This window comes from Escherichia sp. MOD1-EC6162, assembly GCF_002965125.1.
Classification (GTDB): domain Bacteria; phylum Pseudomonadota; class Gammaproteobacteria; order Enterobacterales; family Enterobacteriaceae; genus Escherichia; species Escherichia marmotae.
In genome coordinates, this window is sequence record NZ_PTSB01000006.1 from 57,672 (window position 1) to 115,342 (window position 57,671).

Annotated in this window: 57 protein-coding genes, 2 tRNA genes and 1 other RNA gene (2 of these 60 cut by a window edge); 24 read left to right on the forward strand and 36 right to left on the reverse strand. The window is 50.8% G+C overall.

Features of this window, described 5'->3' with window-relative positions; translation table 11 throughout:
- From tdcE to garP, 10 genes are all read right to left on the reverse strand, one after another.
- Nucleotides 1-225 carry the 5' portion of a 2-ketobutyrate formate-lyase/pyruvate formate-lyase gene (tdcE, locus tag A9587_RS06995; protein ID WP_105263756.1) on the reverse strand. 2,070 nt of this gene lie to the left of the window's left edge, so only the first 225 of its 2,295 coding nucleotides appear in the window; its start codon is at nt 223-225; the stop codon falls past the left edge of the window.
- A gap of 33 nt (nt 226-258) precedes the next feature.
- Entirely contained in the window at nt 259-1,467 is a 1,209-nt protein-coding gene (gene tdcD / locus A9587_RS07000) for a propionate kinase (protein ID WP_010379154.1), read from the reverse strand.
- A gap of 25 nt (nt 1,468-1,492) precedes the next feature.
- Nucleotides 1,493-2,824: a threonine/serine transporter TdcC gene (gene tdcC / locus A9587_RS07005; protein WP_000107717.1), complete on the reverse strand. Its 1,332-nt coding sequence runs from the start codon at nt 2,822-2,824 to the stop codon at nt 1,493-1,495.
- A 21-nt stretch (nt 2,825-2,845) separates the two neighbouring features.
- The gene (gene tdcB / locus A9587_RS07010) at nt 2,846-3,835 is read right to left on the reverse strand and encodes a bifunctional threonine ammonia-lyase/L-serine ammonia-lyase TdcB (protein WP_000548354.1); all 990 of its coding nucleotides are present in this window, start codon (nt 3,833-3,835) and stop codon (nt 2,846-2,848) included.
- Between the two features lie 98 nt (nt 3,836-3,933).
- Nucleotides 3,934-4,872 (reverse strand): transcriptional regulator TdcA, encoded by a 939-nt coding sequence (gene tdcA / locus A9587_RS07015; RefSeq protein WP_000104220.1) that lies wholly within the window; start codon nt 4,870-4,872, stop codon nt 3,934-3,936.
- Nucleotides 4,873-5,879: 1,007 nt separating this feature from the next.
- An RNA gene (gene rnpB / locus A9587_RS07025) (RNase P RNA component class A) lies at nt 5,880-6,256 on the reverse strand.
- Nucleotides 6,257-6,288: 32 nt separating this feature from the next.
- Nucleotides 6,289-7,434 carry a glycerate 2-kinase gene (gene garK, locus A9587_RS07030; protein WP_105224984.1) on the reverse strand — a complete coding sequence of 382 codons (1,146 nt, stop codon included), beginning with the start codon at nt 7,432-7,434 and terminating at the stop codon, nt 6,289-6,291.
- Between the two features lie 92 nt (nt 7,435-7,526).
- A complete protein-coding gene (gene garR / locus A9587_RS07035) occupies nt 7,527-8,420 on the reverse strand; it encodes a 2-hydroxy-3-oxopropionate reductase (RefSeq protein ID WP_000178109.1) in 894 nt (297 codons plus the stop codon).
- 29 nt (nt 8,421-8,449) lie between these two features.
- Nucleotides 8,450-9,220, reverse strand: a complete 771-nt coding sequence (gene garL, locus A9587_RS07040; RefSeq protein ID WP_001058055.1) for a 2-dehydro-3-deoxyglucarate aldolase — start codon at nt 9,218-9,220, stop codon at nt 8,450-8,452.
- 15 nt (nt 9,221-9,235) lie between these two features.
- Nucleotides 9,236-10,570 carry a galactarate/glucarate/glycerate transporter GarP gene (gene garP / locus A9587_RS07045; RefSeq protein WP_000599621.1) on the reverse strand — a complete coding sequence of 445 codons (1,335 nt, stop codon included), beginning with the start codon at nt 10,568-10,570 and terminating at the stop codon, nt 9,236-9,238.
- 372 nt (nt 10,571-10,942) lie between these two features.
- Between garP and garD the strand changes: the two genes are divergently transcribed.
- Complete coding sequence (garD, locus tag A9587_RS07050; RefSeq protein WP_085449304.1) at nt 10,943-12,514, forward strand: galactarate dehydratase; 1,572 nt, start codon at nt 10,943-10,945, stop codon at nt 12,512-12,514.
- Between the two features lie 51 nt (nt 12,515-12,565).
- On the opposite strand, the gene agaR is transcribed toward garD, so the two are convergent.
- On the reverse strand, nt 12,566-13,390 hold the full coding sequence (gene agaR / locus A9587_RS07055; protein ID WP_000072182.1) for an aga operon transcriptional regulator AgaR: 825 nt from the start codon (nt 13,388-13,390) through the stop codon (nt 12,566-12,568).
- Between the two features lie 248 nt (nt 13,391-13,638).
- Here agaR and kbaZ point away from each other — a divergent pair, with 248 nt between their 5' ends.
- From kbaZ to A9587_RS07115, 12 genes are all read left to right on the forward strand, one after another.
- On the forward strand, nt 13,639-14,919 hold the full coding sequence (kbaZ, locus tag A9587_RS07065) for a tagatose-bisphosphate aldolase subunit KbaZ (RefSeq protein WP_016262581.1): 1,281 nt from the start codon (nt 13,639-13,641) through the stop codon (nt 14,917-14,919).
- A gap of 26 nt (nt 14,920-14,945) precedes the next feature.
- Nucleotides 14,946-15,419 carry a PTS N-acetylgalactosamine transporter subunit IIB gene (gene agaV / locus A9587_RS07070; protein WP_016249235.1) on the forward strand — a complete coding sequence of 158 codons (474 nt, stop codon included), beginning with the start codon at nt 14,946-14,948 and terminating at the stop codon, nt 15,417-15,419.
- Nucleotides 15,420-15,429: 10 nt separating this feature from the next.
- Nucleotides 15,430-16,209 carry a PTS N-acetylgalactosamine transporter subunit IIC gene (agaW, locus tag A9587_RS07075; protein WP_000406200.1) on the forward strand — a complete coding sequence of 260 codons (780 nt, stop codon included), beginning with the start codon at nt 15,430-15,432 and terminating at the stop codon, nt 16,207-16,209.
- Nucleotides 16,199-17,077 (forward strand): PTS N-acetylgalactosamine transporter subunit IID, encoded by an 879-nt coding sequence (gene agaE, locus A9587_RS07080; protein ID WP_010379159.1) that lies wholly within the window; start codon nt 16,199-16,201, stop codon nt 17,075-17,077. The genes agaW and agaE overlap by 11 nt, the downstream gene beginning before the upstream one ends.
- 17 nt (nt 17,078-17,094) lie before the next feature.
- Entirely contained in the window at nt 17,095-17,529 is a 435-nt protein-coding gene (gene agaF / locus A9587_RS07085; protein WP_105263755.1) for a PTS galactosamine/N-acetylgalactosamine transporter subunit IIA, read from the forward strand.
- 32 nt (nt 17,530-17,561) lie between these two features.
- On the forward strand, nt 17,562-17,903 hold the full coding sequence (locus A9587_RS24640; RefSeq protein ID WP_133053299.1) for a hypothetical protein: 342 nt from the start codon (nt 17,562-17,564) through the stop codon (nt 17,901-17,903).
- Nucleotides 17,904-17,993: 90 nt separating this feature from the next.
- Nucleotides 17,994-19,148 (forward strand): AgaS family sugar isomerase, encoded by a 1,155-nt coding sequence (locus tag A9587_RS07090; RefSeq protein WP_061091065.1) that lies wholly within the window; start codon nt 17,994-17,996, stop codon nt 19,146-19,148.
- Between the two features lie 12 nt (nt 19,149-19,160).
- Nucleotides 19,161-20,021 carry a tagatose-bisphosphate aldolase subunit KbaY gene (gene kbaY / locus A9587_RS07095; RefSeq protein WP_001517149.1) on the forward strand — a complete coding sequence of 287 codons (861 nt, stop codon included), beginning with the start codon at nt 19,161-19,163 and terminating at the stop codon, nt 20,019-20,021.
- Nucleotides 20,022-20,188: 167 nt separating this feature from the next.
- Entirely contained in the window at nt 20,189-20,665 is a 477-nt protein-coding gene (gene agaB / locus A9587_RS07100) for a PTS galactosamine transporter subunit IIB (protein ID WP_000098037.1), read from the forward strand.
- 38 nt (nt 20,666-20,703) lie between these two features.
- Nucleotides 20,704-21,507 (forward strand): PTS galactosamine transporter subunit IIC, encoded by an 804-nt coding sequence (gene agaC, locus A9587_RS07105; protein WP_000544465.1) that lies wholly within the window; start codon nt 20,704-20,706, stop codon nt 21,505-21,507.
- Entirely contained in the window at nt 21,497-22,288 is a 792-nt protein-coding gene (gene agaD / locus A9587_RS07110) for a PTS galactosamine transporter subunit IID (RefSeq protein WP_000534352.1), read from the forward strand. The genes agaC and agaD overlap by 11 nt, the downstream gene beginning before the upstream one ends.
- A 228-nt stretch (nt 22,289-22,516) precedes the next feature.
- Nucleotides 22,517-23,230, forward strand: a complete 714-nt coding sequence (locus A9587_RS07115) for a galactosamine-6-phosphate isomerase (protein ID WP_105263754.1) — start codon at nt 22,517-22,519, stop codon at nt 23,228-23,230.
- A gap of 65 nt (nt 23,231-23,295) precedes the next feature.
- Here the strand turns inward: A9587_RS07115 and rsmI are convergent, their stop codons facing one another.
- Nucleotides 23,296-24,159: a 16S rRNA (cytidine(1402)-2'-O)-methyltransferase gene (rsmI, locus tag A9587_RS07120; protein ID WP_000809251.1), complete on the reverse strand. Its 864-nt coding sequence runs from the start codon at nt 24,157-24,159 to the stop codon at nt 23,296-23,298.
- 64 nt (nt 24,160-24,223) lie between these two features.
- Between rsmI and lpoA the strand changes: the two genes are divergently transcribed.
- The 4 genes from lpoA to dolP are packed head-to-tail and all read left to right on the forward strand — an operon-like array spanning nt 24,224 to nt 27,808.
- The gene (gene lpoA, locus A9587_RS07125) at nt 24,224-26,260 is read left to right on the forward strand and encodes a penicillin-binding protein activator LpoA (protein ID WP_105263753.1); all 2,037 of its coding nucleotides are present in this window, start codon (nt 24,224-24,226) and stop codon (nt 26,258-26,260) included.
- Nucleotides 26,218-26,613 (forward strand): YraN family protein, encoded by a 396-nt coding sequence (locus A9587_RS07130; protein WP_105263752.1) that lies wholly within the window; start codon nt 26,218-26,220, stop codon nt 26,611-26,613. Before lpoA ends, A9587_RS07130 begins: the two co-directional genes overlap by 43 nt.
- Before the next feature lie 19 nt (nt 26,614-26,632).
- Nucleotides 26,633-27,223 carry a DnaA initiator-associating protein DiaA gene (gene diaA / locus A9587_RS07135; RefSeq protein WP_000893477.1) on the forward strand — a complete coding sequence of 197 codons (591 nt, stop codon included), beginning with the start codon at nt 26,633-26,635 and terminating at the stop codon, nt 27,221-27,223.
- 9 nt (nt 27,224-27,232) lie between these two features.
- Nucleotides 27,233-27,808 (forward strand): division/outer membrane stress-associated lipid-binding lipoprotein, encoded by a 576-nt coding sequence (dolP, locus tag A9587_RS07140; protein WP_000646038.1) that lies wholly within the window; start codon nt 27,233-27,235, stop codon nt 27,806-27,808.
- 112 nt (nt 27,809-27,920) lie between these two features.
- Here the strand turns inward: dolP and A9587_RS07145 are convergent, their stop codons facing one another.
- The 3 genes from A9587_RS07145 to A9587_RS07155 all read right to left on the reverse strand — a co-directional run bounded on the left by A9587_RS07145 (nt 27,921) and on the right by A9587_RS07155 (nt 30,134).
- A complete protein-coding gene (locus A9587_RS07145) occupies nt 27,921-28,961 on the reverse strand; it encodes a permease (RefSeq protein WP_001517152.1) in 1,041 nt (346 codons plus the stop codon).
- Nucleotides 28,962-29,033: 72 nt separating this feature from the next.
- Nucleotides 29,034-29,669, reverse strand: coding sequence for an NAD(P)H-binding protein (locus A9587_RS07150; RefSeq protein ID WP_001517153.1), 636 nt, complete (start codon nt 29,667-29,669; stop codon nt 29,034-29,036).
- Nucleotides 29,670-29,711: 42 nt separating this feature from the next.
- Nucleotides 29,712-30,134 carry a YhbP family protein gene (locus tag A9587_RS07155; protein ID WP_000449448.1) on the reverse strand — a complete coding sequence of 141 codons (423 nt, stop codon included), beginning with the start codon at nt 30,132-30,134 and terminating at the stop codon, nt 29,712-29,714.
- 50 nt (nt 30,135-30,184) lie between these two features.
- On the opposite strand from A9587_RS07155, the gene yhbQ reads away from it, so the two are divergent.
- Nucleotides 30,185-30,487 (forward strand): DNA damage response exodeoxyribonuclease YhbQ, encoded by a 303-nt coding sequence (gene yhbQ / locus A9587_RS07160; RefSeq protein ID WP_000189335.1) that lies wholly within the window; start codon nt 30,185-30,187, stop codon nt 30,485-30,487.
- Here yhbQ and A9587_RS07165 read toward each other — a convergent pair.
- Both A9587_RS07165 and ubiT read right to left on the reverse strand, forming a co-directional pair.
- Nucleotides 30,474-30,977, reverse strand: a complete 504-nt coding sequence (locus tag A9587_RS07165) for a GNAT family N-acetyltransferase (protein WP_000908549.1) — start codon at nt 30,975-30,977, stop codon at nt 30,474-30,476. The genes yhbQ and A9587_RS07165 overlap by 14 nt on opposite strands.
- Nucleotides 30,971-31,495, reverse strand: a complete 525-nt coding sequence (gene ubiT, locus A9587_RS07170) for a ubiquinone anaerobic biosynthesis accessory factor UbiT (protein ID WP_001517154.1) — start codon at nt 31,493-31,495, stop codon at nt 30,971-30,973. The genes A9587_RS07165 and ubiT overlap by 7 nt, the downstream gene beginning before the upstream one ends.
- Nucleotides 31,496-31,703: 208 nt before the next feature.
- Between ubiT and ubiU the strand changes: the two genes are divergently transcribed.
- The 3 genes from ubiU (at nt 31,704) to A9587_RS07185 (ending at nt 34,674) form a co-directional block, all read left to right on the forward strand.
- A complete protein-coding gene (ubiU, locus tag A9587_RS07175) occupies nt 31,704-32,699 on the forward strand; it encodes a ubiquinone anaerobic biosynthesis protein UbiU (protein ID WP_001517155.1) in 996 nt (331 codons plus the stop codon).
- Between the two features lie 8 nt (nt 32,700-32,707).
- Nucleotides 32,708-33,586 carry a U32 family peptidase gene (locus A9587_RS07180; RefSeq protein WP_105263758.1) on the forward strand — a complete coding sequence of 293 codons (879 nt, stop codon included), beginning with the start codon at nt 32,708-32,710 and terminating at the stop codon, nt 33,584-33,586.
- An 80-nt stretch (nt 33,587-33,666) separates the two neighbouring features.
- Nucleotides 33,667-34,674, forward strand: a complete 1,008-nt coding sequence (locus A9587_RS07185; RefSeq protein ID WP_105263751.1) for a luciferase-like monooxygenase — start codon at nt 33,667-33,669, stop codon at nt 34,672-34,674.
- Between the two features lie 129 nt (nt 34,675-34,803).
- Here A9587_RS07185 and mtr read toward each other — a convergent pair whose 3' ends face one another.
- The 12 genes from mtr to A9587_RS07245 form a co-directional block, all read right to left on the reverse strand.
- The gene (mtr, locus tag A9587_RS07190; RefSeq protein WP_001517158.1) at nt 34,804-36,048 is read right to left on the reverse strand and encodes a tryptophan permease; all 1,245 of its coding nucleotides are present in this window, start codon (nt 36,046-36,048) and stop codon (nt 34,804-34,806) included.
- A 154-nt stretch (nt 36,049-36,202) separates the two neighbouring features.
- Nucleotides 36,203-38,086, reverse strand: coding sequence for an ATP-dependent RNA helicase DeaD (deaD, locus tag A9587_RS07195; protein ID WP_010379192.1), 1,884 nt, complete (start codon nt 38,084-38,086; stop codon nt 36,203-36,205).
- Nucleotides 38,079-38,159, reverse strand: a complete 81-nt coding sequence (gene yrbN, locus A9587_RS07200; protein WP_010723222.1) for a protein YrbN — start codon at nt 38,157-38,159, stop codon at nt 38,079-38,081. Before yrbN ends, deaD begins: the two co-directional genes overlap by 8 nt.
- A 106-nt stretch (nt 38,160-38,265) precedes the next feature.
- On the reverse strand, nt 38,266-39,150 hold the full coding sequence (gene nlpI, locus A9587_RS07205) for a lipoprotein NlpI (RefSeq protein ID WP_000802080.1): 885 nt from the start codon (nt 39,148-39,150) through the stop codon (nt 38,266-38,268).
- Nucleotides 39,151-39,258: 108 nt separating this feature from the next.
- Entirely contained in the window at nt 39,259-41,394 is a 2,136-nt protein-coding gene (pnp, locus tag A9587_RS07210) for a polyribonucleotide nucleotidyltransferase (RefSeq protein ID WP_000933928.1), read from the reverse strand.
- A 247-nt stretch (nt 41,395-41,641) separates the two neighbouring features.
- Nucleotides 41,642-41,911, reverse strand: coding sequence for a 30S ribosomal protein S15 (gene rpsO, locus A9587_RS07215; RefSeq protein WP_000059469.1), 270 nt, complete (start codon nt 41,909-41,911; stop codon nt 41,642-41,644).
- 148 nt (nt 41,912-42,059) lie between these two features.
- Nucleotides 42,060-43,004 carry a tRNA pseudouridine(55) synthase TruB gene (gene truB, locus A9587_RS07220; protein ID WP_000089692.1) on the reverse strand — a complete coding sequence of 315 codons (945 nt, stop codon included), beginning with the start codon at nt 43,002-43,004 and terminating at the stop codon, nt 42,060-42,062.
- Nucleotides 43,004-43,405, reverse strand: a complete 402-nt coding sequence (rbfA, locus tag A9587_RS07225) for a 30S ribosome-binding factor RbfA (protein WP_001040205.1) — start codon at nt 43,403-43,405, stop codon at nt 43,004-43,006. Before rbfA ends, truB begins: the two co-directional genes overlap by 1 nt.
- Nucleotides 43,406-43,567: 162 nt before the next feature.
- On the reverse strand, nt 43,568-46,240 hold the full coding sequence (gene infB, locus A9587_RS07230) for a translation initiation factor IF-2 (protein WP_000133058.1): 2,673 nt from the start codon (nt 46,238-46,240) through the stop codon (nt 43,568-43,570).
- Between the two features lie 24 nt (nt 46,241-46,264).
- Complete coding sequence (gene nusA, locus A9587_RS07235) at nt 46,265-47,752, reverse strand: transcription termination factor NusA (RefSeq protein ID WP_001031045.1); 1,488 nt, start codon at nt 47,750-47,752, stop codon at nt 46,265-46,267.
- Between the two features lie 27 nt (nt 47,753-47,779).
- A complete protein-coding gene (gene rimP / locus A9587_RS07240) occupies nt 47,780-48,232 on the reverse strand; it encodes a ribosome maturation factor RimP (RefSeq protein ID WP_001300397.1) in 453 nt (150 codons plus the stop codon).
- Between the two features lie 206 nt (nt 48,233-48,438).
- Nucleotides 48,439-48,515 (reverse strand) — tRNA-Met (locus A9587_RS07245).
- 347 nt (nt 48,516-48,862) lie between these two features.
- Between A9587_RS07245 and argG the strand changes: the two genes are divergently transcribed.
- A complete protein-coding gene (gene argG / locus A9587_RS07250) occupies nt 48,863-50,206 on the forward strand; it encodes an argininosuccinate synthase (RefSeq protein ID WP_001517161.1) in 1,344 nt (447 codons plus the stop codon).
- A 182-nt stretch (nt 50,207-50,388) separates the two neighbouring features.
- Nucleotides 50,389-51,342, forward strand: a complete 954-nt coding sequence (locus A9587_RS07255; protein WP_105263585.1) for a helix-turn-helix domain-containing protein — start codon at nt 50,389-50,391, stop codon at nt 51,340-51,342.
- Between the two features lie 65 nt (nt 51,343-51,407).
- Here the strand turns inward: A9587_RS07255 and A9587_RS07260 are convergent.
- From A9587_RS07260 to rlmE, 6 genes are all read right to left on the reverse strand, one after another.
- Nucleotides 51,408-51,494 (reverse strand) — tRNA-Leu (locus A9587_RS07260).
- A 13-nt stretch (nt 51,495-51,507) separates the two neighbouring features.
- Nucleotides 51,508-51,840 carry a preprotein translocase subunit SecG gene (gene secG / locus A9587_RS07265; RefSeq protein WP_001517162.1) on the reverse strand — a complete coding sequence of 111 codons (333 nt, stop codon included), beginning with the start codon at nt 51,838-51,840 and terminating at the stop codon, nt 51,508-51,510.
- Nucleotides 51,841-52,067: 227 nt separating this feature from the next.
- Nucleotides 52,068-53,405: a phosphoglucosamine mutase gene (gene glmM / locus A9587_RS07270; RefSeq protein ID WP_000071146.1), complete on the reverse strand. Its 1,338-nt coding sequence runs from the start codon at nt 53,403-53,405 to the stop codon at nt 52,068-52,070.
- Nucleotides 53,398-54,246 carry a dihydropteroate synthase gene (gene folP, locus A9587_RS07275; protein ID WP_000764718.1) on the reverse strand — a complete coding sequence of 283 codons (849 nt, stop codon included), beginning with the start codon at nt 54,244-54,246 and terminating at the stop codon, nt 53,398-53,400. Before folP ends, glmM begins: the two co-directional genes overlap by 8 nt.
- Nucleotides 54,247-54,335: 89 nt before the next feature.
- A complete protein-coding gene (gene ftsH / locus A9587_RS07280) occupies nt 54,336-56,270 on the reverse strand; it encodes an ATP-dependent zinc metalloprotease FtsH (protein WP_001107478.1) in 1,935 nt (644 codons plus the stop codon).
- A gap of 99 nt (nt 56,271-56,369) precedes the next feature.
- Nucleotides 56,370-56,999: a 23S rRNA (uridine(2552)-2'-O)-methyltransferase RlmE gene (gene rlmE, locus A9587_RS07285; protein ID WP_000145975.1), complete on the reverse strand. Its 630-nt coding sequence runs from the start codon at nt 56,997-56,999 to the stop codon at nt 56,370-56,372.
- 126 nt (nt 57,000-57,125) lie between these two features.
- Here rlmE and yhbY point away from each other — a divergent pair, with 126 nt between their 5' ends.
- Complete coding sequence (yhbY, locus tag A9587_RS07290) at nt 57,126-57,419, forward strand: ribosome assembly RNA-binding protein YhbY (protein WP_001054420.1); 294 nt, start codon at nt 57,126-57,128, stop codon at nt 57,417-57,419.
- 155 nt (nt 57,420-57,574) lie between these two features.
- On the opposite strand, the gene greA is transcribed toward yhbY, so the two are convergent.
- Nucleotides 57,575-57,671, reverse strand: the final stretch of a protein-coding gene (gene greA / locus A9587_RS07295; protein WP_001148001.1) for a transcription elongation factor GreA. Its footprint extends 380 nt past the window's final position; the window shows 97 of its 477 coding nt (coding positions 381-477); the start codon falls outside the window, past its right edge — the gene reads right to left on this strand; its stop codon occupies nt 57,575-57,577.

Below are 57,671 nucleotides of genomic sequence, written 5' to 3' on the forward strand. Positions count from 1 at the left end.
CGGCGCGTGAGTCGCGTTTTCGATACGAATGCCCTCCATTACTTTTTCCCACAACGCCGTGGTTGCAGGCGTTGCTTCGGCAAGGAAAGATTCATCCCCTTCATAAGGTGTATAGTTGTGTTGAATAAAATCGCGGACATTAATTTCGTTTTTCCAGTCCGTACCTTTAAAGCCAAGCCATGCGTCGGCGTACAGCTTATCGCTGGTATCGATATCTACCTTCATGAAAAATAATCTCTCTACAATACTTCAACTAAATTATGCAAATTCTGCGGGGGCGTTTACTTTGCCTAAATGAATCGCATCTAAGGCAATCATTTTTTCTTCGTTGGTCGGAATAACGGCGCAAATTACGCTCGCATTTTCACTGGAAATAATTCGTTCACCGTAAGAGTTAGATCGATTATTCATTTCTGTATCAATCTCTACTCCTAATACAGCTAAATGTTCCATAACCAAACGACGAATTAAACTTGAGTTCTCCCCTATTCCACCGGTGAATATAATTCCATCCAGGCGATGTAATGAGGCAGCGTGTCCGGCAATATGGCGGGCAATTCGGTGAACAAAGGTTTTAATTGCCAGTTGTGCACGCTCATGGCCTTCATGCCAGGCTTTTTCCAGTACGCGCAAGTCGGAAGAAAGACCGGAAATACCTAATAATCCCGACTCTTTATTTACCACGCGTTCCAGGTCGCCCAGGCTCTGGTTGGTTTGACTCGCCACCCAGGACATCGCACCGAAGTCAACATCACCACTGCGCGTGCCCATCATCAACCCTTCCAGCGGCGTCATTCCCATTGAGGTATCCACGCTCTGACCATTGCGAACTGCACAGATAGATGCACCATTGCCAAGATGCGCGACCACCAGACCGGAGTCATCTTCCGCCAGATCCAGCAGCGAATAGGCGCGCTGAGAAACGTAGCGGTGCGAGGTTCCGTGGAAGCCATAACGACGCACGCCAAGCTCTTCGTAATATTTCCACGGCAGGCCATATAAATAAGCCTCTGGAGCCATTGTCTGATGGAAGCTGGTATCAAATACCGCCACCTGAGTTACACCTGGAAATAATTGCTGTGCCGATTCAATACCACTTAAATTGGCGTAATTATGCAGCGGCGCAAGCGGGGAAACACGGCGGATATTATCAATGACCTCATCGGTAATAATGGCGGACTCGGTAAAAATACTGCCGCCGTGGGCGATACGGTGGCCAATTAAGGCCACTCTGTCATTTAAATTCCGTTTTTCCAGTTCAAATGCAATTGCCTTCAATGCACCTTCGTAGCTGTGGTGAGCCAGCGGTGCTGGCTCTCCTCCATTTACGGATAAGAATGCATTTTCCGAGTTAATACCATCGGCAATACCTGACATTAATACTTCACAGTCTGAGGTATCCAGCACAGAAAACTTAATTGAAGACGAACCACAGTTAATAACTAAAACAACCGGATATTCATTCATCTCTTTTCTCATCCTGAGTTACAGATTAAAACAGTTTGTATACGATGTTCAGGATGGTCAGCAGACCAATCACGGTGACAAACACGTTATCCAGACGACCACGGTATTTCGCCAGAGACGGCGCTTTACGAATGGCGTACATCGGCAACAGGCACAGCAGTGAGGCAATAATCGGCGCACCCATCGCTTCAATCAGGTCCAGAATGTTCGGGTTGGCGTAGGCGACAACCCAGGTAGAGCCCATGATGAAGATCATGCTGATAGTATTCAGTTTACCCAGCGACACTTTGGTTTTGTCACCTTTATAACCGAACTTCAGAATCAGACCGTTCAGACCTTCCAGCGTCCCCAAATAGTGACCGAAGAAAGATTTGAAGATAGCCACCAGTGCGATGATGGAAGCCGCATATTCCAGCGTAATAGCGAACGTCGTTTTGGTGCCGGTCATGGACGCAAAGTGGTTAGCCAGATAAGAAAGTACCGGAATATTCTGCGCTTTCGCTTCCGCCATATTCGCCGGAGAAAGTGTAAACAGGCAGCTAAAGGCGAAGAACATCACTACCGCAACCATCAACATGCTGGCACGAGAGATAATTTGTGAACATTTACGCTCGGTGAAGTCGCGTCCAAAATCTTTCTCATACTCTTCACGTTTAGAAACCACGAAGGAAGAGACGATTGGCGAGAAGTTAAAGGAGAAGACCATAATGGAAATCCCCAACCAGACGGTGATCAGAATGCCATCATGACCCGTTAACGACAGCGCACCGAGATCAACTTGATCGATAACCGCAGAGTTCCAGTAAGGGATCAGCGACAGAGAAATCAGCACCAGGCTGGCGATAAACGGCCATACTAGGTAGCTCATTACTTTAACCATCAGATCCTTACCAAACCAGATGACGAAGGCCATCAACAGCAGCAGGAACAACGCCACAAAGCCGCGATTCAGTGGCGCAAAGCCGAGCTGGTTTTCCCAGAAAGTCATAAAGGTGTTGGTAATGGTAACGCCATAAATCCACAGCAGTGGGCAAATCGCGAAGAAATACAGGAAAGTAATGACCACGCCGCCGGTTTTACCAAAATGCTCTTCCACCGTTTCCGTAATGTTGCCGGAAGGGTTAGAGCCGGAAAGGCACAGACGCGCCAGCGCCCGGTGACAATAAAACGCGATTGGGTATGCCAATACCAACATCAGCAGAATCGGAATTAGTCCGCCAAAACCTGCGCGGATAGGGAAGAACAGCACCCCGGCGCCGATTGCCGTGCCAAACAAACCTAACGTCCATGTGGTATCTGATTTACGCCATGACGATTGTTTTGTCTGGCTGGATACAATGCTATCTGAAGTACTCATATCCTATCCTCAACGAATTAATTAAGCGCCAACGAAACCGGTGATTTGAGAGACGCGGGAAAGATCGATATTACCGCCGGAAATAATACTGACGGTTTTTCTGTTTTGAATATATTGGTCTAATTTACCGCTTAATAATGCAGCACATGCCAGAGCGCCCGCGCCTTCGGTGACGACTTTATTGCGCTGAATTAAGGCAATCATACTGTTTCTGATTTCGTCTTCGCTAACCAGCACGATATCATCGACTAATTCACGAACGATTTCGTAAGTTAAATTACCCGGGCGAGCGACATCACAACCATCCGCCAGGGTGCCGGTAGTTCGGTGCGTGGTTATTTCTCCCGAGTGGAAAGAAGCCGCCATACCGTGAACGTTTTCTGACTGCACACCAATAACACGGATAGTTGGGTTAATAGATTTAATCGCCACTGCAATACCGGCAATTAAACCACCACCGCCAATTGGTACAATTACGTTATCGACATCATAGAGATCTTCCATAATTTCCAGACCAATCGTTCCCTGGCCGGCAATGACTTTCGGATCATCATAAGGGGGAATAAAGATGCGACCTTCCGTTTCGACAATTTCACTTACTTTGGCGATGGTATCGTTGAAGTTATCGCCATGCAGTACGACTTCAGCGGAGTAGTCACACGTTGCCGCAACTTTGGATTTTGGCGCACCTTTCGGCATCACGACTTTACCATCAATCCCCAGCATCGCACAGGAAAGCGAAACCCCTTGTGCATGGTTGCCCGCCGAACAGGCCACTACCCCCTTGCGTTTCTCGGCATCGGTTAAGGAGCTTAATTTATTAAATGCACCTCGAATTTTAAATGAACCAGTACGCTGCATGTTTTCAAACTTCAGGAATATTTCACCTTTGCAACGTTCACTAAAGTAGTTAGAGCGAGGCATGCCTGTTTTATAAATTCGCCCAGCCAGACGTTGTTTTGCTTCAATAATGTCATCAATAGCAACCGGCAGATCGTATGTAATATGCATTATAAAACCTCTTCGCCTGAATTAAATTTGTAGGTAACCGTAACCAACACCTGTAAAAATACAGGTGGATTATTCATGTTTAAATAAAAAACAAATAACTAACCAACTTCTATTAATTGCCTTCGTCGACACCCATTATAAGATGAATACTCTTTAGCTAACTCCACCAAAACTGATGCTGCTTTTTTGATACGATAATTTTTTGACCATACTGCGGCATATCGTGCCACCGGCAACGTTTCCTCAACCGGAATAGTAATAAATTGATTAGAACCAAAAGGTGAAGTCATATCGCAGGGAATAACGGTTAAGAAATCAGCATTGAGAACAAGATTATAAATGGTGACGACCGAGTCGGTTTTAACGATGTTTTCAATACTGATGCCATTTCTTTGTAGCGTGGTGAGTAGCTCGCTGTAGTATCCCATATTCGTTTGTGGCAACACCCACTGTTCGTTCTTCAAAGACTCCAGCGTGGTGGTGCCGGTGCATGTTCGGGACTTACCGGCAACCAGCACGAATTCTGATTCGAACAGCGGCTCAACATGCAAATCCTGAAGCTTCATTTCTGCACTTAACGTACCTATCGCAAAATCCAGGCGCCCATCGCGGATAGCCGGTAAGAACGAAGACAGTTGCGCTTCATACATTGAGACCTGCGCTTTCGGGAACACCTCTTTGAATTTGTTGATCATCCCGGACATAAAGGTAAAGCCAATCAGCGATGGAAAACCAAATGAGACTTCCACTACAGCCTCAGTGGACATACCGCTAATCTCATTAACCATATTTTTCATTTCGCGGGTAATGGATTCGGAACGAGAGAGCAACAATTGACCAGCAGGCGTCAGCGTTACGCCGGTATTTTTCCGAACGACTAATTCAACGCCAAAATAATCTTCAATATCGTTAATGATTTTACTTACCGCTGGTTGAGTTAACCCTAATTCTTTTGCAGCCGATCCAATAGAGCCACTTCTGATGACTTCCTGAAAGACTACCAGGTGTTGCGTTTTAGGAAGAAGAATAGTGCTCATAACAACCTGCGTTAATTACCTCATTGACGGAATGAATTGTATCAAAATGGAATGAACAGGATATGTGCGACCACTCACAAATTAACTTTCAATAGTTTTCCAGGTAAATCCTTAAAGCGATATATCCATTTAATATCAATGAGTTAGACAATAAAAATCAACACAAAGCCTGACTTTTATCAAAAAAACAAGGGGGGATAACCATATTTTATGGCGATAACAACACGCTTGATTTTTCTTATTAGAAAATGCGCTTAGACGATATTTCAATCAATTACCGTGTATTTCGCAGACGAATTTTAAGTTAAATTTAATGAGCAAGTTATCAAATTTTATTATAAACAAATCGTTTTCATAGATAAATAATGCGGCACATCACATTTTTTTGCGCCATTTGTTGAAGATGAAACATTGATTATAGCAAAAGCTTAAAACCTAACAAACATATATTAAACAAACAAAACAATTTATTAACGTCATTTTTCCTCTCAATGGCAGGACGTCATTTTGTGAACGCAATCGTTTCCCATGATTTATTCTTGTTTTACGGTTACCGAATAGCATTTTGTGTTGAGGATCACAAAACTAATAATTGCTATTCGAAGTAAGTTATCAGCATAGACCACAGGATGGCTAAAAAGAGTGTTTATATTAAACCAACAGGCCGCGTTCTTTTGGGTATAGCGTCGTGGACAGTCATTCATCTTCCCGCCCGCCCCAAAAAGAAAAAACCCGCCAGCTTGCACTGACGGGCTTTGTTAAATCAGGTGAAACTGACCGATAAGCCGCGTTCTTTTGGGTATAGCGTCGTGGACAGTCATTCATCTTCCTGCCCGCCCCAAAAAGCAAAAACCCGCCAGCTTGCACTGACGGGCTTTGTTAAATCAGGTGAAACTGACCGATAAGCCGCGTTCTTTTGGGTATAGCGTCGTGGACAGTCATTCATCTTCCCGCCCTCCCAAAAAAGCAAAAACCCGCCAGCTTGCACTGACGGGCTTTGTTAAATCAGGTGAAACTGACCGATAAGCCGGGTTCTGTCGTGGACAGTCATTCATCTAGGCCAGCAATCGCTCACTGGCTCAAGCAGCCTACCCGGGTTCAGTACGGGCCGTACCTTATGAACCCCTATTTGGCCTTGCTCCGGGTGGAGTTTACCGTGCCACGGACTGTTACCAGCCGCGCGGTGCGCTCTTACCGCACCCTTTCACCCTTACCTGATCCCACTTGCGTGGGCCATCGGCGGTTTGCTCTCTGTTGCACTGGTCGTGGGTTTCCCCCCCAGGCGTTACCTGGCACCCTGCCCTATGGAGCCCGGACTTTCCTCCCCTCCGCCCGTCTCCCCCGAAGAGGACGACGACGAAGCGGCGACTGTCTGGTCAGCTTCGGCGCGAAGTATAGAGGGTTTGCACGCCCTTGTCACCCCGCACTGCGCATTCCAATCGCCAGTGTGGCGGCGATATTGCGTGAAGCGCGGTAAATATTGTCATAAGCCCCGCTGAAAGCTTCATCCAGGGTAACAATGCTGTTCAACACGCTGAATACGGCATCGATGCCGTGCTGATGCACAACGCCGACATCCTTCGTCAGACTCCCTGCAATACCAATTACCGGTTTATGATATTTCTTCGCGACATTCGCTACGCCAATCGGTACTTTGCCGTGGATACTCTGGCTATCAATGCGCCCTTCTCCGGTGATCACCAACGTACAATCGTGAATATGTTCTTCCAGATTCAACGCCGTAGTCACAATCTCAATGCCGCTCTTTAGCTCTGCACCAAGAAACGCCATTAGCGCCGCCCCCATACCGCCCGCAGCACCAGATCCGGGGACGTCTTTCACATCAACATACAGCGATTTTTTGATGACATCAGCATAGTGAGAGAGATTCTTGTCCAGCTCAACAATCGTGGCTTCATTAGCCCCTTTCTGCGGGCCAAAGATACGTGACGCGCCGCTGTCGCCTACCAGCGGATTGGTGACATCGCAGGCGACGCGAATCGTACAATCCTTTAAGCGTGGATCAAGGCCAGAGATATCAATGGTATTCAGGGTATTGAGGCTGCCGCCGCCAAAGCCGATTTCATTACCACTGGCATCGCTTAACTTCGCTCCCAGCGCCTGCACCATTCCCGCGCCGCCATCATTGGTAGCACTGCCGCCAATGCCGATAATAATAGTGGTTGCGCCGCTCTCCAGCGCCTGCAAGATTAACTCACCCGTACCACGAGAAGTGGTCACCAACGGATCACGCTTTTCCGCTGGAACCAACGCCAGCCCACTGGCCGCCGCCATTTCAATAAACGCGGTTTTACCGTCGCCAGAGATCCCCCAACAGGCATTCACCTTCTCACCCAGCGGCCCCGTAACCCAGGCTTGACGTTCGGCCCCCTGAGTGGCAGCAATCATCGCTTCCACCGTTCCTTCACCGCCATCAGCAACGGGAACAGAAACATAGTGTGCATCAGGAAAAATTTCCCGAAATCCCTTTTCTATCGCCTGCGCAACCTCGCTGGCAGATAAACTTTCTTTGTAAGAGTCTGGGGCGATTACGATTTTCATATCTTTGCCTGTTACCACATGACGCCGGAGGGCGTTTCTCTTATTCGGCCTGGCTCCCAGCCCGGATTGCACCACGCCATCCGGGCACGAAGTCACTCGCGAGTGACTTCGACTTTCGCCAGTTTTTCGTAGTAGCACGCCAGAGCGCTGTGGTCTGCTGTTCCCAGCCCATCGGCACGCAGCGCCTGCATCATCTCCATGACCACTGCGGTCAGCGGCAATTGCGCACCAACGTCATGGGAGGTATCCAGCGCATTTGCCAGATCCTTAATATGCAGATCGATACGGAAGCCCGGCTTGAAATTCCTGTCCATCACCATCGGCGCTTTTGCATCGAGTACAGTACTTCCCGCCAGCCCACCACGAATCGCCTGATAAACCAGATCAGGATTAACGCCCGCTTTGGTTGCCAGCGTTAACGCTTCTGACATCGCCGCAATATTCAGCGCTACAATGACCTGGTTTGCCAGTTTGGTGACGTTGCCTGCACCGATTTCTCCGGTATATACAACGGATCCCGCCATCGCTTTCATCAAGTCATAGTATTTGTCGAAAATAGCTTTGTCGCCACCCACCATCACTGACAGGGTGCCATCGATGGCTTTCGGTTCACCGCCGCTCACCGGGGCGTCCAGCATATCAATACCTTTCGCTTTCAGTGCTTCGCTGATTTCACGGCTTGCCAGCGGAGCGATTGAACTCATATCGATTAATACCGTCCCTGGTTTTGCACCTTCAATGATGCCATTTTCCCCCAGCGCCACCTCTTTCACGTGCGGAGAGTTTGGCAGCATGGTAATGATGACATCGCACTGTTCAGCGATGGCTTTAGCCGTAGACGCGGTTTCTGCGCCTGCGGTAATCACGTCAGCGATAGCTTCTGGATTACGGTCAGAAACCACCAGCGAGTAACCTGCTTTCAGAAGGTTTTTACTCATTGGTTTACCCATAATACCCAGGCCAATAAAACCAACTTTCATAGTCATATCAATTATCTCTCTTGTTGCGGTGGTCGTTATTTTTTAAAGGCATCTGCCAGTTTCTGCGTGGCGGAGCGGAAAATACCGAGGTCGCTGCCGACAGCGACAAATGTGGCACCCCATTCCAGATAACGGCGTGCATCGGCTTCAACTGGCGCGAGGATGCCACTGGGTTTACCGTAAGCGCTGGCGCGGTTGAAAATATGTTGAATCGCTTTTTGTACCTCCGGATGTGACGCATTGCCGAGATGACCTAATGCCGCCGCCAGATCGCTGGGGCCAACGAAAATGCCATCAACGCCTTCGGTCGCAGCGATGGCGTCAACGTTATCGACGCCCTGCTGGCTTTCGATTTGCGCCAGAATGGCGATGTTCTTATTCGACCGGGCGAAATAGTCCGGTACGGTGCCAAACATATTGGCGCGGTGAGAAACGGAGACGCCGCGAATACCTTCTGGTGGATAACGCGTTGATGCTACCGCCTGTACCGCGTCTTCTTCCGTTTCGACAAAGGGGATCAGGAAGTTGTAAAAACCGATATCTAACAGGCGCTTAATAATCACCGGTTCGTTGGTCGGCACCCTCACTACTGGCGCACTGGCGCTACCTTTCAACGCCATCAACTGCGGGATGAACGTGGAAATATCGTTTGGCGCATGTTCGCCATCCAGCACCAGCCAGTCAAAGCCAGCCAAACCAAGAACTTCAGTGCTGATCGGGTTAGAAAGTGCTGACCAGCAGCCAATCTGTACCTGTTTCGCAGCCAACGCGGCTTTGAACTTATTGGGGAAAATATCGTTATTCATCGCTTATACCTTTGCTTATTTCTGCAATTCCATACGTTTAATGTCACCAACCACGAAGAGGTAGCAGACCATTGCCATCAGCGCCGAACATCCCACAAATACCAGCGCCGCATTGAAGGAATGCAGTTCACTAACCAGATAACCAATCACCAGTGGAGTGACAATGGAGGCGACATTGCCAAAGACGTTAAAGACGCCGCCGCAGAGGCCAACAATCTCTTTCGGTGCGGTATCGGAAACCACCGGCCAGCCCAGTGCGCCAAATCCTTTGCCAAAGAAGGCTAACGCCATCAGCATGACCACCAGCGTGGTGTTGTTGGTGTAGTTACATAAGATGATGGTGGAAGCCAGCAACATTCCCAGCACAATTGGTAGCTTACGTGCCAGAGTCAGTGACAAACCGCGTTTGATCAGATAATCCGAGAAGACACCCCCAAGCACGCCGCCAGCAAATCCACACAATGCCGGAATCGACGCAACCAGGCCGACTTTCAGAATCGACATCCCCTTTTCCTGTACCAGATAAATCGGGAACCAGGTGAGGAAGAACCAGGTGATGGTGTTGATAAAATATTGCCCGAAAAATACCCCCAGCATCATGCGGTTAGAGAGCAATTGCTTGATGTAATGCAGCTTAGGACCGCTTGCTGTCGCACCGCCTGGCTTTTTGTGATCCATATCGACCACCGCACCATTTTCGGAGATAAACTTCAACTCTTCCGCAGACATGCGCGGATGGTCTGTCGGGTTATGAATCAACTTAATCCACAGCGCCGTTAGTACAAAACCAATCCCCCCCATAACGGTAAAGACGTGCTCCCAGCCCCAGGCGAAAGTCAGCCAGCCAAGCAGCGGCGAAAAGAGCGCCAGCGAGAAATATTGCGCCGAGTTAAAGATGGCGGAAGCTGTTCCGCGTTCTTTAGTCGGGAACCAGGCGGCAACAATACGGGCGTTCGCCGGGAATGACGGCGCTTCCGAGAAGCCCAACATAAAGCGCATGAAGAACATGGAGATCCCTGCCCAGGCAATAGGGAACATATCGACAAAGCCTTGCAGGAAGGTAAACAGCGACCAGAAAAAGAGGCTGTAAGTGTAAACTTTCTTCGATCCAAACTTATCCAGCAGCCAGCCGCCAGGGATTTGCATTAGCAGATAGGCCCAGCCAAAAGCGGAGAAAATGTACCCCATCGAAACCGTGCTTAATTGCAGTTCTTTTGCTACTTCAGTACCGGCAATCGACAGCGTTGCACGGTCGGCATAGTTAACGGCTGTCACAATAAAAATAATAAATAATATTAAATAGCGGGTATGCACGCTTTTCTTTTTTTCTTCAATGGTGTCCAGAATCATTTTATTTACCTCGGGTACTTATGTTGATTTTTATTATTGGGAAGGTATTATTTATGAGTTCCATTCATATAGTTATGACAATGGCCTCGTAAATTAGTATAAGCAGCGGGGTAATAATAATCATTGTGCAAATGCGAACTTAAATAATGTAATTTAAATATTATTTTGAGCATATGCACATAACATTGCGCGCTAAAGCACAGATTTACGCTTTGCCTTGCCGGATAGCGTCGCAATCCCTGAAATGATTGACATTGATCACATTTCTACCGTTAAACTCCTGACATTCTTATTTCACCTAATGAAGTTATTTATTTTTAAATGAGATCTAATGCTCATTTTAATATCCCCCTGGCTGGAGAATATTGAACAATGGCCAATATCGAAATAAGACAAGAAACGCCGACTGCGTTTTATATAAAAGTTCATGACACAGATAATGTGGCAATTATTGTTAATGATAATGGCCTGAAAGCAGGAACGCGTTTTCCGGACGGCCTGGAATTAATTGAGCATATTCCCCAGGGGCATAAAGTCGCATTGGTCGACATTCCTGCTGATGGCGAAATTATTCGTTATGGCGAAGTGATTGGTTACGCCATGCGCGCCATCCCACGTGGAAGCTGGATCGATGAATCGATGGTGGTTCTGCCTGAAGCGCCCCCCTTACATACTTTGCCTCTGGCAACCAAAGTGCCGGAACCTTTACCTCCGCTGGAAGGTTATACCTTTGAAGGCTATCGCAATGCCGATGGCAGTGTGGGCACCAAGAACCTGCTCGGCATCACGACCAGCGTGCATTGTGTGGCAGGCGTCGTCGATTACGTGGTGAAAATTATTGAGCGCGACCTGCTGCCGAAATACCCGAACGTCGATGGTGTGGTGGGGCTGAATCACCTGTACGGCTGTGGCGTGGCGATTAATGCCCCAGCGGCGGTGGTGCCTATTCGAACCATTCACAACATTTCGCTGAACCCAAACTTTGGCGGCGAGGTGATGGTGATTGGCCTCGGATGCGAGAAATTGCAACCAGAGCGCCTGCTGGTCGGTACGGACGATGTGCAGGCTATTCCACTGGAAAGCGCCAGTATTGTCAGCTTGCAGGATGAAAAGCATGTCGGTTTTCAGTCAATGGTTGAGGATATTTTGCAGGTTGCCGAACGCCATCTGCACAAGCTGAATCAACGTCAGCGAGAAACCTGCCCGGCTTCAGAACTGGTTGTTGGTATGCAGTGCGGCGGCAGCGATGCGTTTTCTGGCGTGACAGCCAATCCGGCGGTTGGCTATGCGTCTGATCTGCTGGTGCGCTGCGGTGCAACGGTGATGTTCTCGGAAGTGACGGAAGTACGCGACGCCATTCATCTGCTGACGCCGCGCGCCGTTAACGAAGAGGTCGGTAAGCGTCTGCTGGAAGAGATGGAATGGTACGACAACTATCTCAATATGGGGAAAACCGACCGCAGCGCCAACCCTTCGCCGGGAAACAAAAAAGGCGGTCTGGCAAACGTCGTGGAGAAGGCTCTCGGCTCCATTGCCAAATCAGGTAAAAGCGCGATTGTAGAAGTGCTGTCGCCAGGGCAGCGTCCGACCAAACGTGGATTAATTTACGCCGCGACGCCAGCCAGCGACTTTGTCTGTGGCACCCAACAGGTGGCTTCAGGAATTACCGTTCAAGTATTTACGACCGGTCGCGGCACACCTTACGGCCTGATGGCAGTGCCGGTCATTAAAATGGCAACCCGCACTGAACTGGCGAACCGTTGGTTTGATTTGATGGATATTAATGCGGGCACCATCGCCACCGGCGAAGAGACGATTGAAGAGGTGGGCTGGAAACTGTTCCACTTTATTCTCGACGTTGCCAGCGGGAAGAAGAAAACCTTCTCAGACCAATGGGGACTGCATAACCAACTGGCGGTGTTTAACCCGGCACCGGTGACTTGATAACTCAATTTGTATTATGCCCGATGGCACACGTTTATCGGGCATAGTAAGTCATAGCGAAGACGCGTTCTCCCCGACCAGAATCACCTCAACCCCGGCCTTTCGTAGCCCTTCCAGACTATCCGCAGGAATGCCTTCATCGACAATGATCATATCGATCCGCTGGGTATCAATGATCTTATGTAAACTGGAGCGATTGAACTTACTGGAATCTGTGACCACGATGATCCGTTCCGCAACTTCGCACATCCGGCGGTTCAAACGGGCTTCATCTTCATTGTGCGTACTGACGCCGCGCTCCAGATCGATAGCATCTACACCGAGAAACAGCATGTCGAAGTGGTAATTTTGCAGCGATTGTTCAGCCTGATCGCCATAAAAAGATTGTGACTGACGGCGCAAATGCCCGCCGGTCATCAGTAGCTCAACGCCCTCAGCTTCCAGCAAAGCATTAGCCACGTTCATACCGTTGGTCATCGCAATCACGTCAGTATGCTTGCGCATCAGACGGGCAATCTCAAAGGTTGTGGTTCCGGAGTCGAGGATCACGCGATGGCCAGGCTTAATCAGCTCAACAGCAGCTTTCGCAACGCTGCGTTTCATCGCAGTGTTGAGCGCACTTTTATCTTCCACCGAAGGTTCGACTGACGGTGTCGTGCTATCGCAGATCAACGCGCCACCATAAGCACGCACGGCGATCCCCTGCTTTTCCAGAAATGCCAGATCGTTACGGATCGTCACCGTAGAAACGCCGTACAATGCCGATAGATCATTAACTTGCACACTTCCTTGCTGCCGCAGGCGCTGAATGATCTGTTCTCGTCTCTCACTGGTGCCTGTTACTCGCTTCTCGCCTGAAGCGTCGGTATTACTCATAGTAAGTCCTTTCGTAAAACTTTCGTTTCATTTCGTTTTGCTTATTAACGCCTTTCTATTAACCAAATGCAAGCCCACATTGCCCATTGACGCAAGCGCCCCTCGTTTCAGAAGCTTTCATTATGTTTCTTTTGTGAATCAGATCAGAAAACTATTATCTTTCGTTTTATTTTTATCTCACCATGACGCAGTATCAATTGAAACAAAACGAAAGATCAAGGTTGCAGTAATCTAAACTGGAGAGGAAAGTGAAACATCTGACAGAAATGGTGAGGCAGCACAAAGGGGGCAAAACAAATGGGATTTATGCCGTTTGTTCCGCACATCCGCTGGTGCTGGAAGCTGCCATCCGCTACGCATTCTCAAACCAAACGCCACTACTGATTGAAGCAACGTCCAATCAGGTGGATCAGTTCGGCGGTTATACCGGAATGACGCCTGCCGATTTTCGCGGCTTTGTTTGCCAGCTTGCCGACTCGCTGAATTTCCCACAAGACATGCTAATTCTCGGTGGCGATCATCTGGGACCTAACCGCTGGCAAAACCTGCCCGCAACCCAGGCGATGGCTAATGCCGATGATTTGATAAAAAGCTACGTCACGGCGGGATTCAAAAAAATTCACCTTGATTGCAGCATGTCCTGTCAGGGCGATCCGATCCCCTTAACCGATGACATCGTTGCTGAACGCGCCGCTCGCCTGGCGAAAGTGGCGGAAGAAACCTGCCGTGAACACTTTGGCGAGGCCGATCTGGTGTATGTCATTGGAACTGAAGTTCCGGTTCCTGGCGGCGCACATGAAACCTTAAGCGAACTGGCAGTGACTACACCGGATGCCGCCCGCACCACGCTGGAAGCCCATCGTCATGCTTTTGAAAAGCAAGGTCTGAATGCCATCTGGCCACGTATTATTGCGCTGGTGGTACAACCCGGCGTCGAATTCGATCACACCAACGTTATTGATTATCAGCCTGCAAAAGCGATCGCCTTAAGTCAGATGGTCGAAAACTACGAAACACTGATTTTCGAAGCTCATTCTACCGATTATCAAACACCGCAATCGCTGCGCCAGTTGGTCATTGACCACTTTGCCATTCTGAAAGTTGGCCCGGCGCTGACCTTCGCCCTACGTGAAGCCCTGTTTTCTCTGGCGGCTATCGAAGAAGAACTGGTGCCAGCAAAAGCCTGTTCTGGTCTGCGTCAGGTACTGGAAAACGTGATGCTCGACCGTCCGGAATACTGGCAAAGCCATTACCACGGGGACGGGAACGCGCGTCGTCTGGCACGCGGCTACAGTTACTCGGATCGCGTGCGTTATTACTGGCCAGACCGGCAGATTGATGATGCTTTCGCCCACCTGGTCCGCAACCTGGCAGATGCGCCAATTCCGCAGCCACTCATCAGCCAGTACCTGCCGCTGCAATACGTAAAAGTTCGCTCCGGCGAGCTACAGCCAACGCCACGGGCACTCATTATTAACCATATTCAGGACATCCTGGCGCAGTACCACGCTGCCTGTGAAGGCCAGTAAGCCATAACAAAAACGAGGAACACGCTATGCCAAATATTGTTTTAAGCCGGATTGATGAACGCTTGATTCACGGTCAGGTCGGCGTTCAGTGGGTTGGATTTGCGGGGGCAAATCTGGTTCTGGTAGCCAATGATGAGGTTGCCGAAGATCCGGTACAACAAAACCTGATGGAAATGGTGCTGGCAGAAGGGATCGCCGTGCGTTTCTGGGCACTACAAAAAGTGATCGACAACATCCACCGCGCTGCTGATCGGCAGAAAATCTTGCTGGTTTGTAAAACACCAGCCGATTTCCTGACGCTGGTTAAAGGTGGCGTTCCGGTTAACCGCATTAACGTTGGCAATATGCACTACGCCAATGGCAAACAGCAAATCGCTAAAACGGTTTCTGTGGATGCGGGCGATATCGCGGCATTTAACGACCTGAAATCCGCAGGGGTGGAATGCTTCGTTCAGGGCGTCCCGACAGAACCTGCTGTGGACCTCTTTAAATTACTTTGAGGGATTCATCATGGAAATCAGTCTGTTGCAGGCATTCGCGTTGGGCATTATCGCCTTTATCGCTGGCCTGGATATGTTTAACGGCTTAACCCATATACACCGCCCGGTGGTTCTCGGGCCGTTGGTCGGGCTGGTACTTGGCGATCTGCATACCGGTATTTTAACTGGCGGTACACTGGAGCTGGTGTGGATGGGGCTGGCTCCGCTGGCGGGCGCACAGCCACCTAACGTGATTATCGGTACTATCGTCGGCACGGCATTTGCCATCACTACCGGCGTGAAACCGGATGTCGCGGTCGGCGTCGCCGTACCTTTCGCGGTCGCGGTACAAATGGGGATTACCTTCCTGTTCTCGGTGATGTCTGGTGTGATGTCCCGCTGCGACCGAATGGCGGAGAATGCCGATACGCGCGGTATTGAGCGCGTAAACTATCTGGCGCTACTGGCGCTCGGCACCTTCTATTTTCTCTGCGCTTTCCTGCCAATTTACTTCGGTGCGGAACATGCCAAAACCATCATTGATGTCCTGCCGCAACGGTTAATCGACGGCCTCGGCGTCGCGGGCGGCATCATGCCAGCAATCGGTTTTGCCGTACTACTGAAAATCATGATGAAAAACGTCTATATCCCTTACTTCATCCTGGGGTTCGTTGCCGCCGCCTGGCTCAAGTTACCGGTGTTGGCTATTGCCGCCGCCGCGCTGGCGATGGCGCTGATCGACCTGCTGCGTAAATCTCCTGAACCGACTCAACCTGCGGCACAGAAAGAGGAATTTGAAGATGGCATCTAATCAAACGACCCTGCCGAACGTCAGCGAAAATGAAGAAACACTGCTGAACGGCGTCAATGAAAACGTATATGAAGATCAGAGCATTGGCGCAGAGCTAACGAAAAAAGATATCAATCGCGTCGCATGGCGTTCCATGCTGTTACAGGCTTCTTTCAACTACGAACGTATGCAGGCTTCCGGTTGGCTGTACGGTCTGTTACCTGCACTGAAAAAGATCCACACCAATAAACGCGACCTGGCGCGCGCCATGAAAGGGCATATGGGTTTCTTCAATACTCACCCGTTTCTGGTGACGTTTGTTATTGGCATTATCCTCGCGATGGAGCGTTCCAAGCAGGACGTTAACAGTATTCAGAGCACCAAGATTGCTGTCGGTGCGCCGCTGGGCGGGATTGGCGATGCGATGTTCTGGCTGACGTTGCTACCAATTTGTGGCGGGATTGGTGCCAGTCTCGCGTTGCAAGGATCTATTCTCGGCGCTGTCGTATTTATTGTTCTGTTCAACGTGGTGCATCTCGGTCTGCGTTTTGGCCTTGCGCATTACGCTTATCGCATGGGCGTCGCGGCGATCCCGCTGATTAAAGCGAATACCAAAAAAGTCGGCCATGCGGCGTCTATCGTCGGGATGACGGTAATCGGCGCGCTGGTTGCAACCTATGTCCGTTTAAGCACCACTCTGGAAATCACGGCGGGCGACGCAGTGGTTAAGTTGCAGGCTGACGTTATCGACAAACTGATGCCTGCCTTCTTACCGCTGGCCTATACCCTGACCATGTTCTGGCTGGTACGTCGCGGCTGGAGTCCGTTGCGCCTGATTGCAATCACGGTGGTTCTCGGCATCGTCGGTAAATTTTGCCATTTCCTTTAAATACAATGAGGTAATAGATGTTAAGTATTATTTTGACAGGGCATGGCGGATTTGCCTGCGGCATGGAAAAAGCGATGAAACAAATTCTCGGTGAGCAATCGCAGTTTATCGCCATCGATTTTCCGGAAACCTCAAGCACCGCGCTGCTTACATCGCAGCTTGAAGAAGCCATCGCCCAACTGGATTGTGAAGACGGCATTGTTTTTCTGACGGATTTGCTCGGCGGCACGCCGTTTCGCGTGGCTTCAACGCTGGCGATGCAAAAACCGGGCTGTGAAGTGATCACCGGCACCAATTTGCAACTGTTACTGGAGATGGTGCTGGAACGTGAAGGGTTAAGTAGCGAAGAGTTTCGCGTGCAGGCGTTGGAGTGCGGACACCGTGGGCTGACCAGTCTGGTGGACGAGCTGGATCGCTGCCATGAAGAATGTCCGGTCGAGGAAGGGATATAAGGTAAGCGCCCCGCCGCTGTTAGTAAAAGACAGTGGGTGACGTTTTACACTTTCGTTTCTTTTCTGGCTTTCACTTCCCCCCGCAAGGTCTTTCTTTTGTTTTGACCTTTGCACCGGTGTCGGATGCGACGCTGACGCGTCTTATCCGACCTACGGAGCGTCGTTGCGGCGTAAATGTCGGATGTCTTATCCGACCTACGGCTGGTGACAGCCAGGCGGATAAGGCGTTTACGCCGCATCCGGCAATCAGTGCTGATATTTACACCATCATGCAATCCCTTTCACTTCCCTTATCTTTTCTTTCAACGATCACAAATTTCGTTTTATTTCTTTTTTCACCATTGAACTTTCAGTTTCTTTTCTATAAATTTTAATCAACGAAAGAAATAACCAAGTGAAATGAAACGAAAGGCAAGCGAAAGCTACCCGCCTGAAGTCAAGTTCATCAGACTAAGGATTGCGTTATGCCAGAAAATTACACCCCTGCTGCTGCAACCACCGGCACATGGACTGAAGAAGAGATCCGCCATCAGCCTCGCGCATGGATCCGTTCGCTCACCAACATCGACACGTTACGTTCTGCGCTCGATAACTTCCTTGAACCGTTACTGCGCAAAGAGGATCTGCGGATCATCCTGACCGGAGCCGGAACCTCGGCATTTATCGGTGACATCATCGCGCCATGGCTCGCCAGCCAGACTGGAAAAAACTTCAGCGCCGTACCGACCACCGATCTGGTCACTAATCCAATGGATTACCTGAATCCAGCTCATCCTCTGCTGCTGATCTCCTTCGGTCGTTCCGGCAACAGCCCAGAAAGCGTCGCTGCCGTGGAACTGGCGAATCAGTTTGTGCCGGAGTGCTACCACTTGCCGATCACTTGTAACGAAGCGGGCGATCTCTATCAAAACGCGATTAACAGCGACAACGCGTTTGCCCTGCTGATGCCAGCAGAAACGCACGATCGCGGCTTTGCGATGACCAGCAGCATTACCACCATGATGGCCAGTTGCCTCGCGGTTTTCGCGCCAGAGACGATCAACAGCCAGACCTTCCGTGACGTGGCGGATCGTTGCCAGGTAATCCTGACCTCGCTGGGCGATTTCAGCGAAGGTGTGTTTGGTTACGCGCCGTGGAAACGGATCGTTTATCTCGGCAGCGGTGGCTTACAGGGCGCGGCACGCGAGTCGGCGTTGAAGGTACTGGAACTGACTGCGGGTAAGCTGGCGGCCTTTTATGATTCCCCAACCGGATTCCGTCATGGCCCGAAATCGCTGGTCAATGACGAAACGCTGGTGGTGGTGTTTGTCTCCAGCCACCCTTATACCCGTCAGTATGATCTTGATCTGCTGGCAGAATTACGCCGCGATAACCAGGCAATGCGCGTGATCGCCATCGCCTCTGAAAGCAACGACATTATCACCGCGGGTCCGCATATCATCCTGCCGCCGTCCCGTCACTTTATCGACGTTGAGCAGGCATTTTGCTTCCTGATATACGCTCAGACGTTTGCACTGATGCAGTCGCTGCATATGGGCAATACGCCGGATACCCCATCAGCCAGCGGCACCGTTAACCGTGTGGTGCAAGGTGTCATTATTCATCCGTGGCAGGCATAAGAGGATCGCATTATGAGCATTATCTCCACCAAATATCTGTTACAGGATGCCCTGGCCAATGGTTACGCAGTGCCTGCCTTTAACATTCATAACGCCGAGACGATCCAGGCGATCCTCGAAGTATGTAGTGAAATGCGATCGCCGGTGATCCTCGCCGGGACGCCGGGCACCTTTAAACATATCGCCCTGGAAGAGATCTACGCCCTGTGTAGCGCCTATTCCACGACCTACAACATGCCGCTCGCGCTGCATCTCGACCACCACGAATCGCTGGATGATATTCGCCGTAAAGTCCACGCCGGCGTGCGCAGTGCGATGATCGACGGCAGTCACTTCCCGTTTGTCGAGAACGTGAAGCTGGTGAAATCGGTTGTCGACTTCTGCCACTCGCAGGATTGCAGCGTGGAAGCGGAACTGGGCCGCCTGGGCGGTGTGGAAGATGATATGAGCGTTGACGCCGAAAGCGCGTTCCTTACCGACCCACAAGAAGCTAAACGCTTTGTCGAACTAACGGGCGTCGACAGCCTGGCGGTGGCGATTGGTACGGCGCACGGGTTATACAGCAAAACGCCGAAGATTGATTTCCAGCGACTGGCGGAAATTCGTGAAGTGGTGGATATTCCACTGGTGCTGCATGGTGCCAGCGATGTCCCGGATGAATTTGTCCGTCGCACTATTGAACTTGGCGTCACAAAAGTGAACGTTGCCACGGAATTAAAAATAGCCTTCGCTGGCGCAGTAAAAGCCTGGTTTGCGGAAAATCCGCAAGGTAATGATCCTCGTTATTATATGCGCGTCGGCATGGATGCAATGAAAGAAGTTGTCAGAAACAAAATTAATGTCTGTGGTTCAGAAAATAGAATTTCCGCGTAATTATTGATTTTTTTACGATTTATTTGAGTGTGCTGCCCGGTTAATATCGGGTAGTGCCTTAATGGCAAAGGAGATTATTAAAATTTAATAAATACACCAATATAATATCGCAACAGTAATATATTTAAATAAATTATATTATTCAACTTTTATGGTGAGGATTAAAAATGAGCAGTCCAAATATTCTCTTAACCCGTATTGATAATCGTCTGGTTCATGGCCAGGTTGGCGTTACCTGGACATCCACCATCGGCGCAAATTTGCTGGTGGTCGTGGATGATGTTGTCGCTAATGATGATATTCAACAGAAATTAATGGGCATTACCGCGGAAACTTACGGTTTTGGCATTCGTTTCTTTACTGTCGAAAAAACCATTAACGTCATCGGCAAAGCTGCACCACATCAGAAGATATTCCTGATTTGCCGTACACCGCAAACAGTACGTAAATTGGTGGAAGGGGGAATAGAACTGAAAGACGTTAACGTCGGCAATATGCATTTCTCGGAAGGGAAAAAGCAAATCAGCAGTAAAGTTTATGTCGATTTTCAGGATCTCGCTGATTTACGTTTTATTAAGCAACGCGGCGTGAATGTTTTTATTCAGGACGTCCCCGGTGATCAAAAAGAACAAATACCTGACTAAATCTAAAATCGCCTTAATATTGGTTTGAGGTAATAAAAATGCATGAAATAACCCTAATTCAGGGGCTATCCCTGGCGGCATTAGTTTTCGTTCTGGGGATTGATTTTTGGCTGGAAGCCTTGTTTTTATTCCGTCCGATAATCGTTTGTACCCTTACTGGAGCAATACTCGGTGATATTCAGACCGGCTTAATTACCGGTGGTCTGACAGAACTGGCGTTCGCCGGATTAACCCCTGCCGGTGGTGTTCAACCGCCCAACCCTATCATGGCGGGTCTGATGACTACCGTCATTGCGTGGTCTACGGGGGTGGATGCCAAAACGGCAATTGGTCTTGGCCTGCCGTTTAGTTTGTTAATGCAGTACGTCATTCTGTTTTTCTATTCCGCTTTCTCATTATTTATGACCAAAGCGGATAAATGCGCGAAAGAGGCGGATACGGCCGCGTTTTCCCGACTTAACTGGATAACGATGCTGATTGTTGCCTCTTCATATGCAGTGATTGCGTTTCTTTGTACCTACCTGGCGCAAGGCGCGATGCAGGCGCTGGTAAAGGCGATGCCAGCCTGGTTGACTCATGGTTTTGAAGTGGCCGGCGGTATTTTACCTGCCGTTGGTTTTGGTCTGCTGCTGCGCGTGATGTTCAAAGCGCAATACATCCCTTACCTGATCGCCGGTTTCCTGTTTGTTTGCTACATCCAGGTCAGCAACCTGTTACCGGTCGCCGTACTGGGGGCAGGTTTTGCGGTGTATGAATTTTTCAATGCGAAATCCCGGCAGCAAGCGCAACCGCAGCCCGTTGCCAGTAAAAATGAAGAAGAGGACTACAGCAATGGGATCTGAAATCAGTAAAAAAGATATCACCCGTCTGGGCTTTCGTTCATCGCTGCTGCAAGCGAGCTTTAACTACGAAAGGATGCAGGCGGGGGGATTTACCTGGGCGATGTTGCCGATCCTGAAAAAGATTTATAAGGACGACAAACCGGGCTTAAGCGCGGCGATGAAAGATAACCTCGAATTTATTAACACCCACCCGAATCTGGTCGGATTCCTGATGGGATTACTCATTTCGATGGAAGAGAAAGGGGAAAATCGCGACACCATTAAAGGCCTCAAAGTGGCGCTGTTTGGCCCAATCGCCGGGATTGGCGATGCGATTTTCTGGTTTACCTTATTGCCGATTATGGCAGGGATTTGCTCATCGTTTGCCAGCCAGGGAAACCTGTTGGGGCCGATTCTGTTTTTCGCCGTTTACCTGCTTATCTTTTTCCTGCGCGTTGGCTGGACTCACGTTGGTTATTCGGTCGGTGTGAAGGCGATTGATAAAGTGCGAGAGAACTCGCAGATGATCGCCCGTTCGGCAACTATCCTCGGGATCACGGTAATCGGCGGGCTGATCGCTTCGTATGTACATATTAACGTCGTGACGTCGTTTGCTATCGACAGTACTCACAGCGTCGCGCTGCAACAGGATTTCTTCGATAAAGTCTTCCCGAATATTTTGCCGATGGCTTACACCCTGTTGATGTATTACTTATTACGGGTGAAAAAAGCGCATCCGGTGCTGTTAATCGCCGTCACGTTCGTGCTTTCCATCGTTTGTTCCGCATTCGGTATTTTGTAAATGGAATGAGGCACTGCGCCTGACGGTGCCTCAGATTGTTGACAAAGTGCGCTTTGTTCATGCCGGATGCGGCGTGAACGCCTTGTCCGGCCTACAAAAGCACACAAATTCAATATATTGCAGAGATCACGTAGGCCTGATAAGCGTAGCGCATCAGGCAATTTAGCGTTTGTCATCGGTCTTCGCATCGCGCCTGACGGTGCCTCTCTACACAAGGAATTTCTCCTCATGCAAACCTTACAGCACTTCGATGACTACACTGCGCTCAGTGAACACGCCAGCGAACATTTGCTGACGTTAATCCGCAACAAACCCAATGCAGTCATCTGCCTCGCGACCGGCGCAACCCCCGTGCTTACCTACAGTTATCTGGTGGAAAAAATCCACCAGCAGCACGTTGATGCCAGCCAACTGACCTTCGTGAAGCTCGACGAATGGGTAGATCTGCCATTAACCGCGCCCGGCACCTGCGAAACCTTCCTTCAGCAACATATCGTGCAGCCGCTGGGGTTACGTGAAGACCAGCTCATCAGCTTTCGTTCCGAAGGGATAAACGAGACAGAGTGCGAGCGGGTAACGGATTTAATTGCACGCAAAGGTGGTCTCGATTTGTGCGTTCTCGGATTGGGGAAAAACGGTCATCTGGGACTGAACGAACCGGGAGAAAGCCTGCAACCGGCCTGCCATATCAGCCAACTTGATGTGAAAACCCAGCAACATGAGATGTTAAAAACCGCTGGTCACCCCGTGACCCGGGGGATCACCTTAGGCTTGAAGGATATTCTCAATGCCCGCGAAGTTTTGCTACTGGTGACTGGCGAAGGAAAGCAGGATGCGACAGAACGTTTTCTCACAGCCACAGTCTCCACCACTATCCCCGCTTCGTTTTTATGGCTACATAACCATTTCACATGTTTGATTGATGGGATGCGTCATCGTTGACATCCCCCTAAGCCAGGCAAAAGCAAGTGGCCCCTGGGTTCTTCAAACGGGGCCACGGAGATATATCACTCCCCTTGCTGCTCCAGCGCATACTTATACAGCGCGTTTTTCTTCACGCCGTGAATTTCTGCTGCCAGCGCCGCCGCTTTTTTCAGCGGCAGTTCTGCCTGCAACAGCGCCAGCGTGCGCAGCGCATCGGCGGGCAAATCATCCTCCTGTGCTTTATGCCCTTCGACAATCAGCACCATTTCACCTTTGCGGCGATTTTCATCTTCTTTTACCCACGCCAGCAGTTCGCCTACGGGCGCGCCGTGAATGTTTTCCCAGGTTTTGGTCAGTTCGCGAGCCAGCACTACGTAGCGCGATTCGCCCAGCACCGCGACAATATCTTCCAGGCTGTCTAACAGACGGTGGGTGGATTCATAAAAAATCAGCGTGCGCGGTTCCGTTTCAATGGCTTTTAGCGCATCACGGCGACCTTTTGATTTAGCAGGCAGGAAACCTTCATAACAAAAACGATCTGATGGCAAACCCGCGGCGCTTAATGCTGTAATGGCAGCACACGGCCCCGGTAGCGGCACCACGCGAATATCCGCTTCACGGCAGGTGCGCACCAGATGGTAGCCAGGGTCGTTAATCAGCGGCGTTCCGGCATCGGACACCAGCGCAATGTTTTGCCCCTCTTGCAGTTTCGCCAGCAGTGTTTCTGCTTTCTGTTGTTCGTTATGGTCGTGCAAGGCGAACAATCGGGCGTTAATCCCAAAATGTTGCAGCAGTAAACCGGTATGACGCGTATCCTCGGCGGCAATCAGATCAACGGCCTGCAATACCTCCAGCGCACGCTGGGTGATATCTGCCAGATTGCCGATTGGCGTCGGTACAATGTAGAGCTGACCTTGAGAATTATCCGCCGATTGGTGTTGTTTCATTGTGTCGTCCGTATTGCCGATTTAATATTGAGCATTGCGTAAAAAAAATATCACTGGATACATTATGGTACCCTCAACATTTTCTCGTTTGAAAGCCGCGCGTTGTCTGCCTGTTGTTCTGGCAGCCCTGATTTTCGCCGGTTGTGGCACCCATACCCCCGATCAGTCCACTGCCTATATGCAGGGCACGGCGCAGGCTGATTCTGCCTTTTATCTGCAGCAGATGCAGCAAAGCTCTGATGATACCAGGATCAACTGGCAATTACTCGCCATTCGTGCACTGGTGAAAGAAGGTAAAACCGGGCAAGCGGTAGAATTATTTAACCAACTGCCGCAGGAACTGAACGATACCCAGCGTCGCGAGAAAACTCTGCTGGCAGTAGAAATTAAACTGGCACAGAAAGATTTTACTGGCGCGCAAACCTTGCTGGTTAAAATTACTCCGGCAGATTTAGAGCCAAACCAGCAGGCACGTTACTGGCAGGCAAAAATCGATGCCAGCCAGGGGCGTCCTTCCATTGATTTATTGCGCGCTTTAATTGCTCAGGAACCGCTGCTCGGGGCGAAAGAAAAACAGCAAAATATTGACGCTACCTGGCAGGCGCTCTCCTCCATGACTCAGGAGCAGGCGAATACGCTGGTGATCAACGCCGACGAAAATATCCTGCAAGGCTGGCTGGATCTGCAACGCGTCTGGTTTGATAACCGCAACGATCCCGACATGATGAAGGCCGGCATTGCCGACTGGCAGAAACGTTACCCGAACAATCCGGGCGCGAAAATGCTGCCAACGCAGTTGGTAAACGTAAAAGCGTTTAAACCAGCGTCAACCAATAAAATCGCCCTGCTGTTGCCGTTGAATGGTCAGGCCGCGGTGTTTGGTCGCACTATTCAGCAAGGATTTGAAGCGGCGAAAAATATCGGTACTCAACCAGTAGCAGCGCAGGTAGCTGCCGCACCTGCCGCGGACGTCACAGAACAGCCCCAACCGCAAACCGTGGATGGCGTTGCCAGCCCGGCACAGGCCTCTGTTAGCGATCTGACGGGTGAAGAAACCGAGGCACAGCCGGTGCCTGTAAACACCCCAACTGCAACCACCGCAGCAGTAAGCGCACCAGCAAATCCGTCAGCAGAACTGAAAATCTACGATACTTCTTCACAACCGCTTAGCCAGATCCTCAACCAGGTACAGCAGGACGGCGCGAGTATTGTGGTCGGCCCGCTGCTGAAAAATAACGTTGAAGAGTTGCTGAAGAGCAACACCCCGCTGAACGTGCTGGCGCTTAACCAGCCGGAAAATATCGAAAACCGTGCCAACATCTGTTATTTCGCGCTGTCGCCGGAAGATGAAGCGCGCGATGCAGCACGTCATATTCGTGACCAGGGCAAACAAGCGCCGCTGGTGCTGATCCCGCGCAGTTCGCTGGGTGATCGCGTAGCAAATGCGTTTGCGCAAGAGTGGCAGAAACTGGGCGGCGGCACCGTTCTACAACAAAAATTCGGCTCTACCAGCGAATTACGCGCGGGTGTCAACGGCGGTTCAGGTATCGCTTTAACGGGGAGTCCGATTACCCCCAGAACGACAACCGGTTCCGGCATGACCACAAACAACCCAACGCTGCAAACCACGCCAACCGATGACCAGTTCACCAATAATGGCGGTCGTGTCGATGCGGTATACATTGTGGCAACGCCAGGCGAAATCGCCTTCATCAAGCCGATGATTACCATGCGTAACGGCAGCCAGAGCGGCGCAACGCTGTACGCCAGCTCCCGCAGCGCACAAGGCTCCGCGGGTCCTGATTTCCGCCTGGAGATGGAAGGTTTACAGTACAGTGAAATCCCAATGCTGGCAGGGAGTAACCTGTCATTAATGCAGCAGGCACTCAGTGCTGTGAACAACGATTATTCGCTGGCGCGAATGTATGCAATGGGTGTCGATGCCTGGTCACTGGCGAATCATTTCTCGCAAATGCGCCAGGTTCAGGGGTTTGAAATCAACGGTAATACCGGAGGTCTGACGGCTAACCCGGATTGCGTGATTAACAGGAAGTTATCATGGCTACAGTACCAACAAGGTCAGGTAGTCCCCGCCAGTTAACCACTAAACAGACCGGCGATGCGTGGGAAAAACAAGCGCGTCGCTGGCTGGAAGGCAAAGGACTGCAGTTTGTCGCCGCCAACGTGAACGAGCGTAGCGGCGAGATCGATCTGATAATGCGTGAAGGCCAGACCACCGTTTTTGTCGAGGTGCGTTACCGCCGCTCTGCACTCTACGGCGGCGCAGCAGCCAGTGTGACCCGTAGCAAACAACACAAATTATTACAGACTGCCCGCTTGTGGCTCGCGCGCCATAATGGGAGTTTTGATACTGTGGATTGCCGGTTCGATGTGGTAGCCTTCACCGGGAATGATGTTGAGTGGATTAAGGATGCCTTTAATGACCACTCATAATTAAGGTTTAAGGATTAGCGTGCTAGAAAGAATAAAAGCTTGCTTCACTGAAAGCATTCAAACTCAAATTGCGGCGGCAGAGGCGCTTCCGGATGCCATCTCCCGTGCAGCCATGACGCTGGTTCAGTCTCTGCTTAATGGCAACAAAATCCTCTGTTGTGGTAATGGGACTTCCGCTGCCAACGCACAGCATTTTGCTGCCAGCATGATCAACCGTTTCGAAACGGAGCGGCCCAGCTTACCTGCCATTGCACTAAATACTGATAATGTTGTCTTAACGGCGATTGCCAATGATCGCTTGCATGATGAAGTATATGCAAAACAGGTACGGGCGCTGGGACATGCGGGAGATGTGCTGTTAGCCATTTCTACTCGCGGTAACAGCCGCGATATCGTTAAAGCTGTTGAAGCCGCCGTTACGCGTGATATGACTATTGTGGCATTAACCGGCTATGACGGCGGTGAACTTGCAGGGTTGTTAGGGCCGCAAGACGTGGAGATCCGTATTCCTTCGCATCGTAGTGCTCGCATTCAAGAAATGCACATGCTGACGGTAAATTGCCTGTGCGATCTGATCGATAACACGCTTTTCCCTCACCAGGATGATTAAGGAGAATACATGAAGGCATTATCGCCAATCGCAGTCCTTATTTCCGCACTGCTGTTGCAAGGTTGTGTTGCTGCTGCCGTAGTGGGTACAGCCGCTGTGGGAACTAAAGCAGCGACCGATCCGCGCAGTGTCGGCACCCAGGTGGACGATGGCACCCTGGAAGTGCGCGTTAACAGCGCATTGTCGAAAGATGAACAAATTAAGAAAGAAGCGCGCATTAATGTAACGGCCTATCAGGGCAAAGTGCTGCTGGTTGGGCAGTCACCAAACACCGAACTTTCGGCTCGTGCAAAACAGATTGCGATGGGCGTAGACGGTGCCAACGAAGTGTATAACGAGATTCGTCAGGGCCAACCAATTGGTCTGGGCGAAGCGTCGAATGATACGTGGATCACCACTAAAGTTCGCTCGCAGTTGCTGGCAAGCGACCTGGTGAAATCGTCTAACGTGAAAGTAACCACCGAAAACGGCGAAGTGTTCCTGATGGGGCTGGTGACTGAGCGTGAGGCGAAAGCGGCGGCAGATATTGCCAGCCGGGTGAGTGGTGTGAAACGTGTGACCACGGCATTTACGTTTATTAAATAACAGCTCTTTGTAAAGCCTGATGCGACGCTGCCGCGTCTTATCAGGCCTACAATGGCACAAACCACAGGTCGGATAAGGCGCTTGCGCCGCATCCGACATGTTTTCCCTCGAATCAGAACAACAGCGCCAGACTGCCGACAATAACACCCGATACCGCCACCATCGCTCCCGTCAGCCATAATGCCTTCGCCGGAAACGCTTTGCGCAGCATAACTAACGACGGCAAACTCACCGCCGGAAGGGTCATCAATAATGCCAGCGCCGGAGCGGTTCCCATCCCTGCCAGCATCATCGTCTGCACAATCGGAATTTCTGCCGCCGTGGGAATGACAAACAAGCATCCCGCTACCGCCATCGCTATCACCCACATCAGGCTATTATCGACAGCGCCATCGGCATGGGGGAACAGCCAGACGCGAGCAGCCCCCAACGCCAGCACTGCCAGGATATAAACCGGGATCGTACTCCAGAAAAGCGTCCACAGCGCCCTGCCCCAGCGGCTAAAAAATCTGCCCTGCACTTCTGGCATGTCGATTTCGACCGGTGCCTGCGTTTGCGGTGTCTCACGCACCCATTTTTGTACCAGTGTTGCAATCAGCAACACCATCACCAGACCCGCCACCAGGCGAATCGCCGCAAAACCCCAGCCGAGAACAAAGCCCATAAACACCAGCGTTGCTGGGTTTAACAACGGATTCCCCATCCAGAATGCCAGCGCCCCTCCCATCGACACTTGTTGGCGGCGCATCCCCGCCGCGACCGGTGCCGCACAGCAGGTACACATCATTCCAGGCAGTGAAAACAGCGTTCCCAGTAACGTCCCGCGAAAGCGCGATTGTCCAAGCGTGCGCAACAACCAGTCACGAGGGATCAATACCTGAATCAACGATCCGAGGAGCACACCCAGCACCGCCGCTTTCCATACTGCAAGAAAGTAGATCATCGCGTAATCCAACGCTGCCTGCCACGGATTGGCATCCGCCTGTGCGAGGATTGATTTACCGATGCTGTGGGTTTCGGCGGCGGTAAAGGCCTTACCGTAGTAGGGTTGCCACTTCACATACCAGAGTCCGGCAATGACAACGAGAAAGAAAAGCGCGGGTTTCCACCACTGAATGGGCGTTGCCGCCTGAGATGAAGACTGACCAGCCATAGCATTCCCCAGGAAAAAGTTATGATAATTGAGCGCGAGAATATTACGCTCACCATCAATTATTGGGAATAATTATTCAGCTCTTTTGCGTAATTCTGAAGAGCTTAAAATGGTCACGCCTTCATGCTCTGGCCGCATCGCTTCTGCCAGCATTACCCGCGCCACGTCTCGCGCATCAATGGATTTCCAGTTCCCTGGTAGCAAACGGAACAGTGGCGCAAAAAGGGTTTCGTTCATCCGCTGTTTGTTACGATCGCCCAGCAACATCGACGGGCGAGCGATGGTCAGTTTCGGCCAGTTCTGAGCAATTAACGCCTCTTCCATCTCCCCTTTGACGCGGTTATAAAAAAATGGTGAATGCGCGTTTGCCCCCATCGCACTGACCACCAGCATATGCTGCGCGCCCAGCCGCCGTCCGGTTAATGCCGTATCCACCACCAGCGTGTAATCAGCGTGAATAAATGCCTCTTTACTGCCCGCCTCCCGCCGCGTGGTGCCAAGGCAACAAAAAACAATGTCTATCGGATCGGTGACCTGCGCCAGCGCGTCGGTCAATTGTGGATCGTGTGGGTTATAGACTCCCGGCATATCTGCTAATGGGCGTCGCGTCGGCGCGGCAATAGCCTGTACTTTCGGTTCATTAATCAACATCCGCAGTAGATGCCCACCCACCAGCCCCGTTGCGCCTGTAATTAAAACCTGACTCATATTGCCTCCGGCCCTGTATATGTACTCATGTTTAACTATAGGTTACCGTTGCCAGACCAGTTTTTTCCCAAAGCCCAGCGTGTTGTCGGTGAATTTTATCTCATCGAGGCGGATTTCCCACACCGGTGCCGACAGCGTCCGGGCAACCGGGAAGCGGCGATTATAGGCCTGACGTGCGAGGTCACTTTCCTCACCTTCCAGTCTGCGGATCTCACCTTTAAACTGCACGCCACGAATTAATGCCACCGTTTTCGGCTGACCATTTACCGTTCCGGCAACCGGAGCCTGCGGCCCGCTCATCTGCGCATGGCGCGTTTTTTCTTCCGTCAAAATGTAAAATGCAACTTTCTGCGCATCAAAAAGATAAAAGGCATTGGCGCACCACAGTTCCCCGTCCTGCTGCACGCACCAGGTGACAACATGTTGTTTTGCCAGCCAACGGCTAATTGCGGTGAGTGTTTCCATTTCTGTTCTCTTTTATACTGTTGGCCAGACCTTAACATGTGACACAGACGATGACACCCTGGTTCCTTTACTTGATTCGTACCGCCGACAATAAGCTTTATACCGGGATCACCACGGACGTCGAACGCCGCTATCAGCAGCATCAAAGCGGTAAAGGGGCGAAAGCACTGCGCGGGAAAGGCAAACTGACATTGGCATTTTCCGCACCGGTTGGCGACCGTTCGCTGGCATTACGGGCGGAATATCGCGTCAAGCAACTGACCAAACGACAGAAAGAATGCCTGGTTGCGGAAGGCGCTGGGTTTGCAGAGTTATTAAGTAGCCTGCAAACCCCGGAGGTTAAAAGCGATTGAAGTGATCGTGGTACTCAACCAGCCCGGTTACACCATTCAGCGCGTCATCCGCTAAACGATGTACCAGGAAGGCACTTTCTGTGCCCGGCCAGCGGCAACGCAGATCGTGATGCGCCGCCAGTTCAAAGCCAAAACGGCTGTACAGCGCCGGATCGCCCAGCGTTACCACTGCGGCATAGCCGAACTCATTAAGCGAATCCAGTCCTTCATAGACCAGTTGGCGTGCCAGCCCTTGCCCGCGATATTTTTCATCTACCGCCAGCGGAGCCATGCCAACCCATTGCAGGTCTTCGCCCTGCACATCTACCGGACTGAATGCCACATAGCCAATGACCTGGCCTTCGTCATCTGTCGCCACCAGTCCCAGCGTCAGAAAGCCATCTTCACGCAGATCGTGAACCAGCTTCGCTTCCGCATCGCTTTCGAATGAACGACGCAGCAGGGCATCAATACCCGGCGCATCAATGGGAATTTCTACTCGAATTAGCATGGTTCACCTACCGATGTCTGTTTGGTTTCAGGCGTGGTTTTCATCCCCGCCTCAACAAAATCCGCCAGTTGCAGCAGCATCATGCGTAAGGCTTTTGGCATTTGCTCCAGTTCAATGGCGTCCATCAGGTTTTTCACATACAGCCCCAGCTCCGTATCACCTTCAATCACTAGCCGACGCTGGAAGAAAAGTGTATCCGGATCCTGTTTACGCGCTGCGATCATCAGCAAATCGCTGGCGTCGGCACTAAAACTCACGTCTGCTTGCGCGTTCTGGCTAACGACCAGTTTGCCATTCACCACCGAGGTAAACCATTGCAGGTCAATATCACGCACATGAATACTTAACCAGCGGCCTTCAAGGAACTCCAGCTCGCCATCGTCCAGCGCCTGGCGGAATTGCCAGCTTAAGACTTGCTCAAGAACCTGGCGTTTTAGCGCAAATGGCGTCAGTTTTACCGGTACACTCAACAGAGATGGCCCCAAATGCACAATACGGGAACGCAGTTTATCCAACACGAGTTTTACTCCCTGTTTCAACAATCATCCTATTTTGCCATATCAGGAAAATAACATAGCGGTATAAATCAACAATTCCATATGAAATTGCTGCTACCACCAATACAACTTTAACTGCCTTAAATCAAAAATTGTCGCAGCAAGGTTAACTAAAATCCCAGTTCGTTAACATTTTTGCGTTTTGATAGCGCAACCTTCAGGAAAAATTATGGAGCTGCTCTGCCCTGCCGGAAATCTCCCGGCGCTTAAGGCGGCCATCGAAAACGGCGCAGATGCTGTTTATATCGGGCTAAAAGATGATACCAATGCCCGTCACTTCGCCGGCCTTAACTTTACCGAGAAAAAATTGCAGGAAGCGGTGAGTTTTGTCCATCAACATCGCCGCAAACTTCACATCGCGATTAACACTTTTGCGCACCCGGACGGCTACGCCCGCTGGCAACGTGCCGTGGATATGGCGGCACAACTGGGTGCCGACGCGCTGATCCTTGCCGATCTTGCCATGCTGGAGTACGCCGCCGAGCGTTACCCACATATTGAGCGTCACGTGTCGGTGCAGGCTTCAGCGACCAATGAAGAGGCAATTAACTTTTATCATCGCCATTTTGATGTCGCCCGCGTGGTGCTACCACGCGTACTGTCGATTCACCAGGTGAAACAACTGGCACGGGTCACGCCAGTTCCGCTGGAGGTCTTTGCTTTCGGCAGCCTGTGCATTATGTCGGAAGGACGTTGCTATCTGTCGTCGTATCTGACCGGTGAGTCGCCCAACACCGTGGGTGCGTGTTCTCCTGCCCGCTTCGTGCGCTGGCAACAAACGCCGCAGGGGCTGGAATCCCGCCTTAACGAGGTGCTGATCGACCGTTATCAGGACGGCGAAAACGCAGGTTATCCGACGCTGTGTAAAGGGCGTTATCTGGTGGACGGCGAGCGCTATCACGCACTGGAAGAACCAACCAGTCTCAATACCCTGGAACTGCTGCCTGAGCTAATGGCGGCGAATATTGCTTCGGTGAAAATCGAAGGCCGCCAGCGTAGCCCGGCGTATGTCAGCCAGGTGGCGAAAGTCTGGCGTCAGGCTATCGACCGTTGTAAGGCCGATCCGCAAAACTTCGTGCCACAAAACGCGTGGATGGAGACGCTCGGGTCGATGTCCGAAGGCACGCAAACCACCCTTGGCGCATATCACCGTAAATGGCAGTGAGAAAAGCAATGAAATATTCCTTAGGGCCAGTGCTGTGGTACTGGCCAAAAGAGACGCTGGAAGAATTTTATCAGCAGGCCGCCACCAGCAGCGCCGACGTGATTTATCTTGGTGAAGCGGTATGCAGCAAGCGTCGGGCAACGAAAGTTGGCGACTGGCTGGAGATGGCAAAATCGCTCGCCGGAAGTGGCAAGCAGATTGTGCTCTCCACGCTGGCGCTGGTACAGGCCTCTTCCGAGCTGGGCGAACTGAAACGCTATGTTGAGAACGGCGAGTTTCTGATTGAAGCCAGCGATCTCGGCGTGGTGAATATGTGCGCCGAACGCAAACTCCCGTTCGTCGCCGGGCATGTGCTGAACTGCTACAACGCAGTGACGCTGAAAATATTGCTCAAACAGGGCATGATGCGCTGGTGTATGCCGGTAGAACTTTCCCGCGACTGGCTGGTGAATCTGCTCAATCAGTGTGATGAACTGGGTATTCGCAACCAGTTTGAAGTGGAAGTCTTGAGCTACGGCCATCTGCCGCTGGCGTACTCAGCCCGCTGCTTCACCGCACGCTCGGAGGATCGCCCGAAAGATGAGTGCGAAACCTGCTGCATTAAATATCCGAACGGGCGCAACGTGCTGTCACAGGAAGATCAGCAGGTGTTTGTGCTCAACGGCATTCAGACCATGAGCGGCTATGTTTACAACCTCGGTAACGAGCTGGCGTCAATGCAGGGGCTGGTCGATGTGGTTCGCCTGTCACCGCAGGGCACAGACACTTTTGCTATGCTCGACGCCTTCCGCGCCAATGAAAATGGCGCTGCGCCGCTGCCGTTAACGGCTAATAGCGACTGCAACGGTTACTGGAAACGGCTGGCAGGGCTGGAACTGCAAGCGTAAGTAAATAGCTCACTTTGTTAACAACTTTAACTACTCTTTAATGCAGTATTAAAGATTAATCGGTAACAAAGTGAGCTGTTATGACTGATAAAACCATTCCGTTTTCGCTACTCGATCTGGCCCCCATCCCCGAAGGTTCAACGGCGCGAGAAGCGTTCTCCCACTCTCTGGACCTGGCTCGTCTGGCTGAAAAGCGCGGCTATCATCGCTACTGGCTGGCGGAACATCACAATATGACCGGCATTGCCAGTGCGGCGACATCGGTGTTGATTGGCTATCTGGCAGCGAATACCACCACGCTGCATCTGGGTTCCGGCGGCGTGATGTTACCTAACCATTCACCGTTGGTAATTGCAGAACAGTTCGGCACACTCAATACGCTCTATCCGGGTCGAATCGATTTGGGGCTGGGTCGTGCTCCAGGTAGCGATCAGCGGACAATGATGGCGCTGCGTCGCCATATGAGTGGTGATATTGATAATTTCCCCCGCGATGTTGCTGAGCTGGTGGACTGGTTTGACGCTCGTGATCCCAATCCACATGTACGCCCGGTGCCAGGCTATGGCGAGAAAATCCCGGTGTGGTTATTAGGCTCCAGCCTTTACAGCGCACAACTGGCGGCGCAGCTCGGCCTGCCGTTTGCCTTTGCCTCACACTTCGCGCCGGATATGCTGTTCCAGGCACTACAACTTTATCGCAGCAACTTCAACCCCTCCGCACGACTGGAGAAACCGTACGCAATGGTGTGTATCAATATCATCGCCGCTGATAGCAACCGCGACGCTGAATTCCTGTTTACCTCGATGCAGCAAGCCTTTGTGAAGCTACGCCGCGGTGAAACCGGGCAACTGCCACCACCGATTCAGAATATGGATCAGTTCTGGTCGCCGTCCGAGCAGTATGGCGTGCAGCAGGCGCTGAGTATGTCGCTGGTGGGCGATAAAGCGAAAGTGCGTCACGGTTTACAGTCGATCCTGCGCGAAACCGACGCTGATGAGATTATGGTTAACGGGCAGATTTTCGACCACCAGGCGCGGCTGCATTCGTTTGAACTGGCGATGGATGTGAAGGAAGATTTACTGGGATAGTGTGTTTTATTTTGTCGGATACGGCGGGAAGCCTTATCCGACCTGGCAACGCCGCCCTACGTAGACCTGATAACCGAAGCGCATCAGGCATTGTGCAGGCAGCAGAAATGTCGGATAAGGCACAGATGATTACTGATACACCGGCAGCAAATTAAAGCTCGATAAAATATGGATCAATGCATTGCCAATACCAAATAGCAGAATCAGAACGATCATCGGTTTGCCGCCCCAGACGCGGAATTTCGGGCTGCCAAAGCGTTTACGCGATGCGCGGGCCAGCAGAGCCGGAACAATTGCCGCCCAGATGGTAGCAGCTAAACCAGCATAACCAATGGCGTAGAGAAATCCGTTAGGGAACAGCAGGCCACCAACGACAGGTGGCGCAAAGGTCAACAGTGCCGTTTTAAAGCGCCCCAATGCCGAATCATCAAAGCCAAACAGATCCGCCAGATAGTCGAACAGACCCAGCGTTACGCCGAGGAACGAACTCGCTACCGCAAAGTTTGAGAACACTACCAGCAGCAGATCCAGACTACGACTGTTCAGCACACCGCTTAATGCCTGCACCAGCACATCAATATTTCCGCCCTTCTCTGCAATGCCAATAAACTCCGGACGCGGAATGTTGCCCATCGTCGCCAGCAACCAGATGGTATACAGCGCCAGCGCCATCAACGTACCGTACACCAGACATTTCACAATGGTTTTCGGGTCTTTGCCGTAATACTTCATCAGGCTTGGTACGTTGCCGTGATAACCAAACGACGCCAGACAGAACGGTAGTGTCATCAGCAGATACGGTGCATAAGACGCATTGCTTTCCGCAACGTTGAACAATGTCGCAGGCTGCACATGCCCCAGCAAGCTACCGAAGGTGAGGAAGAATGTAATAACTTTCGCTCCCAACACAATCGCCGTCATACGGCTGACTGCTTTGGTGCTCAACCACACCACAAACGCCACCAACAGTGCAAAACCAAAACCTGCCGCTCTGGCCGGAACATTCAGCGACATCTCCGCGAAGGTGTGATGCAAAATAGAACCGCTGGCAGAAATATAGGCGTAGGTCAGAATGTAGAGCACAAAGGCAATAGAGATACCGTTGACGACATTCCAGCCTTTGCCCAGCAAATCTTTGGTGATGGTATCAAAGCTCGAACCGATTCGATAATTCAGGTTAGCTTCCAAAATCATCAATCCGGAATGCAGCATACAAAACCAGGTGAAGATTAGCGCCGCCATTGACCAGAAAAACCACGCCCCGGACATGACCACGGGCAAGGAGAACATCCCTGCGCCAATAATGGTGCCGCCGATAATCACCACGCCGCCAAGCAGCGACGGTGACGTTTGGGTGGTGGTTAGTGTTGCCATAAGGGCTTCTCTCCAGTGAAAAATAGTGCGACTGCGTTGTTATGTGTTGCACTGTACCAGTACGTGAGTACAAAAGAAATAAAAAAAAGCCCCAATCGATATGATTAGGGCTGTATATATTATTTTACAGAATGTATTCGCTGATCAGCGCGAATTACGCATCGCCACCGAAACGACGACGACCGGTAGACTCTTCACGACGCGGTGCACGGCCTTCGCGACGTTCGCCACTGAAGCGACGACCATCACCACGACCACCTTCACGGCGTTCACCGCTGAAGTTGCGACCGCCTTCACGACGCTCGCCACCGACACCACGACCACCACCACGACGTTCAGTTTGCGGCTGTGCATCGCCCAGCAGTTGCATGTTCATCGGCTTGTTGAGGATGCGGGTACGCGTAAAGTGTTGCAGCACTTCACCCGGCATACCTTTCGGCAATTCGATGGTGGAGTGAGAAGCAAACAGCTTGATGTTACCGATGTAACGGCTGCTGATGTCACCTTCGTTAGCAATTGCGCCAACGATATGACGAACTTCAACGCCATCATCACGACCCACCTCAATGCGGTACAACTGCATATCGCCAACATCGCGACGTTCACGACGCGGACGATCTTCACGGTCACCACGCGGGCCACGGTCGTTACGATCGCGCGGACCACGATCATCACGGTCACGGAACTCACGTTTCGGACGCATCGGCGCATCTGGCGGCACGATCAGAGTACGTTCGCCCTGTGCCATTTTCAGCAGTGCGGCAGCCAGAGTTTCGAGATCCAGCTCTTCACCTTCTGCAGTCGGCTGAATTTTGCTCAGCAGTGCACGGTATTGATCCAGATCGCTGCTTTCCAGTTGCTGCTGTACTTTAGCAGCAAATTTTTCCAGACGGCGTTTGCCCAGCAGTTCTGCGTTCGGCAGTTCTACTTCTGGAATGGTCAGCTTCATAGTACGTTCAATGTTGCGCAGCAGACGACGCTCGCGGTTCTCAACGAACAGCAGCGCACGACCCGCACGACCCGCACGACCGGTACGACCGATACGGTGAACGTAAGACTCGGAATCCATCGGGATATCGTAGTTAACCACCAGGCTGATACGCTCAACGTCCAAGCCACGGGCCGCAACGTCGGTCGCGATCAGGATATCCAGACGACCATCTTTCAGACGTTCCAGAGTCTGCTCACGCAGTGCCTGGTTCATGTCACCGTTCAGGGCAGCACTGTTGTAACCGCTGCGCTCAAGGGCTTCAGCCACTTCCAGAGTCGCGTTTTTGGTACGAACGAAGATAATCGCCGCATCAAAATCTTCCGCTTCCAGGAAACGTACCAGCGCTTCGTTTTTGCGCATACCCCAGACAGTCCAGTAGCTCTGGCTGATGTCAGGGCGGGTAGTCACGCTGGACTGAATGCGCACTTCCTGCGGCTCTTTCATAAAGCGGCGGGTAATGCGACGAATCGCTTCCGGCATGGTTGCAGAGAACAGAGCGGTCTGATGACCTTCCGGGATCTGCGCCATAATGGTTTCAACGTCTTCGATGAAGCCCATGCGCAGCATTTCGTCAGCTTCATCCAGAACCAGACCGCTCAGTTTAGAGAGATCCAGAGTGCCACGTTTCAGGTGGTCCAGCAGACGGCCCGGAGTACCGACAACGATCTGCGGCCCCTGACGCAGGGCACGTAATTGCACGTCATAACGCTGGCCGCCGTAAAGGGCAACCACGTTTACGCCGCGCATGTGTTTAGAGAAATCCGTCATTGCTTCAGCAACCTGTACCGCCAGTTCGCGGGTCGGTGCCAACACCAGAATCTGTGGTGCTTTCAGCTCAGGATCAAGATTTTGCAGCAGAGGTAAAGAGAATGCTGCAGTTTTTCCGCTCCCCGTCTGGGCCATACCCAGAACGTCGCGGCCATTCAGCAGATGTGGGATACACTCTGCCTGAATTGGAGATGGTTTTTCGTAACCCAGATCGTTAAGGGCTTCAAGGATAGGAGCCTTCAGGCCCAGATCTGCAAAAGTGGTTTCGAATTCAGCCATGTAGTACGTGTGCCTCAAAATTAATGGCGGCCAGTCTACATAACTCATCATGAAATTGATCAGCAATTTTCATTGAAAAGTGTGAACCGGCTCAAAGTAGGTGTATTAACGAACAACAACGCCCTCACCCGTTAAGGTGATGGCAATCAAATAAGATTACGGGCTGATGTGTACGTCAGCTATTGCTGGTCCGATTCTGCCAGGTCATCTTGGTCCTGGCCCAGGAGCGATAATTCCAACAATGCGTATCGGTGCTCAACAAAGTTATGAACGTTGTTGGCAACCGCCAGTTTGAACAGTGCCGTGGCGCTGTCCAAATCCCCCAGACTTAGGTAGTACTTACCTAAATAGAAGTTGGTTTCACTGAGATGCTCAGCGAGCGAGGTGTTATCCGTTGCGTCCGCCTTGAGCCTTTCCATTAACGTTTGTTCGCTAATGTTGCCCAGGTAGAACTCGACAATGTTCCATCCCCACTGTTCCTTGTCCGATTTTTCGAAGTGCTGTTTCAACACTTCTTTAGCCTGCTTCTCATCGAGCTTCTGCTCAGCGAGATAAAGCCACAGACTACGGAAAGGATCATTGGGATCGTCTTGATAAAACGCCAGCAGATCATCTTGCGCTAACTTGTCACGACCGCCGTAATATAATGCGATCCCGCGATTCAAGTGCGCGTAGTTGTAAGTTGGATCAAGCTCAAGTACAGAATCAAACGCTTCATAGGCAGCATCAAAATTGCCTGCCTGCGTTAAATATATGCCTAAGTAATTGAATACTTCAGGCATATCCGGTCGGATTGCCAGCGCTTGCGAAAAATCGTTACGCGCTAATGCCCTCAGACCGAGACTATCATACAACACTCCGCGCTCATATAAAAGCTGCGCGCGTTCGTCATCGGTTAAAGCCCGACTGGCAAGGATCTGTTCCATACGTGCCAGAATCACTTCCTGCTGTAAAGTCGGTTGCAATGGTACTGCGAGGACTTCACTTTTACGCCAGGAAGTATTACTGCATCCTGCAAGCGTAAGTGCTGTCGCAACGAAACACCAGCGCAAAAAAGGCTTCATTTCCCACTCCCGAAGACCACGGTTGAATGAACGTCCTGTTCCCGGTTGCTAACAAGGCGTCCTGCCCGGTTAAAAGCCCCCCGTCAACGCGGAGGGCAAATGGCAACCTTACTCGCCCTGTTCAGCAGCCGGAGCTTCCGGTGCTACAGCAGGTTGAGACTGCTCAGTCGCTTCTTTAATGCTCAGACGGATACGGCCCTGGCGATCAACTTCCAGAACTTTTACCGGAACTTCCTGACCCATCTGCAGGTAATCAGTCACTTTCTCAACACGCTTGTCAGCGATTTGAGAGATGTGTACCAGACCTTCTTTACCGCCGCCGATGGCAACAAATGCGCCAAAGTCAACGATACGGGTCACTTTACCATTGTAGACGCGACCCACTTCGATTTCTGCAGTGATCTCTTCGATACGACGAATAGCGTGTTTTGCTTTCTCGCCGTCGGTCGCGGCGATCTTCACAGTACCGTCATCTTCGATTTCGATAGTGGTGCCGGTTTCTTCAGTCAGAGCACGGATTACAGAACCGCCTTTACCGATAACGTCTTTAATCTTGTCCGGGTTAATCTTAATGGTATGGATACGCGGAGCGAACTCAGAGATATCGCCACGCGGCGCGTTGATCGCCTGTTCCATTACGCCCAGGATGTGCAGACGCGCACCTTTAGCCTGGTTCAGCGCAACCTGCATGATCTCTTTGGTAATACCTTCAATTTTGATATCCATCTGCAGTGCAGAGATACCGTCACGGGAACCCGCAACTTTGAAGTCCATATCGCCCAGGTGGTCTTCGTCACCCAGAATGTCAGACAGTACAACGTAGTTGTCGCCTTCTTTCACCAGCCCCATTGCGATACCCGCAACAGCGGCTTTGATTGGCACACCTGCGTCCATCAGCGCCAGAGACGCACCGCACACAGAAGCCATAGAAGAAGAACCGTTGGATTCGGTGATTTCAGACACAACACGTACGGTGTACGGGAATTTGTCCATATCCGGCATTACTGCCAGCACGCCGCGCTTCGCCAGACGACCGTGACCAATTTCACGACGCTTCGGAGAACCGACCATGCCGGTTTCGCCTACGGAGTACGGAGGGAAGTTGTAGTGGAACAGGAAGGTGTCAGTACGTTCGCCCATCAGTTCATCAAGAACCTGTGCGTCACGTGCAGTACCCAGTGTTGCGGTAACCAGCGCCTGAGTTTCACCACGGGTAAACAGCGCAGAACCGTGAGTACGCGGCAGCACGCCTGTGCGCACATCCAGACCACGGATCATATCTTTTTCACGACCGTCGATACGCGGTTCGCCTGCCAGTACGCGGCTACGAACAACGTTTTTCTCGATAGCGTGCAGAATTTCACCCAGTTCGTTTTCGTCCAGGGTTTCGTCTTCAGCAAGCAACGTAGCGATGGTTTCAGATTTGATGACATCAACCTGTGCATAACGCTCTTGTTTGTCGGTGATGCGGTAAGCATCGCTCAGACGAGCTTCAGCCAGTGCAGCAACGCGCGCGTTCAGCGCTTCGTTTACCGGCTCCGGCTGCCAGTCCCAACGCGGTTTACCGGCTTCTTTCACCAGTTCATTGATGTTCTGAATAACAACCTGCTGCTGTTCATGACCGAACACCACTGCGCCCAACATGACGTCTTCGCTCAGCAGTTCTGCTTCAGATTCAACCATCAGCACAGCGGCTTCAGTACCGGCAACAACCAGATCCAGTTTGCTCTCTTTCAGCTCATCCTGAGTTGGGTTCAGTACATACTGGTCATTGATGTAACCCACGCGAGCAGCACCAATCGGACCATTGAACGGGATACCAGACAGAGACAGTGCTGCGGAAGCACCAATCATCGCAACGATATCCGGGTTAACCTGCGGGTTAACAGAAACCACGGTGGCGATAACCTGAACTTCGTTGACGAAGCCTTCCGGGAACAGCGGGCGAATCGGGCGGTCAATCAGACGCGCGATCAGGGTTTCGCCTTCGCTTGGACGGCCTTCACGACGGAAGAAGCTACCCGGGATACGACCAGCAGCGTAGGTACGCTCCTGATAGTTAACGGTCAGAGGGAAGAAGTCCTGACCTGGTTTGGCTTTTTTCTGGCCAACAACGGTAACGAATACCGCGGTGTCATCCATGCTAACCATAACTGCGGCAGTGGCTTGACGCGCCATCATGCCAGTTTCCAGTGTAACGGTATGTTGGCCGTACTGGAATTTACGAACGATCGGATTAAGCAATGTAATATCCTTTCTCTTTCTTAGACAGCACCTTAACGGCACTGGTGTTAATACCCGATCTTCTGCGCATCCTCGCGACTAATGACAACCCTAACCCAGCCTGATGTGGGTAAAGCCTCTCATTAGCCGCGCGAACCTCTGCAACGGAAGATCATTCATAGCAACAATACATTAGTTTCCAGTGAATTGCTGCCATCAGCTTGAAAAAAGGGGCCACTCAGGCCCCCTTTTCTGAAACTCGCAAGAATTAGCGACGCAGACCCAGGCGCTCGATGAGCTGGGTGTAACGTGCTACGTCTTTACGTTTCAGGTAGTCGAGCAGTTTACGACGCTGAGAAACCATGCGCAGCAGACCACGACGGCTGTGGTGATCTTTTTTGTGCTCTGCAAAGTGGCCCTGCAGGTGGTTAATCTGTGCAGTCAGCAGTGCTACCTGAACTTCGGTAGAACCGGTGTCGTTTGCACCACGACCAAACTCAGAAACGATTTTAGCTGTTGCTTCAGTACTTAGAGACATTTTAAAACTCCAAAGTATATAGAATGAAAGGACGCCGATCTCTAATTCAGCGATCCCAGTGTACGTTACGTAAAGTGTTAAACAATTTACGCGACGTTAAGCGGCAGTATTCTACTCGTAGCGACCTGTTATCGCAAGATGGATAGCATTACGCCGGGTATTCAACCACCAGGCGACGAGGCGCAACGCGGCCTTCATCGTCAATTTCGCCCATACCGATAAACTTACCGTTTTCACCTTCTGTAACACGAACCAGCCCTTCCAGTGGCGCACCGGATGTACGAACCGGGTTACCATTTTTGAAGTAAACAGAAGACGTTAGCGGAAGATTCACCACCGGGTAGTCCGAAGCTGGACTGTCCATTGGCATCAGTAATGGATCAAGTAATTGTGCCGCCGAAATACCCTGCTGTTCGGCTTGCTCGACAAGTTCACGCAGATGTTCCAGAGTCACCATTCGTTCAACCGGATATTTGCTTACAGCCAGACGGCGCAGATAAATCACATGCGCGCCACAGCCAAGTTTTTCCCCCAGGTCATCAATGATGGTGCGGATATAGGTGCCTTTTGAGCAATGAATTTCCAGCTCCAGTTCATTGCCTTCGTGACGAATAAACAGCAACTCATAAACGGTAATCGGTCGTGCTTCACGAGGCACTTCAATGCCCTGACGCGCGTACTCGTACAGTTTTTTACCCTGATATTTCAGCGCAGAATACATCGAAGGGATTTGTTCAATATCGCCACGGAATGAATCGAGTGCCGCCGCCAGTTGCTCTGCACTAAAGGTTACCGGGCGCTCCTCAACGATTTGTCCGTCTGCGTCAGAAGTATCAGTACGCTGTCCAAGACGCGCAATCACCCGATAACGTTTATCAGAGTCCAGCAGGTACTGGGAAAACTTCGTCGCTTCCCCGAGACAAATCGGCAACATGCCGGTCGCCAGCGGGTCCAGCGCGCCGGTATGTCCAGCACGATTGGCGTTATAAATGCGTTTCACTTTTTGCAGCGCATCGTTGCTGGACATACCCTGCGGTTTATCCAGCAACAAAACGCCGTTAATGTCGCGGCCGCGACGACGAGGACGACTCATTAGTCCTCCTTGCTGTCGTCCGGATTAACACGACGTTCTTCGTCATGCTTAACCACACTGGTCACCAGGTTTGACATACGCATCCCTTCAACCAGTGAGTTGTCGTAGAAGAAGGTCAGTTCCGGCACGATACGCAGGCGCATCGCTTTACCAAGCAGGCTGCGGATAAAGCCGGAGGCTTCCTGCAATGCTTTGATGCCCGCTTTTACCGCATCTTCATCTTTGTCGTTGAGGAAAGTTACATACACTTTGGCATAGGCCAGGTCACGAGACATCTCGACACCGGAAACGGTGGTCATCATGCCCAGACGAGGATCTTTAATTTCGCGTTGCAGGATGAGAGCGATCTCTTTTTGCATTTCCTGCGCTACGCGCTGCGGGCGACCAAATTCTTTCGCCATAATAAATTCTCCTGACAAAAAAGGGGCCATAAGCCCCTTTTTAAAATTAATTTCAGGTGGAAGGGCTGTTCACGTAGGCCTGATAAGACGCACGAGCGTCGCGTCAGGCAACGGCTGCCGGATGCGGCGCAAACGCCTTATCCGGCCTACACCCAATCAACCTTAGGCAATCGTACGCTGAATCTCGATGATTTCGAACACTTCGATCACATCGCCAGTGCGCACGTCGTTGTAGTTCTTAACGCCGATACCACACTCCATACCGTTACGGACTTCGTTAACGTCATCTTTGAAGCGGCGCAGGGACTCCAGCTCGCCTTCGTAGATAACCACGTTGTCGCGCAGAACGCGGATCGGGTTGTGACGTTTAACCACACCTTCGGTAACCATACAACCTGCGATGGCACCAAATTTCGGTGATTTGAACACATCGCGAACTTCCGCCAGACCGATGATCTGTTGTTTCAGTTCCGGAGAGAGCATACCGCTCATCGCCGCTTTCACTTCATCGATCAGGTTATAGATGACGGAGTAGTAACGCAGATCCAGGCTTTCAGCCTCAATCACTTTACGCGCAGAGGCATCAGCACGGACGTTGAAGCCAACCAGAATCGCGTTGGATGCAGCCGCCAGGGTCGCGTCGGTTTCGGTGATACCACCTACACCAGAACCGATGATCTTCACTTTTACTTCGTCAGTAGACAGTTTCAGCAAGGAGTCGGAAATCGCTTCTACAGAACCCTGTACGTCAGCCTTCAGAACGATGTTCACTTCATGAACTTCACCTTCAGTCATGTTGGCGAACATGTTCTCCAGTTTAGATTTCTGCTGACGCGCCAGTTTAACTTCACGGAATTTGCCCTGACGATACAGTGCAACTTCACGTGCTTTCTTCTCGTCACGTACAACGGTAACTTCATCACCCGCTGCCGGAACACCGGACAAGCCGAGGATTTCCACCGGAATGGACGGACCTGCTTCCAGTACTTCCTGACCCAGTTCGTTACGCATTGCACGAACACGACCGTATTCGAAGCCACACAGAACGATGTCACCCTTGTGCAGAGTACCTTCACGTACCAGTACAGTTGCAACCGGACCACGACCTTTATCGAGGAAAGATTCGATGACCGCACCGCTCGCCATCCCGTTACGTACGGCTTTCAGTTCCAGGACTTCGGCCTGCAGCAGGATCGCATCCAGCAGTTCGTCGATACCCGTACCCGCTTTTGCAGATACGTGTACGAACTGGCTTTCACCGCCCCACTCTTCCGGCAGGATGCCGTACTGAGACAGTTCGTTTTTAACGCGATCCGGATCGGCTTCTGGCTTATCGATTTTGTTCACTGCAACCACCACAGGCACACCTGCCGCTTTCGCGTGCTGGATTGCTTCGATGGTCTGCGGCATTACGCCGTCATCTGCAGCAACAACCAGAACTACGATGTCAGTTGCCTGCGCACCACGTGCACGCATTGAAGTAAACGCGGCGTGCCCCGGGGTGTCCAGGAAGGTGATCATGCCGTTTTCAGTTTCAACGTGGTATGCACCGATGTGCTGGGTAATGCCACCCGCTTCACCAGAAGCCACTTTCGTTGAACGAATATAGTCCAGCAGAGAAGTTTTACCGTGGTCAACGTGTCCCATGATGGTCACAACCGGTGCACGCGGTTCAGCCGCAGCACCTGTATCACGGTCACTCATTACCGCTTCTTCCAGTTCGTTTTCACGACGCAGGATAACTTTGTGGCCCATCTCTTCGGCAACTAACTGTGCGGTTTCCTGGTCAATGACCTGGTTGATGGTTGCCATTGCACCCAGCTTCATCATCGCTTTGATGACCTGAGAGCCTTTAACCGCCATCTTGTTAGCCAGTTCGCCAACAGTGATGGTTTCACCAATCACGACGTCACGGTTAACAGCCTGAGCTGGTTTCTGGAAGCTCTGCTGCAGCGAAGAACCTTTACGTTTTCCGCCTTTACCACCACGTACTGCTGCGCGCGCTTCTTCGCGATCAGCTTTAGATTCAGAATGTTTATTGCCTTTCTTCGGACGTGCTGCTTTCGCGTTACGGCCACGGCCACGACCGCCTTCGACTTCACGATCGCTTTCGTCTTCTGCCTGGCGAGCATGTTGAGAGGTGGTAACGTGATAATCACTGGAATCTTCAGTCGGTTCCGCGTTATCAGTCCATTTGTTTTCTTCCGCCATACGACGTGCTTCTTCAGCAACGCGACGTGCTTCTTCTTCGAGTTTACGACGTGCTTCTTCTTCAGCTTTGCGCTTAAGCTCTGCAGCTTCCTGCTCACGGCGGGCTTTTTCAGCCTGGGCGGTTTTAGTCATATCGTCTTGTTGATTGCTCACTTTGTCTTTTTCCGCAGCTTCACGTTTTGCTTGTTCAGCGGTTTCACGTTTCGCTTGTTCTGCGGCCTCACGTTCAGCTTTTTGTTGCGCCTCGCGTTTGGCCGATTCTTCTGCCTCACGACGGGCTTGCTCTTCCGCTTCACGCTGCGCTTGCTCTTCCGCTGCAAGGCGTTCAGCCTCTTGCGGATCGCGTTTCACAAAGGTGCGTTTCTTGCGGACTTCGATTTGTACCGATTTACTTTTTCCACCGGTACCAGGAATGTTAAGGGTGCTACGTGTTTTACGTTGCAGCGTTAATTTGTCCGGCCCTGAATTTTTCTGATTCAGGTGGTCAATTAAAGCCTGTTTCTCTTGTGCGGTCACAGAGTCGTCAGCAGACTTCCGGATACCTGCATCAGCAAATTGCTGTACCAGGCGTTCCACGGAGGTCTGTCGCTCTGCGGCCAGCGTTTTAATCGTCACATCTGTCATGCTGTTCCTTCCTGCTACAGTTTATTACGCTTCGTCACCGAACCAGCAAATATTACGGGCAGCCATAATCAGTGCTCCGGCTTTTTCGTCGGTCAACCCTTCGATATCAGCCAGATCATCAATGCCCTGTTCGGCGAGATCTTCCAGCGTACAAACGCCACGGGCGGCCAGTTTGAATGCTAAATCACGATCCATCCCTTCAAGATTCAGCAGATCGTCAGCCGGTTTGTTATCACCGAGGCTTTCTTCCTGGGCCTGTGCAATGGTGGCCAGTGCATTTTTAGCACGCTCGCGCAGTGCTTCAACAGTCGGCTCATCAAGGCCTTCAATTTCCAGCAGCTCTTTCATCGGCACGTAGGCCAGTTCTTCCAGAGTCGAGAAGCCTTCTTCTACCAGGACAGTGGCGAAGTCTTCGTCAATGTCGAGATAACGGGTGAAGGTGTCGATCGCTGCGTGCGCTTCCGCCTGATGTTTAGCTTGCAGGTCGTCAACGGTCATTACGTTAAGTTCCCAACCACTCAACTGCGAAGCCAGACGCACGTTCTGACCATTACGCCCAATCGCCTGCGCCAGGTTACCGGCTTCAACAGCGATATCCATGGTGTGTTTATCTTCATCCACTACGATAGAAGCAACGTCTGCCGGTGCCATCGCGTTAATAACGAATTGCGCCGGATTATCATCCCACAGGACGATATCGATACGCTCGCCGCCAAGCTCAGTGGAAACAGCCTGAACACGTGCACCACGCATACCCACGCAAGCACCTACCGGATCGATACGTTTATCGTTGGTTTTCACCGCGATTTTCGCACGAGATCCCGGATCGCGAGCCGCTGCTTTAATTTCAATAACTTCTTCGCCAATTTCCGGCACTTCAATGCGGAACAGTTCGATCAGCATTTCTGGCTTGGAACGGGTAACGAAAAGTTGCGCACCACGCGCTTCCGGGCGAACAGAATAGAGCACGCCACGAACGCGGTCACCTGGGCGGAAGTTCTCACGCGGCAGCATATCTTCACGCAGGATCACAGCTTCAGCATTGTTGCCCAGATCCAGAGAGATATTATCGCGGTTTACTTTTTTCACCACGCCGGTGATGATTTCACCTTCGTGTTCACGGAACTGATCAACAACCATCGCACGTTCGGCTTCACGAACTTTCTGCACGATAACCTGCTTTGCCGTCTGGGTCGTAATACGGTCAAAGGTGACAGACTCAATCTGATCTTCAACGTAATCGCCCAGGTTCAGGCTTTCATCTTCATAACGCGCGGCTTCAAGGGTGATTTCTTTAGTTGGCTGAGTGACCTCATCAACAATCAGCCAACGACGGAAGGTGTCAAAATCACCGCTTTTGCGATCGATCTGTACGCGGACGTCGATCTCTTGTTCATATTTTTTCTTGGTTGCTGTAGCCAGCGCGCTTTCCAACGCTTCGAAAATTTTCTCGCGAGGCAGCGCCTTTTCATTGGAGACGGCTTCAACTACAGCCAAAATTTCTTTGTTCATCGCGGGGTTTTCACCTCATCCAGACTATTAAAAGTGGGGAACCAGGTTCGCCTTCTGGATATTACTCAGCGCGAACACTTCATCTTTACCTTCGACGGTAACTGTGATCATTTCACCGTCTACCGCTTTGATAACGCCCTGCCATTTACGACGGTTTTGTACCGCCATACGGAGTACCAGAGTGACCTCTTCTCCGACAAAACGGGCGTAGTGTTCAGCCGTGAACAGTGGGCGATCGAGACCCGGTGAGGAGACTTCCAGGTTATAAGCAACGGTGATGGGATCTTCAACATCCAACACAGCACTTACCTGGTGGCTCACATCAGCACAATCATCAACATTGATGCCATCTTCACTATCAATATAGATGCGCAGTGTGGATGTGCGACCGCGAATAAACTCGATGCCAACCAGTTCAAAACCCAGGGCCTCAACTGGCGCAGTAATCATCTCTGTTAATTTTTGCTCTAATGTGGACAAGCCCACCCCCAAGACATAAAAAAAGGGCCTAAAGCCCAGTTATTCTGTAGTCAGATAACAAAAAACCCCGATAAATCGGGGCTTTATATAACTGAACCCTATAACCGCAAATGCGGTCTGGAGCACTTTCCAGAAGGATTTTTTCAAATCCCACTACGAAGGCCGAAGTCTTCACAGTATATTTGAAAAAGAACTCTAAGGGAAAGTGGTTGCGGGGGCCGGATTTGAACCGACGACCTTCGGGTTATGAGCCCGACGAGCTACCAGGCTGCTCCACCCCGCGCCTGAAACGTGGCAAATTCTACTTGTTTTGAGTAAAAAATGCAAATACTGCTGGGATTTGGTGTACCGAGACGGGACGTAAAATCTGCGGCCATTATAGTGATCCACGCCACATTTTGTCAACATTTATTGCTAATCATGTGAATGGATATCCAGTTCACTTTCATTTGTTGAATACTTTCATCCTCTCCTTACCTCTCTTAAGCGCATTATTTTACAAAAAACACACTAAACTCTTCCTGTCTCAGATAAAAGATGATTAAATGAAAACTCATTTATTTTGCATAAAAATTCAGTTAGAGCAGAAATACAGGCTCATCATCAGTTAATCAAGCAGGGTGTTATTTTATGACGACGATTCTCAAGCATCTCCCGGTAGGTCAACGTATTGGTATCGCTTTTTCTGGCGGTCTGGACACCAGTGCCGCACTGCTGTGGATGCGACAAAAGGGAGCTGTCCCTTATGCATATACTGCAAATTTGGGCCAGCCAGACGAAGAGGATTATGATGCGATCCCTCGTCGAGCCATGGAATACGGCGCGGAGAACGCTCGTCTGATCGACTGCCGCAAACAACTGGTGGCTGAAGGTATTGCCGCTATTCAGTGTGGTGCTTTCCATAACACCACCGGCGGTCTGACCTATTTTAACACCACGCCGCTGGGCCGCGCCGTAACCGGCACCATGCTGGTTGCTGCGATGAAAGAAGATGGCGTTAACATCTGGGGTGATGGCAGCACCTATAAAGGAAACGATATCGAACGTTTCTATCGTTACGGCCTGCTTACCAACGCCGAATTGCAGATTTACAAACCGTGGCTTGATACTGACTTTATTGATGAGTTAGGCGGTCGTCATGAAATGTCTGAATTTATGATTGCCTGCGGTTTCGACTACAAAATGTCGGTTGAAAAAGCCTACTCCACAGACTCCAACATGCTCGGCGCGACGCACGAAGCGAAAGATCTGGAATACCTCAACTCCAGCGTCAAAATCGTCAACCCGATTATGGGTGTGAAATTCTGGGACGAGAGCGTGAAGATCCCGGCAGAAGAAGTCACGGTACGTTTTGAGCTGGGGCATCCGGTAGCGCTAAACGGTAAAACCTTTAGCGACGATGTAGAAATGATGCTTGAAGCCAACCGCATTGGTGGCCGTCACGGCCTGGGCATGAGCGACCAGATCGAAAACCGTATCATCGAAGCGAAAAGCCGTGGTATCTACGAAGCTCCGGGGATGGCTCTGCTGCATATCGCTTATGAACGTCTGCTGACCGGTATTCACAACGAAGACACCATTGAGCAATATCACGCGCATGGTCGCCAGTTGGGACGTCTGCTGTATCAGGGGCGTTGGTTCGACTCCCAGGCGCTGATGCTACGAGACTCCCTGCAACGCTGGGTTGCCAGCCAGATTACAGGTGAAGTTACCCTGGAACTGCGTCGCGGTAACGACTACTCCATCCTCAATACTGTCTCTGACAACCTGACTTATAAGCCAGAGCGTCTGACAATGGAAAAAGGTGACTCAGTGTTCTCACCAGACGATCGTATTGGTCAACTGACCATGCGTAACCTGGATATCACTGACACCCGCGAGAAACTTTTCGGTTATGCCAAAACTGGCCTGCTCTCCTCTTCTGCCGCTTCGGGCGTGCCGCAGGTTGAGAATCTGGAAAACAAAGGTCAGTAATTTCAGAGAGTTAGTGCTAAAGGCCGCCATTGCGGCCTTTTTTTACGGCTAAGAGAATGTGGCCACGCTTGGGATTCACATGTCCGATTTCGGAGTTAAAGTAAAATTCAAATTAAATAAAGTAAATATCAGTCCATTCTATTTTTACTTTATTCTTTCATGCTCAGTAAAAGGAATGACCAATGAATGGTGAATATTTTGTACGCCTCGCAGTACATACTCTGAAATGTACCCAAAAAGATTTAGCAAACCAGTTAGGTGTTTCCTCAACACAAATTAGCAAGTGGAAAAAAGGGGAACATATGTCTACTGACATGGAAAAAAAATTCAGAGATATTACACAAATAGGGCATTACTCTCCTCAACTAGTTGAATGGACGGGCTCAGTCGAGAATGCTGAGAAATGGGATCGACTTATCCATTTTCTTGCTCAACAAGCTATGGAAGACTCTGAAACGGGTTATATAACACGACCTCTTACTGACGAAGATGGCTTTTTGGTTGAAGAAACAATAGGTGTGTTGAACCGCATAGGTTTTCCTTCACCTCTTTCCTTTCCCAAAGAACTTAATATTGACGGCAAAAATGCTGATCATAAAGAGGCTTTTTGGGAGGTCATAGAGAACAACGCTCATTGTTCCGTAATCAATGACATTTACCATGCTCTGAATGACGTTTATGGATTCTACATAGCATATGTTGATGAGTTAGTTCAGGATGATGATTTAGATGTCTATTCCAGCGAAGCCATCAATATTCAGAGTTCATTGATATCACTTGCCGCATGCAAAATTGAAATTGATACTCCGATTGCGTCAAACATTAAACAGTTTCGTTATAAAGTTCAAAAAGACTACGAAAATTGGTTGAATCAACTCAAGATGATGGCATTCAGGGCGGGAATCCCGTTAAGAGCCGAACTTCTGGATATGGTTTATAACACTGCTGACCAACTTAGCGTTGCAGCAGAAGCCGAAAGTTTCGATTTCAATAAATCTCGCATTCATCCTGATATATACATGAACGAGATCCTTACTGGTATGAGAATAATTCACCAGGTGCTTCCGTTAATAATGCAAAAGTTAGAAATTACAGATTTCAAACTGGATGAAACAGACTTACGGGTGGGGAAATAACTATCAGAATGTTTAACTTATAAAAACGAAAAAAGACGCTTTTCAGCGTCTTTCTTTCGGAATATTGGTACTGAGGATGGGACTCGAACCCACAAGCCCGTTAGGGCACTACCACCTCAAGGTAGCGTGTCTACCAATTCCACCACCTCAGCACAGATACTACTCTTAGTTCGGGATATCGCTGGTCGGCTTAGCCGGAGCAGCAGGCTGAGTCTGTTCGGTTTTCGCCGGAGCACTCAGATTTTCCCATTCGCTACCTTTATTGGTTTTATTACTGTTGATGTTACCCAACACCAGACTGATGATGAAGAACAACGTTGCCAGCACAGCCGTCATACGGGTCATGAAGTTACCAGAACCACTTGAACCAAACAGCGTAGCGGAAGCGCCTGCTCCGAAGGAGGCTCCCATATCAGCGCCTTTACCTTGCTGCAGCATGATCAGACCAACAAGGCCAATTGCTACAATAAGGAAAACTACTAAAAGAGCTTCGTACATAATCAACCTGTTCCTTGCGGAGTTGCCGCGTACCAATGCTTCAACCAATAAAGCGGGATAATTTAATCTTTCCCACTGAAGCGGGTTTGAATACTAACCAAAGCGAATGACCTTCGCAAGGGCAATTTTATTGCATTGTATCAACTGCGGAAAAAAACAGCAAAACCGATGTACATAAGTAGAACAAAGGCGACAATCGCCGCCTTTTTAGCCAGTTAGCAATCGCATTAAACCGCTTTTACCGCATCAGCGATACGGTGGGCAAATTCAGTCACCTGTGCTTCGTCTTCACCTTCGACCATCACGCGAATCAACGGCTCGGTGCCAGATTTACGCAGCAGCACGCGTCCACGGCTACCCAGCGCCGCTTCAACTTCCGCTGTCACGGCTTTAACTGATTCATGCTCAAGCGGATCGCCGCTGCCTGCGGTATAACGCACGTTAACCAGAATCTGCGGGAACATTTTCATGCCACTGCAAAGGTCGTGCAGACTCATGTGGTTGCGCGCCATCGCCGCCAGTACCTGCAAACCGGCAACGATGCCGTCACCGGTGGTGGTTTTATCCAGCAGAATCACATGACCGGAGTTCTCCGCGCCGATGCGCCAGCCTTTCTCCTGCATTTTTTCCAGTACATAGCGGTCGCCCACTTTTGCGCGAGCAAATGGAATACCTAGCTGTTTCAGCGCCAATTCCAGCCCCATATTGCTCATTAATGTGCCCACTACGCCACCACGCAACTGCCCCTGACGAAGACCTTCACGCGCGATGATATACATGATCTGATCGCCATCGACTTTATTGCCTTCATGGTCAACCATGATGACGCGGTCACCGTCGCCGTCAAAGGCAATGCCGAGATCCGCTTTTTCAGCCAGTACACGCGCCTGTAATGCACGAACATCAGTTGCCCCCACTTCGGCATTGATGTTTACACCATTCGGCTCACAACCGATGGCGATTACGTTCGCTCCCAGCTCGCGCAGTACATTTGGAGCGATGTGATAGGTTGCACCATTTGCGCAATCCACCACAATCTTCAGTTCACTGAGGCTAAGTTCGTTCGGGAACGTGGCTTTGCAAAATTCGATATAGCGACCCGCAGCATCAACAATACGGCTGGCTTTACCCAGTTCTGCCGAATCAACGCAGCTAATCTCTTTTTCCATTTCAGCTTCGATGGCTTCTTCGACTGCATCTGGCAGTTTAGTGCCGTCGATGGAAAAGAATTTAATACCATTATCGTAGAACGGGTTATGCGATGCAGAAATCACAATCCCGGCCTCTGCACGAAAGGTGCGTGTCAGATAAGCCACCGCCGGTGTTGGCATCGGGCCGGTGAAGAGCGCGGAAAGGCCCGCTGCCGCCAGGCCGGCTTCCAGCGCCGACTCCAACATATAGCCAGAAATACGGGTATCTTTGCCGATAATGATCTTACGGGAGCCGTGCCGCGCCAGTACTTTACCCGCAGCCCAGCCCAGTTTAAGCACAAAATCAGGTGTGATCGGCGCATCCCCAACACGACCACGAATCCCATCGGTCCCGAAATATTTACGATTACTCATAGCGTTTATTTTCCTTTGCAGACAGAGTGGCTTCCACCACCCGCATCGCTTCTACGGTTTCTTTGACGTCATGAACACGAATAATGTGCGCGCCCTGCATTGCGGCAATTACCGCACAAGCCAGACTGCCGCTCAGACGCTCAGACGGCCCAACATTCAGTAGCTGTCCAATCATCGATTTTCGTGACATACCCACCAACAGCGGCAGATTGAAATGATGAAATTCAGCCAGACGCGCCAGTAATGAATAGTTATGGGAGAGATTTTTACCGAAACCGAATCCGGGGTCGAGCAACAATTTCTCTTTTGCGATACCCGCCTGTTCACAACGTGCTATTTGCTCAATAAAGTAGCGATTCACTTCAGCAAAGACATCATCATATTTCGGTGCTTCCTGCATGGTCTTTGGATTTCCCTGCATATGCATCAGACATACGGGTAAACCGGTTTCCGCAGCCGCTTCCAGAGCACCTGGCTCGGAAAGGGATCGGATATCGTTAATGATGTGAGCGCCCACTCTTGCCGATTCCCGGATGACTTCCGGTTTAGAAGTATCGACCGAGATCCAAACTTCGAATCGTTGCGCAATTGCCTCAACCACCGGAATAACACGCTGCAACTCTTCTTCAACACTCACTTCCGCTGCCCCTGGACGCGTGGACTCTCCACCAACGTCAATGATCGTCGCGCCAGCGTTGATCATCAGGTTCGCATGTTTCACTGCATCAGTCAGTGAGTTATGCGTACCGCCATCAGAGAAAGAATCTGGCGTAACGTTGAGGATCCCCATTACGTGAGGATGGCTAAGATCCAGTGAAGAGCCCTGGGCAAAGAGTTTCATGGTGTTATCCCTGGTATAAATTGATAAGAAAAAACCCCGGAGCACGCCCCGGGGTTTTCGGTACAAATACAGTCATCTGATGCGGGAACTTACTTGTCGCCTAACTGCTCTGACATGGTATTACCCGGATTTGGCGTGCGTGGTTCATCAACCGGACGCGGTGCCTTTGGAGTGCCATTATTGTCAGAATTGTTAGATGCTCCCGACTCTTCCCAACCTGCAGGCGGACGTACATCGCGACGCGCCATCAGGTCATCAATCTGCGGTGCGTCGATGGTCTCATATTTCATGAGTGCATCTTTCATCGCATGCAGGATATCCAGGTTGTCGTTCAACAACTGACGCGCACGATTGTAGTTACGTTCAATCAGTGACTTCACTTCCTGGTCGATGATACGCGCAGTTTCATCGGACATATGTTTAGCTTTGGCCACGCTACGACCGAGGAAAACTTCACCTTCTTCTTCCGCATACAGTAGCGGACCGAGTTTCTCAGAGAAGCCCCACTGGGTCACCATGTTACGCGCCAGGTTGGTCGCAACTTTAATGTCGTTGGACGCCCCGGTAGAAACATGTTCCGGTCCGTAGATGATCTCTTCTGCCAGACGACCGCCGTACAGGGTACTGATCTGGCTTTCCAGTTTCTGACGGCTGGCACTGATAGCATCGCCTTCAGGCAGGAAGAAGGTCACACCCAACGCACGACCGCGCGGGATAATCGTTACTTTGTGTACCGGATCGTGTTCCGGCACCAGGCGACCGATAATCGCATGGCCTGCTTCGTGATACGCGGTGGACTCTTTCTGCGCTTCCGTCATCACCATGGAGCGACGTTCCGCGCCCATCATGATTTTGTCTTTCGCTTTCTCGAACTCAACCATCGAAACAACACGTTTATTGCCACGTGCTGCGAACAGTGCTGCTTCGTTCACCAGGTTAGCCAGATCTGCGCCAGAGAAGCCCGGTGTACCACGGGCGATAATCGCCGCATCAACATCTGGTGCCAGCGGTACGCGACGCATGTGAACTTTCAGGATCTGCTCACGACCACGAACATCTGGCAAACCAACCACAACCTGACGGTCGAAACGACCAGGACGCAGCAGCGCCGGGTCGAGAACGTCCGGGCGGTTAGTCGCAGCGATCACGATGATACCTTCGTTACCTTCGAAGCCGTCCATCTCAACCAGCATCTGGTTAAGTGTCTGTTCACGTTCATCGTGACCACCACCCAGCCCCGCGCCACGCTGGCGGCCTACGGCATCGATTTCATCAATAAAGATGATACACGGAGCCGCTTTCTTCGCCTGTTCGAACATGTCACGTACACGAGATGCACCAACACCAACGAACATTTCAACGAAGTCAGAACCAGAAATGGTAAAGAACGGAACTTTCGCTTCGCCTGCAATGGCTTTCGCCAGCAACGTTTTACCAGTACCCGGAGGACCAACCATCAGAACCCCTTTCGGGATCTTACCGCCCAGTTTCTGGAAGCGGCTCGGCTCACGCAGATACTCAACCAGCTCAGCAACTTCTTCTTTTGCTTCGTCGCAACCAGCAACGTCAGCAAAGGTCGTTTTGATCTGATCTTCCGTCAACATACGTGCTTTGCTCTTACCGAACGACATAGCACCTTTGCCACCGCCGCCCTGCATTTGACGCATGAAGAAGATCCAGACACCAATCAGCAACAGCATCGGGAACCAGGAGATGAAGATAGAAGCCAGCAGGCTTGGCTCTTCAGGCGGTTCACCGACAACCTTGACGTTCTTGGTCAACAGGTTATCCAGTAGTTTTGGATCCTGAACCGGAATGTAAGTGGTATAACGGTTACTATCTTTCTTGGTAACGTTGATTTCACGTCCGTTGATACGCGCTTCACGAACCTGGTCGTTATTGACCTCTTGTAGGAAGGTAGAGTAATCCACCTTACGGCCATTAGACTCGCTGGGCCCAAAGCTCTGGAATACTGACATCAGCACAACGGCAATGACCAGCCAGAGTATTAGGTTTTTCGCCATGTCACTCAAGGGATTAACCTCTTATTACAACTGTGTTAAAAACAGCGTCAGGATACTCTATATCCAGCATCTTTCAAACTTTCGTCTGAAATCTCCCGGTTAGGGTTTACGCCCGGTCGCTACAATATACACTTCCCGCGAACGTGCACGAGAAGAGTCCGGCTTACGAACTTTAACCTTCGTAAACAGGGAGCGAATTTCCCTTAGATACTCATCGAAACCTTCGCCCTGGAACACCTTCACTACAAAACTGCCACCCGGCGCTAACACATCACGACACATTTCTAGCGCCAGTTCCACCAGATACATGGCACGGGGGATATCCACCGCCGGTGTTCCGCTCATGTTTGGTGCCATATCTGACATGACAACCTGGACTTTGCTGTCGCCTACACGCTCCAGCAGAGCCTTCATGACCAGTTCATCACGAAAATCGCCCTGAAGAAAGTCCACACCAACGATAGGATCCATAGGTAAAAGATCGCAAGCGATGATACGGCCTTTGCCGCCAATTTGGGTGACTACATATTGTGACCAACCACCCGGCGCGGCGCCAAGGTCGACTACCGTCATTCCCGGTTTAAAGAGTTTGTCACTTTGCTGTATTTCATCAAGTTTAAACCAGGCACGGGAACGTAACCCCTTTTTCTGTGCCTGTTGAACATATTTATCGCTAAAGTGTTCCTGAAGCCAGCGGCTGGAACTGGCAGAACGCTTCTTACCTGTCATTTAACTTTCCCATTGGGATAACTCATCGTAACCAATTGCGTAAATTTTTACGCGCCTATTTGGTGATATATGGGAGATGGCGGTAGAATGACCCGTTTTCAATCCCAACGTAAGCAAAAAAATACGATGAATCTGAGTACTAAACAAAAACAGCACCTGAAAGGTCTGGCACATCCGCTCAAGCCAGTTGTTCTGCTTGGCAGTAATGGTTTGACCGAAGGGGTGCTGGCCGAGATTGAACAAGCGCTAGAGCACCATGAACTCATCAAGGTGAAAATCGCAACAGAAGATCGCGAAACTAAAACCTTGATCGTGGAAGCTATCGTGCGCGAAACCGGCGCCTGTAATGTACAGGTCATCGGTAAAACGCTGGTGCTTTATCGCCCAACTAAAGAACGTAAAATCTCGCTGCCACGCTAAGATTATCCTAAAGTTACACACATTTTCTGTGTAAAACGAGGGATTTTCCGCAGGCAGGAGAGCAAAATGCCACGCTCTGTTCGTTGATAAAAGGCCGCATAGCGGCCTTTTTCCTTTCTTTACAATACATCAACATTTTGAGTATTGGGTAATTCTTACAGGTATTCCACCTTAATTACTTCAAATTCTACTTCGCCGCCCGGCGTTTTGATGACCACAACATCATCTTCTTCTTTGCCGATCAAGCCACGA

Excerpts from the sequence above, each read along its gene's own strand:
- rpsO (WP_000059469.1), bottom strand. The coding sequence starts at position 41,911 with ATGTCTCTAAGTACTGAAGCAACAGCTAAAATCGTTTCTGAGTTTGGT.
- agaD (WP_000534352.1), top strand. The coding sequence starts at position 21,497 with ATGGGATCTGAAATCAGTAAAAAAGATATCACCCGTCTGGGCTTTCGT.
- A9587_RS07115 (WP_105263754.1), top strand. The coding sequence starts at position 22,517 with ATGCAAACCTTACAGCACTTCGATGACTACACTGCGCTCAGTGAACAC.
- agaC (WP_000544465.1), top strand. The coding sequence starts at position 20,704 with ATGCATGAAATAACCCTAATTCAGGGGCTATCCCTGGCGGCATTAGTT.
- nusA (WP_001031045.1), bottom strand. The coding sequence starts at position 47,752 with ATGAACAAAGAAATTTTGGCTGTAGTTGAAGCCGTCTCCAATGAAAAG.
- argG (WP_001517161.1), top strand. The coding sequence starts at position 48,863 with ATGACGACGATTCTCAAGCATCTCCCGGTAGGTCAACGTATTGGTATC.
- secG (WP_001517162.1), bottom strand. The coding sequence starts at position 51,840 with ATGTACGAAGCTCTTTTAGTAGTTTTCCTTATTGTAGCAATTGGCCTT.
- nlpI (WP_000802080.1), bottom strand. The coding sequence starts at position 39,150 with ATGAAGCCTTTTTTGCGCTGGTGTTTCGTTGCGACAGCACTTACGCTT.
- kbaY (WP_001517149.1), top strand. The coding sequence starts at position 19,161 with ATGAGCATTATCTCCACCAAATATCTGTTACAGGATGCCCTGGCCAAT.
- infB (WP_000133058.1), bottom strand. The coding sequence starts at position 46,240 with ATGACAGATGTGACGATTAAAACGCTGGCCGCAGAGCGACAGACCTCC.
- A9587_RS07185 (WP_105263751.1), top strand. The coding sequence starts at position 33,667 with ATGACTGATAAAACCATTCCGTTTTCGCTACTCGATCTGGCCCCCATC.
- tdcD (WP_010379154.1), bottom strand. The coding sequence starts at position 1,467 with ATGAATGAATATCCGGTTGTTTTAGTTATTAACTGTGGTTCGTCTTCA.
- garR (WP_000178109.1), bottom strand. The coding sequence starts at position 8,420 with ATGACTATGAAAGTTGGTTTTATTGGCCTGGGTATTATGGGTAAACCA.
- tdcB (WP_000548354.1), bottom strand. The coding sequence starts at position 3,835 with ATGCATATTACATACGATCTGCCGGTTGCTATTGATGACATTATTGAA.
- agaE (WP_010379159.1), top strand. The coding sequence starts at position 16,199 with ATGGCATCTAATCAAACGACCCTGCCGAACGTCAGCGAAAATGAAGAA.
- garK (WP_105224984.1), bottom strand. The coding sequence starts at position 7,434 with ATGAAAATCGTAATCGCCCCAGACTCTTACAAAGAAAGTTTATCTGCC.
- A9587_RS07155 (WP_000449448.1), bottom strand. The coding sequence starts at position 30,134 with ATGGAAACACTCACCGCAATTAGCCGTTGGCTGGCAAAACAACATGTT.
- agaB (WP_000098037.1), top strand. The coding sequence starts at position 20,189 with ATGAGCAGTCCAAATATTCTCTTAACCCGTATTGATAATCGTCTGGTT.
- A9587_RS07145 (WP_001517152.1), bottom strand. The coding sequence starts at position 28,961 with ATGGCTGGTCAGTCTTCATCTCAGGCGGCAACGCCCATTCAGTGGTGG.
- A9587_RS07255 (WP_105263585.1), top strand. The coding sequence starts at position 50,389 with ATGAATGGTGAATATTTTGTACGCCTCGCAGTACATACTCTGAAATGT.
- dolP (WP_000646038.1), top strand. The coding sequence starts at position 27,233 with ATGAAGGCATTATCGCCAATCGCAGTCCTTATTTCCGCACTGCTGTTG.
- tdcA (WP_000104220.1), bottom strand. The coding sequence starts at position 4,872 with ATGAGCACTATTCTTCTTCCTAAAACGCAACACCTGGTAGTCTTTCAG.
- deaD (WP_010379192.1), bottom strand. The coding sequence starts at position 38,086 with ATGGCTGAATTCGAAACCACTTTTGCAGATCTGGGCCTGAAGGCTCCT.
- garP (WP_000599621.1), bottom strand. The coding sequence starts at position 10,570 with ATGATTCTGGACACCATTGAAGAAAAAAAGAAAAGCGTGCATACCCGC.
- garD (WP_085449304.1), top strand. The coding sequence starts at position 10,943 with ATGGCCAATATCGAAATAAGACAAGAAACGCCGACTGCGTTTTATATA.
- rsmI (WP_000809251.1), bottom strand. The coding sequence starts at position 24,159 with ATGAAACAACACCAATCGGCGGATAATTCTCAAGGTCAGCTCTACATT.
- folP (WP_000764718.1), bottom strand. The coding sequence starts at position 54,246 with ATGAAACTCTTTGCCCAGGGCTCTTCACTGGATCTTAGCCATCCTCAC.
- A9587_RS07180 (WP_105263758.1), top strand. The coding sequence starts at position 32,708 with ATGAAATATTCCTTAGGGCCAGTGCTGTGGTACTGGCCAAAAGAGACG.
- truB (WP_000089692.1), bottom strand. The coding sequence starts at position 43,004 with ATGAGTCGTCCTCGTCGTCGCGGCCGCGACATTAACGGCGTTTTGTTG.
- ubiU (WP_001517155.1), top strand. The coding sequence starts at position 31,704 with ATGGAGCTGCTCTGCCCTGCCGGAAATCTCCCGGCGCTTAAGGCGGCC.
- rlmE (WP_000145975.1), bottom strand. The coding sequence starts at position 56,999 with ATGACAGGTAAGAAGCGTTCTGCCAGTTCCAGCCGCTGGCTTCAGGAA.
- yrbN (WP_010723222.1), bottom strand. The coding sequence starts at position 38,159 with ATGAAAATTGCTGATCAATTTCATGATGAGTTATGTAGACTGGCCGCC.
- ftsH (WP_001107478.1), bottom strand. The coding sequence starts at position 56,270 with ATGGCGAAAAACCTAATACTCTGGCTGGTCATTGCCGTTGTGCTGATG.
- A9587_RS07165 (WP_000908549.1), bottom strand. The coding sequence starts at position 30,977 with ATGCTAATTCGAGTAGAAATTCCCATTGATGCGCCGGGTATTGATGCC.
- lpoA (WP_105263753.1), top strand. The coding sequence starts at position 24,224 with ATGGTACCCTCAACATTTTCTCGTTTGAAAGCCGCGCGTTGTCTGCCT.
- glmM (WP_000071146.1), bottom strand. The coding sequence starts at position 53,405 with ATGAGTAATCGTAAATATTTCGGGACCGATGGGATTCGTGGTCGTGTT.
- A9587_RS07150 (WP_001517153.1), bottom strand. The coding sequence starts at position 29,669 with ATGAGTCAGGTTTTAATTACAGGCGCAACGGGGCTGGTGGGTGGGCAT.
- yhbQ (WP_000189335.1), top strand. The coding sequence starts at position 30,185 with ATGACACCCTGGTTCCTTTACTTGATTCGTACCGCCGACAATAAGCTT.
- agaF (WP_105263755.1), top strand. The coding sequence starts at position 17,095 with ATGTTAAGTATTATTTTGACAGGGCATGGCGGATTTGCCTGCGGCATG.
- rbfA (WP_001040205.1), bottom strand. The coding sequence starts at position 43,405 with ATGGCGAAAGAATTTGGTCGCCCGCAGCGCGTAGCGCAGGAAATGCAA.
- tdcC (WP_000107717.1), bottom strand. The coding sequence starts at position 2,824 with ATGAGTACTTCAGATAGCATTGTATCCAGCCAGACAAAACAATCGTCA.
- A9587_RS07130 (WP_105263752.1), top strand. The coding sequence starts at position 26,218 with ATGGCTACAGTACCAACAAGGTCAGGTAGTCCCCGCCAGTTAACCACT.
- yhbY (WP_001054420.1), top strand. The coding sequence starts at position 57,126 with ATGAATCTGAGTACTAAACAAAAACAGCACCTGAAAGGTCTGGCACAT.
- A9587_RS07090 (WP_061091065.1), top strand. The coding sequence starts at position 17,994 with ATGCCAGAAAATTACACCCCTGCTGCTGCAACCACCGGCACATGGACT.
- agaR (WP_000072182.1), bottom strand. The coding sequence starts at position 13,390 with ATGAGTAATACCGACGCTTCAGGCGAGAAGCGAGTAACAGGCACCAGT.
- agaW (WP_000406200.1), top strand. The coding sequence starts at position 15,430 with ATGGAAATCAGTCTGTTGCAGGCATTCGCGTTGGGCATTATCGCCTTT.
- agaV (WP_016249235.1), top strand. The coding sequence starts at position 14,946 with ATGCCAAATATTGTTTTAAGCCGGATTGATGAACGCTTGATTCACGGT.
- mtr (WP_001517158.1), bottom strand. The coding sequence starts at position 36,048 with ATGGCAACACTAACCACCACCCAAACGTCACCGTCGCTGCTTGGCGGC.
- garL (WP_001058055.1), bottom strand. The coding sequence starts at position 9,220 with ATGAATAACGATATTTTCCCCAATAAGTTCAAAGCCGCGTTGGCTGCG.